Here is a 56827-nt window from a genome sequence, read left to right as displayed (position 1 = left end):
CTGACGCAGGTAGCCGTCCTCGTCGAGCGCGTCGATCACGATGCGCGCGGCCTCGCGGTCGCGCTCGTTCAGCGGATAGAGGCGCAGCGCGTCGTGCAGCTGCTGGTGCAGCGACGGCTCGGCCGCCATCCATTCGCCGGGCGACAAATCGCTCGCGTCGTCGGCCTGGCGGCCCGCGCCGCGCGGCGCCGGGGCAGCCGTGTACGACACGTCGCCATCCAGCGGACGCACTTCCTCGCGCTCGGGCGGCGGTTCGGGCGGTGCGGCTTCGGCCACAGGTTCGGGCGCGTCGGCGGCTTCATCGTCGCCCTGCCCATCTTCGAGAAACGGATTCGAGTCGAGCGCCTGCCGCAGTTCCTGCTGGAATTCGAGCGAAGACAACTGCAGCAGGCGAAGCGACTGCTGAAGCCTCGGCGTGAGTGCCAGATGCTGTCGCATCTGGAGCGCAAGCGTGACGGACATCGATGCCCTCCTGACGGTGTGCGGAATGCGTACAGGAGAATCCAAGCAGCTTCCGCGCCAGGGGGGTTAAGCACCGTCCGTCGCGGGTTTCGCGGGTTCATACCCTGTCCGCGGTTGCCCCGGGCAGCGCCTTTTTACAAGCGCCGGCAACTTGGGGGCACGAAATTCGCATCGCGCGAATGCGTCGTCGCACGGGGACGTCGACGCGCGGCGTCCGTGCATCGTGCCGCGCGTCAGTACTGCATCGGCGGCGGCGAGCCCGGCAGCGGCGACGCGCCCTGTACGCCGTTCGGCCCCGGCGGCGGCACGTCGGCGGGCTCGCCGCCGGTCGCGCCCGCCGGCAGCGTGTTGTACGGCGACGGTCGCGTGTCGTAGCGCGTATTCGCGTCCGGCATCGTCGTGGTCGGTGACGCGCCATGTCCGTCCGGCGGTGCCGGCGGTGCGCCGCGCGTGCCGTAGGTGGCCCGCGGTTGCGTGCATGCACCCAGCGCGCACGCCGCGGCCAACGCACAGGCGCCCACGCGGATCGTCTGGATCGGTTTCATGGAATCCTCCGTGAAATCGGTGGCACCGGGCCGGCCGTGGCGACTCGGCTCAGAGCCGATTGAAGTGAAAATCGCCCGCATACGCGGTCGGCGCGCGGCGCGCCATCATCGTGTCGAATTCGGCCGCGACCCGCGTCAGTGAGCCGCGTTGCCGCTCGACAGCGGCCTGTTCGAGCGCAGCGAACGCGTCGGTGTCGAACGTGACGGTCAGCGACGCCTGACGGCCGTCGACGCGGAAAACGAAATGCAGTGCGCCGGCCGGCTGCTCCTCGACCTGGAACGGCATCGCGCGCGCCTCGAAATGGCGGCCGAGCGTCTCGGCCACGTCGCGCAACAGGCCGGGTTTCACGCTGATGCTCATGGTGGGCCCTCCGGGGACGGAATGGATGCCGCCGGCGGCACGCCCGTCGGCGGGACGTAGATCGGCGGTTCCCGCGTCGGCGGCTCGCGCTCCGGCGGCGGATGCGCGGGCGGGTCGCCCTCCGGATCGTGATACGGTTGGGGCACGCCGGGCGGCAGGTCGTCCGGTGCGGGCGGCTCGGGGTCCGGTTCGATGTCGGGTATCGGCGGTTCGGGCCGGTGCAGCGACCGGGCGGGGTCTCGATTCATGGGCATGCTGTCGTTCCGTTGTCCTGACGGGATCGGATCGGTTGCGCGGCGTGCAGGTGCCGCTCGATGGTCCACGCATGTCAGCGCCGCAAGCTACGTGCCACGCCGACGCGCCGCCGTCCCGTGCGCCGAGGCGCGGCCGCACATGCCGCCGTGCGGGGCGCCGTGCCTTCGCTACACCACCCGCTGCAATTCTTTCAATGCCAGCGCGCTAACCTTCGTATGCGGCCATCACGAGCCACAGCTCGCGGCCGTCGTCGCGCACCCGCGCCGCGAGCGCATACGGATCGGCCGGCTCGCACGCGCACTGCAGCGCGAACCGCGCCGGCTCGACCGAGCCGAACGTCTCGTCGCCGAGCGGCCGCACGTCGGCCTTGCCTTCGAACATCCGGCGATCGGGCCGGTAGATCAGCGGCTCCTGTTTCCACGCGCTGAAATGACTCTTCACCGAATCGAAGCCGCCGCCACAGACGTTCACTTCATAGCGCACCCCTGGCCGCCGTTTCGGAATCTTCATCGTGCCTCCCGCGTCGTGTGCGTGTGCGTGTGCGTGCGGCGTGCATCGCCGCGCCGCGCGTTGTCGTCGTCACTCGCGCAAGCGGCAAATCGCGTGCCTCCTGCACGCGGCGGGCACGGCCGTTGCGCGCTTGCCACGTCATCGTCACCGACACGGAGGCTGGCCATGAAGGATTCGACCCGGACCGGGCACGACGCGCCGGCGCACGAACCGCACCGCGATCCGTCGCCCCCGCTGAAGCACCAGGACCAGACGAAGACGCGCCGTTCGGCGCGCCACATCGACGAGCGGCGCGAGGACACCTCCCCTGCAAGCGACCCGCCCGCAACCGGCCGCATCACGCGCATCGAGCCCGACACACCGCCGGGCACGCACGACGACGGCCCGTGGCAGGCTCCCGCCAAACGCCGCGACGAATGACGTCCAACGCGAGCCGGACGGCACGCCGCTTGCTGGCTCCCGTACGGCCCGGACCCCAACCCGCAAGGAGGACTTCATGCATCGCGTCAACGAAATCATGTCGCAGAACGTCGTGTGCATCGCGCCGACCGACTCGATCCGCCATGCGGCGCAACTGATGGCGCGCCACGACATCGGCGCGCTGCCCGTCTGTGACAACGACCGGCTGATCGGCATGATCACGGACCGCGACCTCGCGGTGCGCGCGATCTCGACCGGCAAGCCGCCGGAAACGCGGGTCCACGACGTCGCGTCGGGCCCGGTCGAGTGGTGTTTCGAGGACGATCCGCTGGACGAGATCCAGCACTACATGGCCGACGCACAGTTGCGCCGGCTGCCCGTCGTCGATCACGACAAGCGCCTCGTCGGCATGCTGTCGCTCGCGGACATCGCGACGCGCACGGCCGGCCCCGCGCGCGACAACGTCGCGAACACGCTCGAAGGCGTGTCGCAACCGAAGCAGACGTGACGGGGCGATCCCGGCCCCGCCCCGACCACCCGCGCGACCCGCGGCGCCCGCCCCGAGGCACGGTCGCGCGCCACGCAGTCAGGAGGACATCCATGCAGACTCCCGATCAAGGACAGACGCGCATCGTCGGCAAGGGCGCGGCGACGGCGGCCGGCCCCGGCCCCGACGTGATGGCGGCCGACACGCTCGAGGGCAACAAGGTCTACACGACCGATGGCGACGACGTCGGCAAGATCAAGAACATCATGCTCGACGTGCGCTCGGGCCGCATCGCATACGCCGTGCTGTCGAGCGGCGGCCTGCTCGGCATCGGCGACAAGCTGCTCGCGATTCCATGGAGCGCGCTCACGCTCGACACCGAACGCAAGTGTTTCCTGCTGCCGGTATCGTCCGACCGGATTCGCAGCGCGCCGGGCTTCGACAAGCATCACTGGCCCGCGATGGCCGACCCGCAATGGGCCGAACCGCTGCACGCGTTCTACGGCAGCACGCCGTACTGGCGCGCCGGCGACGAGCTCGGGCTGACCGACCCGACCGAGGAACTCAACGATCCGCGCACGCGCGATCGGCATTGATCGCGAGAACCGCTGCGGCCTCAATCCGGCTTTTCCGCTTCGTCTTCCAGTTGCGCGAGCCGGTTGTAGATCGTCTTCAGGCTGACGTCGAGCACCTCGGCCGCCTGCGCCTTCACGCCGCCGCATTGCGCGATCGTACCGAGGATCAACCGCCGGTCGACTTCCTCGAGCGACGTGCCGAACGGCACCGTCACGCGATCCTCGTGAGCATCGGCCAGGTTCGACAGTTCGTCCATGATCGGCGGCGGCAGCGTCTCGATGACGTCGGTGTCGCTGAAGATGCTCGCGCGCTGCACGAAGTTGCGCAACTCGCGCACGTTGCCGGGCCACGCATAGGTCTTCAGCGCTTCACGGGCGGCCGGCGCGAACCGCAGGTCGCGGCCGGTCTCCTCGTTGTAGCGCTGCAGAAACGCGTCGGCGAGCATCGGAATGTCGTCGCCGCGCTCGCGCAGCAGCGGCAGCCTAACCGGAAACACGTTGATCCGGTGATACAGGTCCGGCCGCAGCTTGCCGTCCGCCATCGCCGCTTCCGGATCGCAGTTGGTCGCGGCGACGATGCGCACGTCGACGTCGATTTCGCGCGTCGAGCCGAGCCGCGTGAGCCGCCCGGTTTCGAGCACGCGCAACAGCTTGACCTGCGATTCGACCGGCATCTCGGTGATTTCGTCGAGGAACAGCGTGCCGCCGTCCGCGCGTTCGAAGAAGCCCTTGTGCTGACGCTCGGCACCGGTGAAGCTGCCGCGGTCGTGACCGAACATTTCGCTTTCGACGAGGTTCGCGGCGATCGCGCCGCAGTTCACCGCGAGGAACGGGCCGCGGCGGCGCAGGCTCAGGTCGTGGACCGTCTGCGCGGCGAGTTCCTTGCCGGTGCCCGATTCGCCCGTCAGCAGCACGGAGGCTTCGGTCCGCGCGACGCGACCGATCGCGTCGTAGACGGCCTGCATCGCGGGCGAGATGCCGAGCATCCGGCCGAAGCGACCGAGGCGCTGCAGTTCCGAACGCAGCTCGGCAATCTCTTCGTGCAGCGCGGTCGTGCGCGGCACGCGCGCGAAAATGCTGTTCAGCCGCTGCATGTTGAGCGGCTTCACCAGATAGTCGGTCGCGCCGCGCCGCAATGCATCGATCGCGGTTTCGAGACTCGCGTGACCGGTCGTCAACACCATTTCGCAGTGCCCGCGTTTCGGCAGTGCGTCGAACAGATCCATCCCGTTGCCGTCCGGCAGCACGAGATCGCACAGCACGAGATCGGGAGGGTGCATCAACACGCGCGTACGCGCTTCCTCGAGCGTCGCGGCCGTGTCGCATGTCAGTTGCTGCGCTTGCGCAAGCGTCGCGAGCATCGTTCGTGTATCGGCATCGTCTTCGACGATCAGCACATAAGGCATCGAAGCTCCTTGTGATGCGGCCCGGCATAAGCAATGGCGAACCCGCCGCGGGCACGCGATGCGGGGTGCGACACCGCGCGTTCGGCGACACGCCCGCACGCTACCCGAGCGAGCGGCCGGGCTGTTCGACCGGGACCAACAAGTGCTTAGCAGTATAGAAGAAGCGTGTCGTGCATTCGCGGATCATCGAATAAATCTATCCATCCGCGGGGGTCGCATTGCGAGATTCAATCTCCGGCGATCGATGTCGACAGGATGTTTTTTACGCGAAAAGCGTGGTGTTCCGCGCCGTTTCTTCACCTTGTCTCGACCCAATCGGTCAAAACCGCACGTGATGGCGTGGTCGTCAACCGGTTGCCGCGTCGTCGCCGTCGCGCGCGTGCGAGATCGCTTCGACGAGTTTCAGTTCATCGTCGATCGACAGCGTCGTGTCGGTGACTTCGCCGCCGAGCGGCGCGAACGCGGCGATCAGCGCATCGTCCACCGGCCGCTCGTGCGATGCGCCGAGTGCCGTTTCGATGCGTGCGATCGCGCGGCCGATCAGCGATCCGGACGCCGCATGGCCGGGATCGATCGGGTGCGTGCGCAACTGCCCGTCGGCCGCGCATTCGACGATCACGACACCCTCCAGCGACACGACGGCGCGCTCGCGCAACGTCGCCAGTTCGGCAGCCGCACGCCGAGCCGTGTCGAGATCGGGATAGGACACCACGATCAACGTGTTCATCGGTCGCTCCCTCGAATCAATTTCCCCGTCGGCGCGCGTCGCAGTCAATGCAACCCGAATGCCGCCTTCCGGCTCGCGCCGATCATCCGCAGCGCGATCGCCGCGCGAATCATCCCCGTCAGGCGCTGCGAGTCGGCCGTTACACGCGGCGACAGGTCGTGGCCGATGAACGGCGCGGCCAGCAGCGCCGTGGTCGGCAGCACGAGGAACGCGACGAACGCGAACGCAAGCGTCCGGCCGCTCGAGAACGCCGTGTGGCCGGGCACGATCATCGTCGCGATCGTGCCGGGGCCGGCCAACGGCGGCATCGTCAGCGGATCAAGCGCGATGCCGTCGGCGGATGCCGGATCCGCGTTCACGCGTGCGTCGCGCCCTGCTGCTCGAGCGCCGCTTCCGCGCGCAGGCAGTCGAGATCGCGGCCGATCGTCGCGACCGCGAGCCGTGCATTACCGCGCCAGTACGTCACCGAACCGTCATGCGCGCGCAGGTCGCCGTCGATCTCGACGCGATCCCATTGCGCCGCGTGTCCCACATAGCGGACCGTCAGGTCGTAGTGCTGGCTCCAGAAGAACGGCACCGCGTCGAACGGCCGCTGCTGGCCGAGCATGTTGCGCGCCGCGGCGATCCCCTGCCGCTCAGCGACGACCCAGTGCTCGACGCGAATGCGTTCGCCCGTCAACGGATCGGGCCAGCGCGCGATGTCGCCGGCCGCGTAGATGTCCGGTGCGCTCGTCCGCAGGAAACGGTCGACCGTCACGCCGCGATCGACGGCCAGCCCCGCGTCCTGTGCGAGCGCAATGTTCGGATGCACGCCGATGCCGACCACCACGACGTCGGCCGGCAACACGTCGCCGTTCGACAGCGTCACGCTGTCCGGCGCGATCTGCGTGGGCGTCGCGCCGAGATGGAATGCCACGCCGTGCGCTTCGTGCAGCGCGCGGATCGTGTCGCCGAGCGCTTCGCCGAGCACGTGCGCCATCGGCTGCGCATCGGGCGCGACCACCTGCACGTCGAGCCCGCGCGTGCGCAGCGCGGCGGCCGCTTCGAGGCCGATGAAGCTCGCGCCGACCACGACGCAGCGCTGCGCCGTCTTCAGCTTGCCGATCAGCGCATCGCAGTCGGCGCGCGAGCGCAGCACGCACACGTGCGGCAGATCCGCACCCGGCACGGTCAGCCGGTTCGGCTCGGCGCCGGTCGCGAGCAGCAGCGCGCCGTAGCCGACGCGGCTCCCGTCCGCGAGCTCGACCGCGTGCTGCGCGGGATCGATCCGCGCGACGCGCGTGCCGCAGCGCACGTCGATGCGTTGGTCGGTATAGAACGAGGCCCCGCGCAGCGGCAACCAGTCTGCTTCGGCGGTGCCGGCCAGATAGTCCTTCGACAGGTTCGGCCGGTCGTACGGCGGCTCGCTGTCCGCGCTCAGCAGCGTGATCGCGTGCGGATAGCCTTCCTGTCGCAGCGTCACGGCCGCCGCGATCGCGGCCGCGCCGCCGCCGACGATCACCACCGATTCGGGCAGGCCGGCCGCGTTCAACGCGGGCGGCGATGCGGCGGGCCGCGCATCGAGCACGACCGCGCGGCCGTCGCGCCGCTCGACGCGCCAGCACGTCAGGCCGTCGAGCGCCGGCGCGCGCAGCAGTTCGCCGGTGCGCAAGCAGAACGCCGCGTGATGCCACGGGCAGCGAATCGTATCGCCGACCAGCAGCCCGTCGGCGAGCGGTGCGCCGTAGTGCGGGCATTGCGCGCCCACGGCAAACAGTTCGTCGGCGCGGCGCACCAGCAGCACCGTTGCGTCGCCGACCTGGCCCTCGATCATCGCGCCGTCGGCGATGTCGTCGAGCGCGATGCCCTGCGCGAGATCGGGACGTGAAGACGCGGCGTCGCTTCCGGACATGGTGTGACTCCCGGGATGTGGGGTAACGATCCCATTATCGGCGTCCTGCCTGAAAAGAACAGGTACGGACACCCCGCAGCGCACGCAAACGCGGACTGTGGCTTGCACGCGATCCACGTCCGGCGTAGAACCTCATTGACGTTGCGGCGCAACACGCCCGATGCAGATATGCACATGTGCGGATATCCGACGAGCGGGGCAATCCGCATGCCGCGCCCACCCTTTCACGGAGATGCGCATCGCGTCCAGCAGATTCACGGTGACGGGCTCCTCGGGCGGGCGGACCGGAATGCCACGCGCACGACGGCGATCACCGCATCGAATCAATCGATCTGTATAACGAAATGAATTACCGAACCGAAGCCCCTCATCGATCGGGCACGCACCCGCATTACCGACGCGTCCGCGCATCCTCCTCGACATCGTCGACTTCCGCCGGAAAGCGATGCTGACCGAAGCTGAGGATCAGCACGCCGACCGCGAGCAGCACGATCCCGAACGTGGTCATCAGCATCCGCTCGGGGCTGTCGGTCGCGCCGCGCAGGATCAGGTCGCGCGCGAGCGACGTCATCGCGATGAACAGCGGAAAGCGCACCGGCAGCCGGCCAAGCCGCAGGTAACGCACGTCCATCGCGAGCACTTCGAGATAGAGAAACATCAGCAGCAGGTCGGTCAGCGACACCTCGCCCGCGAGCACGACCTTCCACGCTTCCTGCGTCATCGCGAACGCGGTCGCGAGACCGATCACGATCAGCCCGGCCAGCTCGGCCGCGTGGAGGAAGTGTCCGAAGCGGCGGCGGATGCGCTCGGCGGCCGTATCGGCGGAAACAGTGGACGTATTCAAGGCGATGACCGGTGCAATGACGGTTGTGCCGCGATCGACGCTCCGTCGACGCGGCGGAGGGTGTCGGGCGGCGGAAAGCCCGCGACGCGCTCATCGCGAACGGTTGCGCACGCATCGGCCGCGGCGGCGGCCTGCGCGACCGCGGACAGCGTCCGCCGGCAGCACGCGTGGAACGCGACACCGGCATCGGTGCACGCCACGTCGTCGCCCGCGCGGCCCAGCAACAGCCGGCAGCCGAGATACCGTTCGAGGCAGTCGAGCCGCTCGCTGACTTGCGCGTCGCCGAGCTTCAGTTCGGACGCCGCGCCGGACACCGCGCCATGCTCGACCACCGCGACAAAAATGCGCATCGCTTCCAGCAGGTTCGTCATGATGGTCCTCGTCGGCAGGCGGAGCGAACCTAATCTACTGCACGCGCCACGCCCGCTCAAGAGCACAGCGCCGCGGGTTTCAGGAGTACAGCTGCACACCCGCGACGCAAAATCGGACCCCGATCAACCCATTCGAATGACAGATCGCCGATACGTGTTCCAAAGACCCGCCGAAGCTGCTAGATTGCATGCTCGACGACGTTACGCGGTGCGGCGGGCCCACGCGCCGGGCGAACGCGCGGCCACCCTGTCTGCCTCCCCGTTGCGTGCCCGGGCGGCAGGCCGCCGCCGCTGCGGCCCGTTGCGCGATGCCCGCGCAACGTCCTTCATCCGCATGTCACAAAGAGAACAGTCGCATGACACAGTCCAACCGTTCGTCTTCGCGCGCCGCGGCAGCCGCGGCCCATCCGTCCCGACATGACTGACCGGCAGGCCGCGATGCAAACCCCTCCCCCGCTTCGTCCGCTTTCCCAGGCCGTTCACAGCCCGATCACGCGCAGCGCGATCTTCCTCGTCGCAACCGTCAACGCCGGCGCCGACCGCGCCGACACGATCCGCGCGTGGTGCGGCGACATCGCCGCGCTCGTGCGCTCGGTCGGCAAGCGCGTGCCGGGCGGCAACCTGTCCTGCGTATGCGGCTTCGGCGCCGACGCATGGGATGCGCTGTTCGGCGATCCGCGCCCCGCGTCGCTGCATCCGTTCCGCGAATTCGGCGCCGGCCAGCGCGTCGCGGTCGCGACGCCGGGCGACATCCTGCTGCACATCCGCGCCGACGCGATGGACCTGTGCTTCGAACTCGCGACCCAACTGCTCGGCGCGCTCGGCGACGCGGTCACGGTCGTCGACGAGGTGCACGGCTTCCGCAACTTCGACCAGCGCGCGATGATCGGCTTCGTCGACGGCACCGAGAACCCGGAAGGCCGCGAGGCGGTCGACTTCACGGTGATCGGCGACGAAGATTCGGCATTCACGGGCGGCAGCTACGTGATCGTGCAGAAGTACCTGCACGACATGGCCGGCTGGAACGCGCTCGCGATCGAGACGCAGGAGCGCATCATCGGGCGCACCAAGCTGTCCGACATCGAGCTGGCGCCGGACGTGAAGCCGTCGTGCTCGCACAGCTCGCTGACCACGCTCGACGAAGACGGCCGGGAAGTGAAGATCCTGCGCGACAACATGCCGTTCGGGCGCCCCGGCTCCGGCGAATTCGGCACCTATTTCATCGGCTATGCGCGCTCGCCGGCGCCGATCGAGCAGATGCTCGAGAATATGTTCGTCGGCCGCCCGCCCGGCAACTATGACCGGCTGCTCGACTACAGCCGCGCGGTCACCGGCTCGCTGTTCTTCGTGCCGTCGGCCGATCTGCTCGAAGCGCTCGCCGCTCGCGCCGCACCGGCCGCCGACGCCACCGCCGCCGCACCGCCGGCCCCCGCATCGCCCGAGTCGCGTCGTGACGGCTCGCTGAACATCGGATCGCTGAAAGGAACCCAAGCCTATGAATAACCTGCACCGCGAACTCGCGCCGATTGCCTCGTCCGCCTGGGAGCAGATCGAGGAAGAAGTGGCACGCACCTTCAAGCGCTCGGTGGCCGGGCGCCGCGTGGTCGACGTCGAAGGCCCGGCCGGCCCCGCGCTGTCGGCGGTCGGCACCGGGCATCTGCGCGAGGTCGCCGCGCCGCGCGAGCAGGTGAGCGCACGGCTGCGCGAAGTTCGCACGATCGTCGAGCTGACGGTGCCGTTCGAACTGAGCCGCGATGCGATCGACAGCGTCGAGCGCGGCGCGCGCGACGCCGACTGGCAGCCGGCGAAGGACGCTGCGCAACGGCTCGCATTCGCGGAAGACAACGCGATCTTCGACGGCTATCAGGCCGCCGGCATCGTCGGCATCCGCGAGGGCACGTCGAACCGCAAGCTCACGCTGCCGACCGACGTCAGCGCGTACCCGGACGCGATCAGCGACGCGCTGGAAGCACTGCGGCTCGCCGGCGTCGACGGCCCGTACTCGGTCGTGCTCGGCTCGGACGCCTATACGGCGCTCAGCGAAGCGCGCGACCAGGGCTATCCGGTCCTCGGTCACATCAAGCGCATCGTCAGCGGCGAGATCATCTGGGCGCCGGCGATCAGCGGCGGCTGCGTGCTGTCCACCCGCGGCGGCGACTATGAACTGCACCTCGGCGAAGACGTGTCGATCGGCTACACGAGCCATACCGACAAGATCGTTCGCCTGTACCTGCGCGAAACCTTCACGTTCCTGATGCTGACGAGCGAAGCATCGGTGGCCGTGGCGCCGCAGGCCAACGCGGCGATCTGACGTCCCGCCTGCGCGCGATGCCTGCCGGGCGTCGCGCGCACCAGCCGCATTGCCGGCCGCACGTTCGTCGCCGACCGAACCATCCTGCATGGAGGGTGAAATGAGCGAATCGAATGAAGCATTACAGGCGCTGCAAGCGTCGGTCGACAGCCTGAAGCAGGCCGCCGATGCGAACGCGAGCCGCGAGGCCGGCGACACCGCCGTCCTGTTCACCGTGGTGTCGTTGATGCTGGCCGAACTGCCTCCCGACACCCGCAACCTGATCGAGGATTCCTTCTCCGTCTGGGCCAATGGTCTGCAGAATGCAACACTGTCAACCGACGCGAAGCAGATCGCACGGCAACGGCTCGCGATGAAACTCTCCGACTGATCGCGGTTCGTCACGGTTGCGCGATGTCCGGCGCGCACCGTGCAATCCGCCCGCTTCGCCATCGGCCTCGCGCCACGCACCGGTCGCGGTGCGGCGCGCGTGGCCCGGCGTAACCCGCCCGCGCACGCCGTCGCCCCGCGCGCTCGCGCCGATGCGCCCGCGCCGCGTCTCGCCGCGCGCCCCCCTTCCCGTTTGCCGCCTGCCGGCGCCCTGCGCGCCGATGTCGCAGCGCGCTTCGCGCGCATCGCGCGCCGCCACGTTTCCGTCTGTCGCATGCCGCACCCGCATGCGCGCGCGTCTGTACTCCTTGCGCCACCTGCGCACACGCATGTGAGGGTGCAATTCCCGGCCCGGCCGGTGCGGAACTGTGTCTTGGAGGCCCTGGGCCGATTCGCTATTTTGAACGCAGTCGAAGCGATGCCGCGGGCGCCGCGAAGCACCGGTGTTGCCGGCGTCGCACGCGGCCGGTTGCCGTGCCGGCACGCACACCCCGGCGCCATCGCGCATCGGGACTTCCCTTTCGATCCTCGTTCATTGACAGGAGCCAGACCACCATGCCCGCACTTTGCGATATCTGTCACGCCCGGCCGGCCGTCGCGCGCGCCACCGTGATGCAGGACGGCGAGCGCAAGACGATCTCGATCTGCGACTACCACTTCCGTCAGTTGATGCGGCATCAGAGCATGCTGAACCCGTTCGATTCGCTGCTGGGTGGTGGCGCGTCGCCGCTGTTCGGCGCGTCCGGCGACGAGTCGCCGCTTGCCGCCGAGATTCCGCGCGAATCGGTCGACCCGACCGACGTGTTCAGCGAGCAGACGCTCGAACTGCTGCAGCGCGCGGCCGAGAAGGCGCATGAACTGCGTCGCGGCGAACTCGACACCGAACACCTGCTGTACGCGCTCGCCGATACCGACGTGTGCGCGGCGCTGCTGAAGGAACTGAAGCTGTCGCCGCAGGACATCAAGTCGTACATCGACGCGCACGCGCACACCGGCACGGCCTCCCCCGAAGCATCGCTCGACAAGCTGTCGATCTCGCCGCGCGTGAAGAAGGCCGTGCAGTACGCGTTCCAGGCCTCGCGCGATCTCGGCCACTCGTACCTCGGCCCCGAGCACCTGCTGATCGGCCTCGCGTCGGTGCCGGACAGCATCGCGGGCACGCTGCTGAAGAAATACGGCGTGACACCTGAAGCGCTGCGCCAGAAGGTCGTGAAGGTCGTCGGCAAGGGTGCGGAAGACGGCCGTGTCGACGCGCCGACCGGCACGCCGAATCTCGACAAGTTCGGTCGCGACCTCACCGCGATCGCACGCCAGGGCAAGCTCGACCCGGTGCTCGGCCGCGCGCAGGAAATCGAGAGCACGATCGAGGTGCTCGCGCGCCGCAAGAAGAACAACCCCGTGCTGATCGGCGAGCCCGGTGTCGGCAAGACCGCGATCGTCGAAGGGCTCGCGCAGCGGATCGTCAACGGCGACGTGCCCGAAGTGCTGCGCGGCAAGCGGCTCGTCGAGGTCAACATCAACTCGATGGTGGCCGGTGCGAAGTATCGCGGCGAATTCGAGGAACGCGCGAAGCAATTGATCGACGAAGTGACCGCGAAGCACGACGAGCTGATCCTGTTCATCGACGAGCTACATACGATCGTCGGCGCGGGCCAGGGCGGCGGCGAAGGCGGGCTCGACATCGCGAACGTGCTGAAGCCGGCGCTCGCGCGCGGCGAGCTGAGCCTGTTCGGCGCGACCACGCTCAACGAATACCAGAAATACATCGAGAAGGACGCGGCGCTCGAGCGGCGCTTCCAGCCGGTGTTCGTGCCGGAGCCGAGCGTCGAGCAGACGATCGTGATCCTGCGCGGGCTGCGCGACAGCCTCGAGGCGCACCACCAGGTCACGTTCGCCGACGACGCGTTCGTCGCGGCCGCCGAGTTCGCCGATCGCTACATCACGTCGCGCTTCCTCCCCGACAAGGCGATCGACCTGATCGACCAGGCCGCCGCGCGTGTGCGGATCGGCGCGACGTCGCGCCCCGTCGAGATCCAGGAAGGCGAAGCGCAGATTGCGCAACTGAAGCGCGAGCAGGACTACGCGACGTCGCGCAAGCGCTTCGACGAAGCGAAGCAGTTCGACGAGCAGATCAACGAGAAGCAGAAGTCGCTCGATGAAAAGATGGAAGCGTGGCAGCGCAAGACCGGCTCCGAGACGCTCGAGGTGACCGTCGAATCGGTCGCCGAAGTCGTGTCGCGGCTGACCGGCATTCCGGTGTCCGAGCTCACGCAGGAAGAGCGCCAGAAGCTGCTGAAGATGGAAGAGCAGCTGCGCGAGCGCGTGGTCGGCCAGCACGACGCGGTGGTCGCCGTCAGCGACGCGGTGCGGCTGTCGCGCGCCGGGCTCGGCCAGACGCACCGGCCGATCGCGACGTTCCTGTTCCTCGGGCCGACCGGCGTCGGCAAGACCGAACTCGCGAAGGCGCTGGCCGAGACCGTGTTCGGCGACGAGCAGGCGATCATCCGCATCGACATGTCCGAGTACATGGAGCGGCATGCGGTCGCGCGGCTGATCGGCGCGCCGCCCGGCTACGTCGGCTACGACGAAGGCGGCCAGCTCACCGAGCGCGTGCGGCGCCGCCCGTACAGCGTGATCCTGCTCGACGAGATCGAGAAGGCCCATCCGGACGTCTACAACGTGCTGCTGCAGGTGTTCGACGACGGGCGTCTCACCGACGGCCGGGGCCGCGTGGTCGACTTCAGCAACACGATCATCATCGCGACGAGCAACCTCGGCGCCGCGATCGTCATGGACAACCTCACGCAGCCGGAAGCCGCGCGCAAGACCGACAAGGCGATCCGCGAGGAATTGATGCAGGTGCTGAAGGGCCATTTCCGCCCCGAGTTCCTGAACCGGATCGACGAGGTGATCGTGTTCCATGCGCTGTCGAAGGAGAACATCCGCTCGATCGTGCAGATCCAGCTCGACCGCGTGGTGCGTACCGCGGCCGCGCAGGACATCACGCTCGTGATGGGCGACTCGCTCGTCGAACACCTGACCGAAGCCGGCTACCAGCCGGAGTTCGGCGCGCGCGAACTGAAGCGGCAGGTGCGGCAGATCATCGAGACCAAGCTCGCGAAGGAAATCCTTGCGGACAAGCTGACGTCCGGCGATCGCGTCGAAGTCGACTACGACAAGGCCGGCGACGAAGTGACGTTCAACAAGCTGGCGCCGCCCGACGCCAAGGACGCAAAGCAGGATGCGGACGGCAAGATCAAGCCGAACGGCAAGGCGGCCAAGGCATCGCCAGATGAACAGGATGACGAAGCACAACCGCATACGCCGCCGCCCGCGGCGAAGGCATCCGGCAAGAATTCGTCCGGCGCGAAGAAGGACGCGCACTGATACCACGCAAGCCCGGACACACGGGCCCGCATGACCGGCTCCGTCCGCCGGACGGAGCCGCCCCACGCCGCGACGCGGCGCAACCCGAGCCACCCCGCAGCGGGCCCGGCTCATGGAGATTCACATGACAAATCGACGCGAAGTGCCAGGCATCAGGAAGTACGATGGGCCCGCCGGCGGTTGGGGCGCGCTTCGCGCGACAGCCGATGCGGTGCGCACGCAGATGGACGCCATCGAGGCGCCGATCGTGCTGATGCGGACCAACCAGCCCGACGGTTTCGACTGCCCCGGCTGCGCCTGGCCCGACAAGGAACACAAGTCGACGTTCCAGTTCTGCGAGAACGGCGCGAAGGCCGTCACGTGGGAGGCGACGACCAAGCGCGTGACGCCCGAGTTCTTCGCGGCGAACACCGTATCGTCGCTGCTGCGCATGTCGGACTACGAGCTGGAGAACATGGGCCGGCTCACGCATCCGCTCGTCTACGATCGTGCGACCGACACCTTCCGCGCGGTCGAATGGGACGACGCGTTCGCGCGCATCGGCGAGGTGCTGCGCGCGCTGCCGCCCGAGCAGGTCGAGTTCTATACGTCGGGCCGCGCGTCGAACGAAGCCGCGTACCTGTATCAACTGTTCGCGCGCGAGCTCGGCACCAACAACTTCCCCGACTGCTCGAACATGTGCCACGAGCCGACCAGCGTCGGCCTGCCGCAGTCGATCGGGATCGGCAAGGGCACGGTGTCGCTGGAGGACTTCGACCACTGCGAGCTGATCATCTCGATCGGACACAACCCCGGCACGAACCATCCGCGCATGATGGGCACGCTGCACGAGTGCGCGCGCCGCCACGTGCCGATCATCGTGTTCAATCCGCTGCGCGAGCGTGCGCTCGAACGCTTTGCCGATCCGCAGGACATGATCGAGATGGCGTCGTTCGGCTCGACGCGCATCGCATCGACCTACTACCAGGTCGACGCGGGCGGCGACGCGGCCGCGCTGAAGGGCATCATGAAGGCGCTGCTGCAACTCGAGGCCGAGCGCGGCGACGTGCTGGACCAGGATTTCATCGCGCAGCACACCAGCGGCTTCGACGCGTTCTCCGCCGACCTGCAGGCCACGTCGTGGGACGACATCGAGCGCGCGAGCGGCCTGAGCCAGGCGCAGCTCGAGCAGGTCGCGCTCGCCTATGCGAAGTCGAACGCGACGATCGTCACGTACGGGATGGGCGTCACGCAGCACAACAAGGGCACCGCGACCGTGCGCCTGATCGCCGACCTGCTGCTGATGCGCGGCAACTTCGGCAAGCCCGGCGCGGGCGTGTGCCCGCTGCGCGGCCACTCCAACGTGCAGGGCAACCGCACGGTCGGCATCACCGAGAAGCCGTCGGCCGAGTTCCTGCAGAAGATCGAGGATGTGTGCGGCTTCAAGCCGCCCGCGCAGCACGGACACGATGCCGTGCAGGCCATGCAGGCGATGGTCGACGGCCAGGCCAAGGCGCTGCTGTGCCTTGGCGGCAACTTCGCGGTCGCGCTGCCCGATCCCGAGCTGTCGTTCCCCGCGATGGCGAAGCTCGATCTCAGCGTGCATCTCGGCACGAAGCTGAACCGCTCGCACCTGCTGGTTGCGAAGGAAACCTACATCCTGCCCGTGCTCGGCCGCACCGAGCTCGACATCCAGGCGAGCGGCCGGCAGTCGATCACCGTCGAGGATTCGATGTCGATGGTGCACGCGTCGGCCGGCAAGCTCAAGCCGGCGTCCGACGTGTTGCGCTCCGAGCCCGCGATCGTCGCCGGAATCGCGCATGCGACGCTGCCGAACAGCAAGGTCGCGTGGCTCGACCTGATCGCCGACTACGACCGCATCCGCGACCTGATCGACCGCACGGTGCCCGGCTTCGAGGCATTCAACGAGCGCATCCGCACGCCGGGCGGCTTCCGCCTGCCGCTGCCGCCGACCGAGCGCGTATGGCCCACGCCGACCGGCAAGGCGATGTTCTCGGTCTACAAGGGCGTAAAGGAAGACGCGGACGTGCTCGGCGCCGAGCAGGTGCTGCGGCTGATCACGCTGCGCAGCCACGATCAGTACAACACGACGATCTACGGGCTCGACGACCGCTATCGCGGTGTGTTCGGGCGACGCGACGTGCTGTTCATGAACCCCGCCGATCTCGCGAAGTACGGGCTCGAACACGGCGACCTCGTCGACATCGAGACGGTCACCGCGTCCGGCCGCACGCTGCGTCTCGAGAAGATCACCGCGATCGAGTACGACATTGCGCCGGGCTCGGTCGGCGCGTACTACCCGGAAGCGAACGTGCTCGTGCCGCTCGACTACATCGACAAGGAAAGCGGTACGCCGTCGTACAAGTCGGTGCCGGTGCGGGTCGCGCGCTCGGCGGTCGTCTGATCCGCGGGCAGGCCGGTTCGCGACACACGGTACGCCGTGCGCTGCCGCGAACCTGACCCTGCCCCTCTCTCCCCTTGCCCCGTCCCCCGGCCGCCGCATCGCATCCGCTGCGGCGGCCGCTTGCCTGGATCGCGCCGAACGACGATCCGCTTACCGCGCCGCCGACGACGGCAGATGCGCGCCCGTCTGCCGGCGCCGGTAGGCGCTGTCGCGCGTCGCGAGCCAGTAGTACAGCGGCGACGTCAGCGCCAGCCCGACGAGCCACGACAGGTCGGCGCCCCCGAGATGCGCGGGAATCGGGCCCGCAACCATCGGCGTGTTCATGAACGGAATCTGCACCAGGATCCCGATCGCATATGCGAGCAGCGCCTGCGGATTGAATTCAGGGTCCGCGTCGAAGGCTGAGCAACACGAAACACTCTGCATGGCGTCCACCCATTCACGGTCGCCGCAAGGCAAACCGTGAATGAACAGGTGCTCGGCTCAATGCCCGCCGTTGATTTCCGTGTCTTCGAATGCAAGATGCTCGAAATAGCTGCCCGTGAAATCCACGTCCAGCCCCTTGAGTCCATGGGCTTCGACCGTGCTTCCCGTGCAGTCCAGCACCTGCACCGAATGCCACGTGTTGTCGTCGAACCGAACGCCGTTCCACTTGCATCCGAGAAATTTCACGCTATTGAACGTACTACCCTGAAAGGCGGCCTCATCGAAGGCGCAATCGACGAACGTGCATCCGGAAATTGCAATCCCCGAAAAATCGCAACCGGCAAACGTACAGGCAGAGAACTGGCAGCCTGTCCAGCCGGCTTGCTGGAATGACGTGCCGCTGAAACTGCTGCCGCTGAAGCTGCTGCCGGCGAATTGCGCAAGACCCAGATCCAGGCCGGCATAGGCCGAACTATCCGTCTGACCTGAGAGTCCTGCCGGCATTCCACCGGCACCCTTGCGCCACAGGTCATGCTTGTAGATGATTTCAGAACTGCTCATGAGTCTGCGTCTCGATGCGCCCGAGCAGACGATTCGCCTTCGCCGTTGCCGGCCGCCTGTTCGTCATCGTCGTCGGACGGCGCCGAATCGCGGCTGGCGAACCAGGCGACAAGGCCGCCCAACGCAATCAGCGGGCCGAGGAAGAGGAATTTCTCGATCGCAAAATCGCTCACGTCATGCGAACCGTAGCTGCCTCCACTGATCTGGGACACCGCCCCCAAGGACGCGATGACAGCCCAGGCAACCAGTATCAGGCCGCCGGCCACGACGATCGCGGCCATTGTCGACTTGCGCATTCTTCGCTCCGTCAAGCGTCACCGGACGCGTTGCCTACACTGACTTCCGGCAGTTTCGCGAATCCGAGGCGATTGGCCTCGTTCCACCACGTCCAGGTCACTTCCGCCGGCGATACATCCAGATGCATGTCCTGCGGATCAGGGAACGAATCACCCTGGGCGACATAGGTCTGGCGGTACCACTGATTGAACGTCGCGGCTCGAGGATGGTCATCCGTCACACTGGCCTGCCATATGCCCGTCACCGGGCACGCGCGTGTGCCTCGACACTGGATCAGCGGATCGGGAAATTGCGCGGCGCGCGCGATGCCCTGCGTCACGCGGGGTTCCGATACCGATTGTTGTACTGCCACCGGAATCGCGTCGCCGACGTAATGAAAGAAGATGCGTCCATCTTCCAGAACAAGGCCGGGACGACTGCGATCGAATAGTTCGTCCTTGCTGTAGTGCATCGGCACCTGCGCCAGATTCCAGGCGAAATGACGTTCGGCAGTCGGATACTTGATCTGCGCGAGCCAATAGCCGCCCACCGGCGCAGCGGTGGTTTCCGCCTGCGGAGGTACGGTGACAGGCGGCTTCTCCGGCAACGTGTAGCCATCGGGTACAAGCGCGCGACCGGTACGTAGCGAGACCGGATGAGCGGCGGGTTTGGAAGGCGACGCCGGTGCCGACATCACGGCCTTCGCCGCATTGATCAGCGTCTCCTTGTTGCCGTCCCACTTGGGCAATTTGGATGGCGGCAGCGGCACCACCTTGTCGAGATTTGGCAGGCGAAGGTCGGGATCGCGCTCGAGGCGGTCGGCGAGCACGCTGTAACGCTCGGCACGCGCCCGGTCCTTCACATTGCCTGCTACCGGTTCGCCGTCATCGAACGCACCGAACAAATAACCCGCACTCTTGGCGCTGCCGTACTTCACGCCTTCATGCAGGATTTTGAGGGCTCGCTCGTTGTCTTCGCCAAGCGACTTGTCGGAACCAACAAGCGTCGTTCCGAGTGCATATGCGGCATCGCCGTTACCTTGGGAAAATCCGCACTCGAGCATTTTGAGCGCAATCTTGCGGTTGCCCCAAAAGCCGGCTTTCGGATCGTCATAGACTGCGTCGAGCTTGCTACCCAAATAAGCCATGGCGCTCGGACTTCCCTTGTCCGCCGCGAGTTGCCAAAATGCGTACGCACGACTGGCATCCTGCTTTACCCCGGTCCCGTTCATGTAGTACGTCCCCATCAGATCGTACGCAGCCGGGATGCCCAACTTCATGGCTTGCTCCGTGATTTGCACGGCGCGCTCGGTATTGCGATCCACGCCCAACCCCTGGGCGTAGGCATTCGCGAGATTCACCATTGCCTTCCAGTGCTTGCGTTCAGCGGCCTTGCTCCACAGCGCGACAGCACCGGCGTAGTCACGCTGGTTTGGCCACAATGACGCGCTTGTCATAGTCAGCGCCAGCTGATTCCAGCGGTCCGCCTCTGGATCAACTGCCGGAACCACCGATGCTTCATGCACGCAAACAAACGTCTCGCGATGCGGATTGAAAGCGTCGAGCGACATATTTCGCGGAAGGGAGTCGTTCATTGAGCAAGCTGTACAAGCAAAGAACAGAAAGAGAGAAAACACGCCTGCCAGGCGCACACGTTTGGACATTGCGGAAGTCATCGGAACTCGCATGATAGGAATGCGCACTATGCCAGCCGAACACTGGATGTGCGTTCGTCGTGAAATGGCATCAGAAAGCCCGCCGGTTCGAGACCACGCTTCCTCTGAATAGCGTTGGTATCCATGAGTTTCTGCCATTTCGTGAACGTCTCCTTGATCGCGATAGGGCTGCCGTCGCTACCATCATGCTTTCCGCCGGTATGCAGCTTCCAGACTCGCCTGCGCAAATCGGTGCTCTTGGCACGATCATCGCTGCCTACGTTGATCTCCGCGTCCACCGCCATGCTTCGCAAATTCAGGTTGGCACTGCCCAGCGTAAAGAAACTGTCGTCGATCAGCAGCAGTTTGCTGTGGATGTAGATTTCCCGGTACCGCGCTGCAATCGCTTGCGTTGGCAACGGCAGCATCGGCGCCAGATCCGGGTCAGGCAACTCGCCCTTGGCTTGCTGCTTGTTCACATATTCATCCCAGCGAGCCTGCTGCTTCGCCGTCTCCGTGCTCAACTTGGAACTGCGCCAATTTCGGTCAAAGGTCCAAAGGCTACCGACAAGCACGCGAATACCCATTTGGTCCAGTGATCCCGCAAGTGACGCCTTGTCGCCGAGATCCTTGGAGCTTTGCGCCGCCGGCGAGAGCGGTGCCGGATAGAGATCGTAGTCGAGACGCTCCCCGCTCGCCTTCTGTCGCTTGACATAAGCGTCCCAAGTGGCCTGTTGCTGGCGGTTGCGCGCCAACTCGTCTTCGACTGCCTTGTCTTGATTGGGCATCGATGTGCCATGGCCCAGGACCTTAACCGTGTCGTGCGTACGCGGCACCATTTGTGTTCGCTCAGGCGTAGGAATGACGACCATCACGTGTAAGTTAGGTATGTCGTTCGGACTCTTCCCGGCTGCCTGACTACAAGACAGAAACTGCGTTCGCAATTCCTTCAGCTTCTTCGGCCACTCTGTATATTGGAAATACTGGTTCTCGACGTAGATATAGCTGCGTGCAAAGGACATGGCCTGCTCATACAGGGCCTTGATGGATTTATCCTTTTCTTCGGGCTGTGTGCGCACGACTTGCGCCCGCTGACACGGTGTGCCGAGATTTTGCGTCAAGCCCGTCGGCACCTTCTTGAAATCGTGCGTTCGCGATACGTTCACACCTTTGCCCTTGGCGCGGTTCCACGCATCGACAAAGTTCTTGCTGACCGCCACCAGCGCTTCGCCTCGAATACGGCTCGCGTAATCCTGATACGGCTTCAGGCCGGGCTGAACGTCATTGGCCCCTTCCCATGACTCGCCACGACGGGGGTCGTTGAAAAGGTGCTGCTGCGTATCCCAGTAGTCCGTCACGCTATTCAGCCCCATCACATAACCGACTGCATGTGCACCACCTTCATACTCGTAGTCGATCAGGATGGTCTTCTGATGGTCGGTGGCCACTTTCTCCAGACCCAGCACTTCGGTGAAGTCACGTTTCCCCGGCTCGCCTGCAAGGCTCTCATGAACAGCCTTGCTACTGCCATCTCGCGTTCGAATCGACAGATTGGGCAGCCGGCCCGCGAACGCGTCGTCATACCAACGCGCATTGAAATCCTCGCGCCGTTCCTGCGGTGTCTGCGGTTGAGGCGGCTTGCCGGTCGGCAAATAGATACCGCCGCTCGCGCCGACCATCATGGCCATCTTTTCTTCGTAGTTCAGACGACCGCTGCTATGTCCCGGCATGTTGTTCGAACCAAGACTTCCGATAAACCCGTACCACGACAGCAAGCGAACCTGAACCGGTTTGCCATTGTTGAATTTCCCCGCGGCCACGTCGCGCAACAGTCCACCCCAGGTATCGCCGCGCGGCCATACCGATCCATTGCGGATCAGTTCCATGCCCGGATCGAAACCCCAACAGATGATTTCCACGCTGTGCTTGGCCGCCTTCAAATCGGCCGCGATTTGCTTGAACGCATCCTCGCCGCAAATGAACACGTCGAGATTGTTCTTCTCATACGGAGGTGCATAGTAGGTTTCCTTCTTCTCCAGAAACCACTGCGCACTGGCGACCGATTGACGTGTGCAAACATCGACCGGCGCCTTCGATTTGTTTTGGGTATTGGTATCCGACATCAGGTTTCTCGTCAAAAGCCGCTGAGCATCACGTGTCAGCCCTGTGCATGGCGCTGGCGCGATTCAGGATCGCCATCAACCGCGCGCCATCCCTGGGCAGCCAATTGCTCATCGTCGGTCAAGGCCCCCTCCACTACCGGCACATCGATTTCGTGCCCGTTGTGAAGCTTGACCATATAGGACGACGTGCCCTTCTGGTGATTGGCAATGATCAACTGACCATGCTCGTCCGTTACACCGTCCGCAATCTTGGCCGTGCCCTTGTAAAGGGTATAGGGCTCATAGGCAAGCGGCCGACCGCCATCGGGATGCGAACGAAGGATCACCGCAAGACTGTCCTTTTGCTCCAGTTCCTTGAACGAAACGGGATCAGGCGCCTTCACCGGCTTGTTGTCGGGCCCGACGAGGCTATGCGACGCCGCGTGCTCGCGCCAAACGCCGCTCGTGCCGTGTACCACGCCGCCACCGTTCCACTGGCTGTAGCTGGATCCGCCATTGACCGACACTTCATTGCTCGCCTGCGTATTGACTTTCGGCGAGCGGAACACGATCTCTTCACCTGCCTCGAGAATGATGCGCCTGGCGGCCTTGACGATAACGTCCTCCTTGTGTGCCTCGATCCGAAGCTTGCCATCCGCCGTGACCAGCTTCATGCCCTTGGCCGCGAAGGCGCTCATCCAGTCCCCGACCCGTATCAGCAACCGCCGTCCCGCGCTGATCTGCGTATTGCCCGAACTCACGGCATCGATGGTCGTCTGCGCACCGAGCACCATCGCGTCCTGACTCACTACGGTCACGCCGGCCGGCCCCTCGATGGCAACCATTGGTGCGCCACCTGTGCCGCCGCCCTGGTTGACGTTGCTTCCTGCATCCCAACTCTTGATCTGCGACGCGATCTTCTCGATACGCGCCAGGTCGGTATTATCGGCATCATGTGCAGCAGACGCGTCGCCAAGGTTTTGAACCAGTTCCTGCAATTGCTCGATCAACGTCTGCAATGCCGTACGCTCGAGCATCTTGCCTTCGGCACGCCCCTGCTGCTGAGCCGTTACGTACACGCCTTTCGCAGCACGAACGACGGCCTGAGCGTCGGTTCTGGCCTCCAGACCGTCACCGCGAGGTGCGCCTTGACCGCCATCGCGAGGCTCCGTCAGGTAGCCCATATTCAACTGCGTGTAGGTGTGTTCGCTGGCAAGCTGACTGCTGATCTGGCCGGGCGTATCGTCGAAGCGCAACTGGTTATATCGATCAGCCTTGACTTCCTTGGTCTTGATGCCGGACAGATATCTATTGCCCGGAAGCGTACCCGTGTGACTGAACGTGGTCGGCATATTGGGAGCGCCGTGCAGCACGCCGGTCACAATCATCTTGTCCGGATCACCGTGCAAATGGTCGATCAGCACTTCCATCCCGGCGCGCGGAAGCATGTCCATCCCGTAGTTCGGACCTGCCCATGGGCTGACCCATCTCACCCACGCGCTGTCCCGCTCGGTTCCGCTGGCACCGGCACCCTGCGCATGTGCATGATCATCGGCTCGCAAACCAAGAATCTGCACCTTGATACGGCCGAGTTCATCGCAATGGACTTCTTCGCCGTCCTGGCCGACCACCTTGGCGGTAAACGGATGCACGGGAGGCAGATCGACACGCGGATCGTAGGCGGGCGTCAGCGGCACGCCACGGCGCACGCATATGAACGTGTTCTCATAGCGGACGCCGACACCCTCTTGAGCCGGCAGCGCATCGAAGCTCCAGCGGCTCGCGGCAAACAATGCCTGAGCCCGCTCGTCGAGCACCTTGGCGAAATTGTTGGTGGCACGATGGTGCAGACTGGTAACGACGAACTGGCGCTGTTCCTCGGGCCGGGTGTCGACTTCTGGATGCCCCCGCAGCGTAAACCAGCAACCCGGCGACACATCACGGACGTCGCTGGACGCATATACGCATTCGGCACGATGTTCGTGCGCGAGAATGCGCGCCTTCGCCAGGCGCTCCTGGTCTGCATCCGAATCACCTGCGTGCGGAACGTCGATGACCGAATCGGCCAGCAACTTGGCGAGATCGTTTCCGGCCTCACCCTGATCGACGATCGTCTCCTGCTCGGACTGAAGCATCCTGCCAGTCTTGTAATCCCAACTGGAACGTCGGACGCTTCCAGGCGTCAGCGCACGAGCAGTGGACCATAGTGTGACCGAATCGCGTTCCCTCGACTGCGCACCGCGATGGTAAGAAACGCTGCCCGCGAGTGCCTGCGGCAACTTCGTCGGATCGTCGCAGAATACGATTGTGTGGACCGGCGTATCGGTTGCCGCGCCGTCATGTTTACCGGCCCGGGCGTACCAGAAAATGCCGTCACGCCGACATAGCCGGCGGATAAAGGCCGCATCCGACTCATCCGCCTGGCGGGACTGCTCGCGCTTCGGATACGGGTTGCGATCGAGGAGGAGTTCGAAATCGAAGGCCTGTGCCAACGCCGAACTGCGTTGCTGCCACTCATGCAACAGCGTTTCCAGAATGTCCGGAACACTCATCGAACGGAACGTTCTGCTGTTGACACGCTGCTCAAGGATGCTGAGCGCATCCCGCAACGTCAGCTGGACACATGTGAGAGAGCCGTCCGACTGGCCGGCACGTACATCGGTGACGATCCCGTTGATCGGGTACGGCTCGCCTCGATCCGTTATCAGTTGAACCGAAAGCGGTAGCCCCAAAAAAGTAGCCAGCGGCAAGTCCGGGCGTGACGACAGACAAGTCAGGTGCCCTTCGATACCAGTGCACAGGCCTTCCGTCAGATCGATATTCTGCGGCACCAGGACGTGTGCAAGCGCGCCTTGATGACGGCCCCAATGAAACCTGATCGCACGATTATTCTGATCGAGCGCGCTAGCGAAGGCGCGCAGCATTTCGGTCACGTTCACTTGTCGATTGGCATTCGGCAACGGCGCTCTCAGATCGCCACGTCGCCTGCGCACTTAATTGTTTAGCGTTTGATTTTAAATGCAAAGTTCACACAATAACAATCTCGTCATGATAGTCGCGATGCGACGAGTGGTAGCGCGCCGGATACTCCCGACGCCGCGCATCTTTCGCCAGGGACAGTGGCAAAAAATCAGAATAGACCTTTGATTTTGTTGAGTTTTCCGATACGCCAAACGCGCGATTGCAGTCACACCCACCGCGACTGTGCCTTCATCCGACCATTGCCCGACAATTCTTGACTATGTGCGCGCCCCCGAACTGGTAGGATGCGCCTCACCCTACGCGACACACCCAGAACGCCTGATCGCCCCCTTTTTTGCCAGCTCGCGAACCCCGTACTGCGCCAGCCCGCCCCCCCGTCGAACCCCGCAACACCCCGGCGTCGCCCCACCCGACCCGTTGCAGCAACCGTTGGAGTAGCGCACGTTGCGCCTGCAAGCAATGAAGAAACTGAAGCAGCACATCCGCACCCTGAGCGAGATCGACCGTACGCCGGTGGTGCGCGCCGGCGCGCTGCTGTTGATGGCCGGCCTGCTGTACCTGTTGTGGCCGTCCGCCGAAATCGCCCGCCTCGCGCTGGAGTCGGTCGTGCGCTGACGCACGGCCGGCCCGCCGCTACGCTATACTTGCGCGATGGAAACCCAACCCGCCTCGCCGAACGTGCATCGCTGGTGGCGCGCCTGACCCAGGCGGCCCGTTTCCTTTTGCATGTCCCGAACGTGATGCCGCCAGCCATGGCGGCATTGTCGTTTCTGCGCGCGCGTCATGGCTGGTGGCTTCGATAACCCGGAGCCCATCCACACCATGACTCATCCGACCCGACCGATCATCCTCACCGGCGACCGCACGACCGGCCCGCTGCATCTCGGCCATTACATCGGCTCGCTGCGCGCGCGCGTGCAGATGCAGCACGAGGCGACGCAGTTCCTGCTGCTCGCCGACACGCAGGCGCTGACCGACAACATGGGCCGACGCCAGCGCGTCACCGAGAACGTGATCGAAGTCGCGCTCGACTATCTGGCCGTCGGCATCGACCCGGCGATCTCGACGATCGTCGTCCAGTCGCAGGTGCCCGAGCTCGCCGAGCTGTCGCAATACCTGCTCAACCTCGTGACGGTCGCGCGCCTCGAGCGCAATCCGACCATCAAGGAAGAGATCCGCCTGCGCGGCTTCGAGCGCGACATCCCGGCCGGCTTCCTGACCTACCCCGTCAGCCAGGCGGCCGACATCACCGCGTTCAAGGCGACGCACGTGCCGGTCGGCGACGATCAGTTGCCGATGATCGAGCAGACCAACGAACTCGTGCGCCGCTTCAACGCGACGGTCGACAAGCCGGTGCTGGTCGAATGCGAGGCCGTACTGTCGGCGGTCACGCGGCTGCCGGGCATCGACGGCAAGGCGAAGATGAGCAAGTCGCTCGGCAACGCGATCACGCTCGGCTCGACGCCCGACGAGATCGCGCAAGCCGTGAAGGACATGTACACGGACCCGAACCACCTGCGCGTGAGCGACCCCGGCCAGATCGAAGGCAACGTCGTGTTCACGTTCCTCGACGCGTTCGAGCCCGACGTGCAGAAGGTCGACGAACTGAAGGCGCACTACCGCCGCGGCGGCCTCGGCGACAGCGTCGTCAAGCGCGTGCTGAACGAGCGGCTGCAGGCGCTGATCGAGCCGATCCGCGCGCGCCGCCGTGAATTCGAGGCGGACAAGGCGGAGGTGATGGCGATCCTGAAGCGCGGCACGATGCACGCGCGCGAAGTGGCCGGCGCGACGCTGGCCGAGGTGAAAGGCGCGATGGGGCTCACGTATTTCGATTGAGTCTTGGCCGCGCGCGCAGCAAACTCAGCCAGGCGACCCTGCGCGGCGGAGCGTCGGGGCCGCGCCGGCCCGACGCCCAACGGCGCAATGCGAAGCCGCTGGCGGTCAGTCGTCGGTGAACGTCGTCACGGCCGCTCGCGCGCCGACGGCGCAGCGTGGCACACGGCCTCGATCCGGTTACCGGCAGGGTCGACGAGAAAGGCCGCGTAGTAGTCACCGTGGTAGTGCGGCCTCAAACCGGGGTCGCCGTCGGACTGGCCGCCGGCAGCCAGCCCTGCCTCGAAGAACGCATGCACCTGCTCGCGGGAAGCGGCCTTGAAGCACCAGTGCCGCTTGCTCGTCCCGACTTCGGCGGGATCCAGATAAACCGCCAGGCAGGTCGATGCAATGTCGTTCGCATGGCAGCGTTCGCCATAACCGAGCGCGGTGGGCCGGTCGTAGACCTTGGCCGCGCCCAGTGCGGCCATGACGCCATCGTAGAAAGGGCGTGCCTCGTCGATATCCGGAACGCCGATGGACACGTGGTCGAGCAGTTGCATGGTGTTGGCTCCATTGAACGACCACGAGTCTACACAAATGTGACGCATTGACCGTCGGCATGCCGTACAACGCGATATCGCCAGGCGCGCGGGGCGCGGCGGCGATCGAAAACCGGTCTGCCCGCCCCGCCGTCGACGCCTGCACGAGCGATCGCGATACTTTCCCGCCCTTAGTCCACTCCGCCGATGTCGCGCCTGTACCCCGGCGCTATCGTTTCCCCGTCATCCACGCACCTTCACACCATCATGACGCCACGGGAAATGACTGACCGGCTGGAGATCCACGATCTGCTGACGCGCTATTGCCACGCCGTCGACCGGCGCGACTGGAACGAATTCGAGCGGCTCTTCGCGGGCAACGCGACGCTCGACTATGCGGCGTTCGGCGGCCCGGTGGGCAACCGCGCGGACATCGCGCGCTATCTGAAACAGGTGACATCGTCGATGCGCGGCACGCAGCACACGATCTCGACGTCGCTGCTGATCGTCGACGGCGACGCGGCCACCGCGCGCACCGCCGGCCAGGTGATGATGATCGCGGCCGATGAAACGGGCGACGACCGCGTATGCTTCGTCGGGCTGTGGTATCGCGACCTGCTGGTCAGGACCGAATGCGGCTGGCGCATCCGGAACCGCATGCAGGAGCGCAGCTGGATGCAGCACGCACCGCCCGTCGCGGCGCTTTAAACAGCACGCGGCGAGCATCGCGCCGTTCAAGCGTCACTTCATCTGCATCAGCTGCACGAGATTCCCGCACGTATCGTCGAGCACCGCGACCCGCACCGGCCCCGCGTCCATCGGCGCCAGCGTGAAGCGCACGCCGAGCGCGTCGAGCCGTGCGAATTCCGCGTCGAGATCGTCGACCTGGAACGACGCCGCCGGAATGCCGTCCTCGTAGAGCGCCTGACGGTAAGGCCCGACCGCGCGATGATGGCTCGGCTCGAGCATCAGCTCGGTGCCGTCGGGCTGGTCCTTCGACACGACCGTCAGCCAGCGGTACTCGCCCACCGGCACGTTGTTCTTCAACCGGAAGCCGAGCGTGTCGGTATAGAACGCGAGTGCCTTGTCCTGGTCGTCGACAAAAATACTCGTCACGTAGATGCGCATGTGAGGTCCTCCGAATCGTGCGTGCCGCCGCGCGCGTGGCCGTACCGCTTACGTGATCTGATACGTCGACGCCGGCACGAATTCCTCCGGCATCGCGCGATCGCCCAGCTCGAGCACCGACCGTTCGATCGTGCGCGCCATCGCATCGAGCGCCAGCGCGTTCGGCGCGAGGCCGAACGGCTCCGCGACCTCGTTCGCGATCGCTTCGAGCGCGATCAGCGTGTACGAGATGAACACGCAAATCAGCGGCGTGAAAAACTCCGTCGAATCGACGAGACCGAACGGCAGCAGCACGCAATAAGCATAGACGGTGCGATGCAGCAGCACGCTGTACGAGAACGGAATCGGCGTCGTCAGGATCCGCTCGCAGCCGCCCACCGCCTTGCCCAGCTCGACCAGTTGCGCATCGAACATCCAGCACGTCGCGTCGCTGCCGGGCGCACGGCCCAGCGCGCGGACGATCCCGCCGCGCAGTTCGTCGAGAATCGCGACGGGCTGGTAGCACTTGTGCGCGAACGCGGCGGCCCGCTCGGCGCCGAGGATGCGTTGCAGGTCTTGTGCCGGATCGGTATGACGCAGCTGATGCTTCAGCGCATACGTGAGCGCGATCAGCAGATCGGCGAGCCGGTTGCGCTCGGCTTCGCCGACGCTGTCGGGCAGATAGCGCCGCAGTTGCGACGTGACGGTGCGCGCGGCGATCAGCAGGTTGCCCCACAGAAGCCGCGCCTCCTTGAAGCGCTCGAAGCTCGCGTTGTTGCGAAACGCGAGGAAGATCGCGAGCGCGAGCCCGAACAACGTGAACGGCGCGGTGTTCAGCGGAATCTTCTCGCCGAAGATGCGTCCGTTCGTGAAGACCGCCAGCGTGCTGACGATCGCCATGAACACGAGTTGCGGAATGATCGACTGCAGCACGGAGCCGTTCCATACGAACAGCATCCTGAGCCAGTTTTGTCGTGGTCTGACGATCATGGTGGGGTCTCGACTGCCAAGGGAATACGCAATGCGGATCGCTGCCGTCGCCCGATGTGCGACGGCCCGCGCGTGGCGGGCCGCTGTCAGGTCGACACCGGGCCGGGCGACGAGATGCAGGGCGTGTGCGCGTGATGATACGCCCGCGCACGCCGCGCCCCGTCACCGGCCGTGCGGCTCAGTGATAGCCGGCGTCGCCCTCGCGCACCTTGCCGCGGAACACGCGGTACTGCATCGCGTTGTACACGAGGATGATCGGCAGCACGATCACGGTGCCGACGAGCGCGAACAGCTGGCTCGAATGGCTCGACGACGCATCCCAGATCGTCAGCGACGGCGGCACGATGTTCGGCCAGATGCTGATCACGAGCCCGGTGTAGCCGAGGAACACGAGGGCGAGCGTCAGCAGGAACGGCGTCGCCTCGTGCCGGCGCTTCACCGTGTGGAAGATGCCCCACACGCACGCGACGACGAGGATCGGCACCGGCAGGAACCAGCCGAGGTTGCCGCTGCCGAACCAGCGGTGCGCGACGGCCGGCAACCCGATCACGGTCCACAGGCTGACCACGCCCATCACCGCGAGCAGCACGCCCGCGAGCGGCTTCATCAGCATGCGCATCTTGCGCTGCAGTTCGCCGTCGACCTTCAGGATCAGCCAGCCGCAGCCGAGCGTCGCATAAGTGACGAGCACGCCGATCCCGCAGAACAGGCTGAACGGCGACAGCCAGTCGAACGGCCCGCCCGCGAACTGGTTGTTCACGATCCGGATGCCCTGCAGCAGCGAACCGAGCGTGATCCCCTGGCAGAACGCGGCCAGCGCGGAGCCGCCGATGAACGCGAGATCCCACAGGTGTTGCGTGCGGTTCGCCTTCGCGCGCAACTCGAACGCCGCGCCGCGGAAGATCAGCCCGACCACCATCAGGATCAGCGGCAGGTAGTTTGCCGGCAACAGGGTCGAGTAGACGACCGGGAAGGCGCCGTACAGGCCCGCGCCGCCGAGCACGAGAAAGGTCTCGTTGCCGTCCCACACCGGCGCGACGGTATTCAGCATGACTTCGCGTTCGACCTTGGCGTCGAAGAACGGAAACAGCAGGCCGATGCCGAGGTCGAAGCCGTCCAGCATCACGTAGATGAACACGCCGAGGCCGATGATGGCGGCCCACACGACAGGAAGATCGATCTGCATGGCTTACTCCGCTTCGGTGACGTTCAGCGGCGTGGACAGCGCGCTCTTGCGCAGCCCCGGATGCCGGTGCAGCTCGATGTACCCGGCCTGGGCAGCCGGCCCGTGCTTCATCAGTTTCAGCATGTAAAAGATACCCGTTCCGAACACCAGGAAATACACGACCACGAAGATCAGCAGCGACACGCCGACCTGCTGCGCGCTGAGCGGCGCCACCGAATCGACGGTGCGCAGCACGCCGTACACGGTCCACGGCTGCCGCCCGACCTCGGTCGTGATCCAGCCGGCCAGCAGCGCGACGATGCCCGACGGCCCCATGCACACGACGAACCACTGGAACCAGCGCGCTTCATACAGGCGCCCGCCCTTTCTCAGCAGCAGGCCGAGCAGCGCGGTGAGCAGCATCAGCATCCCGAGGCCGGCCATGATCCGGAAGGTCCAGAACACGATCGGCGAATACGGACGGTCCTGCGCCGGGAATTCCTTCAGCCCGCGAATCTCGCCGTCCCAGCTGTGCGTGAGGATCAGGCTGCCGAGGTGCGGCACCTGGATCGCGTAGCGCGTCGTCTCGGCCTGCATGTCGGGCAGGCCGACGAGGTTCAGCGCGGTGCCGCCCTTCTCGGTTTCCCACAGCCCCTCGATCGCCGCGATCTTCGCCGGCTGGTATTCGCGCGTGTTCAGCCCGTGCGCATCGCCGACGACGATCTGGACCGGTGCGAGCAGCAGCAGCATCCACAGCGCCATCGAGAAGCTGCGCTTCACCGGCTCGTCGCGGCGCCCCTTCAGCAGGTGCCACGCGCCGCACGCGGCGACGATGAAGCCCGCGACGATGAACGCCGCGATCGTCATGTGCACGAGGCGATACGGGAACGACGGGTTGAAGATGACCTTGAACCAGTCGACCGGCACGACGAGACCGTTCTCGATCCGGTAGCCCTGCGGCGTCTGCATGAAGCTGTTCGACGCGAGGATCCAGAACGTCGAGATCAGCGTGCCGACCGCGACCATCAGCGTCGCGAAGAAGTGCGCACGCGGGCTGACGCGCTGCCAGCCGAACAGCATCACGCCGAGAAAGCCGGCCTCGAGGAAGAAGGCCGTCAGGACTTCGTAAGTGAGCAGCGGGCCGGTGATGTTGCCCGCGATGCGCGAGAAGCCGGCCCAGTTCGTGCCGAACTCGTAGGCCATCACGACGCCTGAGACGACGCCCATCCCGAAGCCGATCGCGAAGATCTTCGACCAGAACTGGAACATGGATTTGTAGGCGGCGTCGCCGGTGACGAGATAGCGCCATTCCAGCACCGCCAGGAAGCTCGCCATGCCGATGCTGATCGCCGGAAACACGATGTGGAACGACACCGTGAACGCGAATTGCAAGCGGGCGAGATGGAACGCATCGAAGATTTCCATGACCGTAATTTGCTCGTGGTTGTGAGGACGTCAGCTCGAAGCAGGAAATCGCGCGACGGCTTCGCGACGGCACGTGCAAACAACGACGGATCGCAGTGCACGGCAACGAAGCGTGAATGACGATATCGCGTTTCCGACGATACTCGCAATCGCGCGAACGTGCGCTGGAACTGTGCTTTCCCCGAGGCCGAAGATGTGTGTACGGAAAACCCGTCGCGGGGCCACGCGGCCCTCAGCTGTACTGCTTTCCGCACTGCAATGCTGTGCATCCGCGGCACGGCCGAACGCCCGTACCATCGGCTCGTAGCCTGCTCATGGCGAGCGAGCGCGACACCGCGCGCCGCCCCCCCGCAGAATCCGTTTCGATCGCTCGGCGCCCGTGCCGGCCGATCCCCCTGGAGAAACCCGCATGGAGCCCAGCGACCGCCCCGACGATCCGGCCGGCAGCCGCGCGTGTCATGTGACGCGTCATCGTGCCGGCGAAGCACGGGACACCGTCGATCGCGTCGTCGACGAAACGCCAGTTGCACTCGTGTTCAACGGCATCGCGCACACGGTGATGATGGCGACACCGATCGACCTCGACGCGTTCGGCCTCGGCTTCGCGCTGAGCGAAGGGATCGTCGAACGCGCATCGGACGTCTTCGATATCGACAGCGAATGCCGGCCCGGCAGCGCCGAAGTGCGGCTCACGGTGTCGCAGCAGGCGTTCATGGCGCTGAAGGCGCACCGGCGCGCACTGGCCGGCCGCACCGGCTGCGGTGTCTGCGGGATCGAAAGCATCGCGCAGCTCGACCTGCATCCGCCGCGCATCGCGGCCGCGGGTGCGGCCGCCGGCATCGGCGCCGACGCCGTCGCGCGCGCCGCCCGCGCGTTGCCGGAGCGGCAGCCGCTGATGCGCGCGACCGGCGGCATCCATGCGGCCGCCTGGTGCGACCGCGACGGCACCGTGCTGGACGTCTTCGAGGATGTCGGCCGCCACAACGCGCTCGACAAGCTGATCGGCCGGCTCGCGCGGCGCCGCGCCGACCTGAGCGCGGGCTTCGTGTTCCTGTCGAGCCGCGCGAGCTACGAGCTCGTGCGCAAGGCCGCACGCGTCGGCATCCCGATGATCGCGACGATCTCGGCGCCGACGTCGCTCGCGATCGACGTCGCCCGCGAAGCCGGCGTGCGGCTGCTCGGCTTCTGCCGCAACGACGGCTTCGTCGAATACGTGTCGCACGATCCGCTCCCGCTACCCGAACCGACGTGTGCACAACCGCATGCGCTCACCGCTTGATGAAACCCCTGACCGATTTCGACACCGCTCAACGGCAATTCGCCGGCACGTTCGCGCCGCGGCATACAGCCGTTTCCCTTCCCGTCGCCCAGGCGGCCGGCCACGTGCTCGCCACGCCGCTGGCCGCCGTGCTCGACCAGCCGCCCGCCGACCAGAGCGCGATGGACGGCTACGCGGTCCGTCACGCGGACCTCGAACACGGCGAGCCGCTGCGCGTCGCGCAGCGCTGCTATGCGGGCGACGCGCCGTCGCCGCTGGCACCGCGCACCGCGGCGCGGATCTTCACCGGCAGCCTGATTCCGCCCGGTGCCGACACCGTCGTGATGCAGGAGCACGCGCACGAACAGGACGGCCGGGTCAGTTTCGACGCACCGCAGCGCGGCGGCTCGCATATCCGCCGCCGCGGCGAGGAAGTGCGCGCGGGCGACCTGCTGATGCCTGCCGGCGTGCGGCTCGGCGCGATGCACGTCGGCGTCGCCGCCGCACAGGGTTGCGCGCGCATCGACGTGCGGCTGCCGCTGCGGGTCGGCATCCTGACGACCGGCGACGAACTCGTCCCGTGCAGCCAGCCGCGTGCGCCGCAGCAGATCTACAACAGCAACGCGCCGATGCTTGCCGCGCTGGTGTCGGGAACCGGTGCCGGCGTCGCGGCGAGCGAGCACGCCGCCGACACGCCGGCCGCCGTCGATCGGGCGCTGCGCGGCCTGGCCGCGCGCTGCGATCTGGTCGTCTGCGTCGGCGGTGCGTCCGTCGGCGACAAGGACCTGCTGCGCCCCGCGCTGACCGCGCTCGGCGCGTCGTTCGAGGTGTCGGGCGTGCGAATGAAACCCGGCAAGCCGGTCGCGCTCGCGCGGCTCGACGAACGGCCCGTGGTACTGCTGCCCGGCAATCCGGGGGCCGCGATGATCGCGTTCGCACTGTTCGTCGCGCCGCTGATCCGCTGCCTGCAGGGGCGCGACGACTGCCTGCCGGCCGTACCGTCGCTGCCGCTCGACATCGACGTCGAGCCGGATCCACAGCGCGAGCGCTTCGTGCGCGTGCGCCGCACCATCGACGCCAACGGCGCGCCCGTCCTCGATACGCTGCGGCAGCAAGGCGCCGGCGCCCTGCAATCGCTGGTTCAGGCGAGCGGGCTCGCGCGGCTGCAGGCCGGCCGACGCATCGCGCGCGGCGACGCGGTGCCGTATTACGATTTCGCGCACTGGCTCGCGTGAGCATGCGCATGCCCGTCATGCCCGTCACGCCCGCCTTTCGTGCCAGCAGGATCACGAACTGTATTCCTGCATTTCGGGCGCGATTGTGTCTCTGTCGTCAAAATGCGGCGGACTATCCTCACGATGAGGCTCGTCACGCCCCGTTCGCCGACACGTCGGCGCACGGGCGGCCGATCGGCGACGCCGTTCCGCTCACTTCATGCAGGCCGACGAATCGATCGTGAATGCCATCGCTTCCGCGCCGGCCGCCGCCTCCGGCGGCGCATCGCCCGGCGCCTTCTCCCGCCCGCTCGACACGCTCGCGCGGCCGCTGCGCGATCTGCGGCTGTCCGTCATCGACCAGTGCAATTTCCGCTGCGGCTACTGCATGCCGCGCGACAGCTTCGGTCCCGACTATGCGTTCATGCCGTCGTCCGAGCGGCTGTCGTTCGCGCAACTCGAGAAAATCGCGCGCGCGTTCGTCTCGCTCGGCGTCGAAAAGATCCGCCTCACCGGTGGCGAGCCGCTGCTGCGCCGCAACCTCGAAGCGCTGATCGAACGGCTCGCGACGCTGACGACCGTCGACGGCAAGCCCGTCGAAATCGCGCTGACGACCAACGGTTCGCTGCTCGCCGCCAAGGCACGCGCGCTGCGCGACGCGGGCCTGTCGCGCGTGACCGTGAGCCTCGACGCGATCGACGATGCCGTGTTCCGCCGGATGACCGACACCGACGTGCCCGTCGCGCGCGTGCTGGCCGGCATCGAGGCCGCGCAGGCGGCCGGGCTCGCGCCCGTGAAGGTCAACGCCGTGATCGAGCGCGGCGCGAACGACGACCAGATCCTGCCGCTCGTGCGCCACTTCCGTCATGGCGGCGTGGCCGTGCGCTTCATCGAATACATGGACGTCGGCGGCGCGAGCGCGTGGTCCGGCGACAAGGTCGTGCCGGCCGCACGGATGCGCGAACTCATCGAAGCGAGCTATCCGCTCGTGCTCGTCGGCGAACCGGGACACGACGCCACCGCGATCCGCTGCCGGCACATCGACGGCGCGGGCGAGGTCGGCTTCATCGCGAGCGTGTCGCATCCGTTCTGCGGCACGTGCTCGCGCGCCCGCGTGTCGGCCGACGGCCAGCTCTATACGTGCCTGTTCGCGACGCAGGGCACCGACCTGCGGCCGTGGCTCGCCGAAGGCGCATCGATCGACCAGCTCGCCGACGCCGTGCGCGCGCGATGGACGCGGCGCGACGACCGCTATTCCGAGCGACGCGCCACGCGTGCGGCCCGGTCGTCGGGCAAGACCTATCCAACCGTGCGCATGTCGCTCGTCGGCGGCTGACGGCTGCCGCGCTTGGCGGCGCGCACCGCTTACTGGAGAACCGTCATGACGAGTTTCACCGAATCCCGTGCCGCGTCACCCGACGATCCGTCGCGTGACGGCAGCCATGCCGAACCCGCCGACCCGCACGCCGAGCCGCCGCCAGCGATTGCCGCCGGCTTCGAAGTGCGTGTGCAGTACGCGGCGATCGACGCCGGCACCGAGATCGCACCGATCGTTCGTAATCCGAATGTCGGCGCGGTCGTGAATTTCCTCGGTGTCGTGCGCAACGAAGGCGACGTCGACGACGTGATCGCGCTCGAGGTCGAGCACTATCCGACCATGACCGAGCAGGCGCTGTGGAGCATCGTCGAGGAAGCCAGCGCGCGCTGGCGGCTCGAAGCGGTCAGGATCGTGCATCGCGTCGGGCGCATTCCGCTCGGCCAGCCGGTGGTGATCGTCGTGGTGGCCGCCGCGCATCGTGCGTCGGCGTTCGATGCGTGTGAATTCATCATGGACTTCCTGAAGACGCATGCGCCGTTCTGGAAGAAGGAGATCCGGCACGACGGCGTGGCCGGCTGGGTCGAGCCGAAGGCGCATGACGATCAGGCGATGCGGCGCTGGGGTTGAGCGTGCCGGACAACGCGTTGCCGATTCCGCCCATTCCGCCGATTTCGCTCGGGACATTCCAATGAAACTGACGATCAAATACTTTGCGAGCATTCGCGAACAACTGCATATCGATCAGGAAGTCGTCGAGATCGATGCGCAGGCGGTCACCGTCGACGCGCTGCGCGGCACGCTCGCCGCGCGCGACGCGCGCAGCGGCGAAGCGCTGCGGATGGACCGGCCCGTGCGGGCAGCCGTGAATCTCGAGATGGTGACCGGCGGGTTCGTCGTGCGGGAGGATAGCGAGGTGGCATTCTTTCCGCCGGTAACGGGCGGGTGATCCGTTCGCATCGGGCGGCGACCGGCAGATCGTCTGCCGCTCGACGCGTTACAGATGGCTAGTAGAGCCCGCGAAGAAATTCCGGAACCGGGTGGTCGATCGACGCCAGGTAGCCTGCCATCGCGCCGGCCACTTTCCGCACGGCCGGACGCGCCGTCATCCGTTCGCGCCAGGCGAGCAGGTTCGGCGTTTCCGCCGTCATCGGCGCGCCCTTGCGCGCGCCGAACAACTGCGCCATGTAGAACGCGATGTCCGCGTACGAATAGGTTTCGGCCAGAAACTCCCGGTCCGCCAGCACGCGCTCCATGCGTCGATAGTATTGCCGCGCTTCGTCGCGTGCGGCCCGCGCCGCAGGATGATCCGGAGTTTCTTCGAGGCCCATCAACCGGATGATGTGCGGGAAATAGATCTCGTCGCTGCAGTGCTCGAGCTGACGCGCGACCGCGCGCGCCTTCGGGTGCGCCGGCCACAGCGCGGGATCGGGCTGCAGGTCCTCGAGATACTCGAAGATCTGCGTGGAATCGAAAATCTCCAGGTCGCCGTCGATCAGTACCGGCACCTGACGCTTCGGGTTGATGCGCACGACGGCCGGATGCTTCGGGTCGTAGCCGCGTTGCTGGCTGAACGGCACCAGTACGCGCTCGAACGCGATGCCCTTTTCGTGCGCCGCGATCTCGACTTTCGCGCCGAACATGCTCAGCGGACCGGTCATGATTTTCATCTGTCGCTCCTCGACGGGTTTCGCGCCGCGATCTTCACGGCGATGCTTCGTGTTGTCGGCAAGCCCGTACTCGACTCCACTTCGTGAATGCCGTACGCGGATGTGTTCGATAATAGGTCCGTTAACATGACATCCCATGTCATGTATTCCGGATGAGGCGTCGCATATGAAAGCCAGCCGCTTGTTATCGATCATGATGATGCTGCAGGCGCGCGGCCGCATGACCGCGCCGGCGCTGGCTGCCGCGCTGGAGGTATCCGAGCGCACGATCCTGCGCGATATCGATCAGTTGTCGACGGCCGGCGTGCCGATCTGGGGCGACCGCGGACGCAACGGCGGCTTTCAGTTGCAGGATGGCTGGCGTACCGATCTCACGGGGCTTACCGAGCAGGAAGCGCATGCGTTGATTCTGGCGGGTCTGCCGGGGCCCGCAGGCGAACTGGGGCTCGACGGCATGGCCGCTTCCGCGCGGCTGAAGATGATCGCCAGCCTGCCGCCGGACTCGCGCGAGCACGCCGATCGGGTCGCGAGCCGATTGCACGTCGATACCCTCGATTGGTATCGCGCGCAGGAAACGCCGGTGTTTCTGCGTGAAGTCGCCGATGCGGTGTGGCAGTCGCGGCGGATCGACGTGACGTACGAGAGCTGGCGTGGCGTGTCGCGTCGCGCACTCGATCCGCTTGGGCTGGTGCTCAAGGGTGGCGCATGGTACGTGGTGGCGAAGATTGCCGGCAAGCGCGATGCGCTGACTTTTCGGCTCGCGAATATTCGGGAACTCGGAGCGTCGGGCAGACGATTCAGGCGGCCTGCGCGGTTCGATCTGGCGCAGCACTGGCGTGACGCGATGAGCCGGTATGAGGCGGAGCTTTACCGGTTGAGCGCGCACGTCGCGGTGTCGGCGCGCGGGGAGAGCTGGCTGGTCAATGGGCGCGTCAAGGTCATGGCGGTTTTGGAGAATGCTCGTGGCGCCGTGGTGCCGTCTGGCTGGAAGCAATTCTCGATCCCGATCGAATCGATCGAGCACGGTGCCCGAAAGATGCTGGGGTTTGGTGCGGAGTTGAAGGTGCTTGGGCCGCCGGAACTTGTCGACAAGTTGAGGGAAGAGATAGAGGCGGCGAAGGAGTTATACGAACGGGACGTGTAGTTCGGGACGTGATCAGGAGCCGTTGAGCGAAACTCTTCCGATTCGACGGTTTTCTCTGGAAAAGATCCACTCTTTTCCGTGCACGGAATTGGCGGCGGAGCATGGAGATTACGATGGTTGGAGAAATCCACCAAATGACCAGATACGTCGGAGAATATTACTGTTTTGTGCCCCAATCACCATGTGATGCTCGATTATGGCGTCATTCCGATCGACCCACTAAAAATCAGGTCACATCAAAAACATAAAATTGGGGCCAACTACATTTCCTATCACAATGAAGTCGTCATGCAACCCGCTCACAAAACAGGCAAGTAGATGGTCAAGTGGCGCGACTTGCCATGACTTACGTCCAGCATCATTTCTCTTGATTCTTATATTCAGAGTATTTTCGCGAGTCGCCCCTCACTTTATCAGCTGGATATTTTGCTCGATTGAGCTCCATCTTCTCGAGCACGGCCTGAAAAAGATCGACATCCATCTTATCCGCGAGGCGAACCAGATACACTAATACGTCAGCCATCTCGTGACGGACAGCCATTAGGTTGGCTTCGCCAAGTTCGCTCTTGTCGCCCGAAACAAGCCATTGAAATGGCTCCAGCAATTCACTTGCTTCTATACTAAGCGCTGTCGCCAGGTTCTTTGGCGTGTGGAATTTGTCCCAGTCACGCTCGTCGACAAACTGGCGGACGAGTTCGCGCAGTTCCACCAGTTCATTCCGCAACCCAGACTTTTCCACGTAGCGACTCCCTGCTGCATATCCAGAATTTATCGATGCCGTCGACGGCATGCGGGCCTGAGAAATCTGCCCTCCAGCCTGCAAGCACGGATACCCCGCACCGACAGATCCGAATGATATAGGAGCTCGAAGCTGCCCCGGCAATCGTCGCGCCGAAGGAGGGCCGGATGCCGCCCCGCCGTCGGGCACACCGTGGCGTTTCCCGCCCACGCCGGTCGAAATTCTCCGCCCCCCCTTCGTATCAAGGCTTCGATGTGCCCCGTCGGATACCCAACGAGACCGTCCATCCACTCCGCGCCTCAACTCTTATATAAGACATAAGACATTTGACGCCTCACCATATTGCGATTAGAATCCCGCTCAAAGCAGTGAAGCAGTGTCCGGAAAGCAGCCTCGGCGTGCCTGGAAAGCCCTTCCCCTGAAACGCAATCTCAGCAGGTCCCCCCATGCTTGAAAACTTTCGTGCTCACGTGGCCGCCCGCGCCGCGCTCGGTATTCCCCCCCTGCCGCTGACGGCCCAGCAAACCGCCGAACTGGTGGAACTGCTGGCGAACCCGCCCGCAGGCGAAGAGCAGACGCTGCTCGACCTGATCACCCACCGCGTCCCCGCCGGCGTCGACGAAGCCGCGCGCGTGAAGGCCGGCTTCCTGGCCGCCGTCGCGAAGGGCGAGACGGCCTGCCCGCTGATCTCGCGCGAGCGCGCGACCGAACTGCTCGGCACGATGCTGGGCGGCTACAACATCCAGCCGCTGATCGAGCTGCTGTCCGACGACGCGGTCGCGGCCGTCGCGGCCGACGCGCTGAAGAAAACCCTGCTGATGTTCGACCAGTTCCACGACGTGAAGGAACTCGCCGACCAGGGCAACGCGCACGCGAAGGCCGTGCTGCAGAGCTGGGCCGACGCCGAATGGTTCACGAGCCGTCCGGAAGTGCCGGAAAGCCTGACCATCACCGTGTTCAAGGTCACGGGCGAAACCAACACCGACGACCTGTCGCCGGCGCCGGACGCGACTACCCGCCCGGACATCCCGATGCACGCGCTGGCGATGCTGAAGAACGCGCGCCCCGGCATCATGCCGGAAGAAGACGGCAAGCGCGGCCCGGTCAAGTTCATCGAATCGCTGAAGGAAAAGGGTCACCTGGTCGCCTACGTCGGCGACGTGGTCGGCACCGGCTCCTCGCGCAAGTCGGCCACCAACTCGGTGCTGTGGTTCACCGGCGAAGACATCCCGTTCGTCCCGAACAAGCGCTTCGGCGGCGTGTGCCTCGGCGGCAAGATCGCTCCGATCTTCTACAACACGATGGAAGACGCCGGCGCGCTGCCGATCGAGCTCGACGTGTCGCAGATGGAAATGGGCGACGTGGTCGAACTGCGCCCGTACGAAGGCCGGGCGCTCAAGGACGGCAACGTGATCGCCGAATTCCAGGTCAAGTCCGACGTGCTGTTCGACGAAGTGCGCGCCGGCGGCCGCATTCCGCTGATCATCGGCCGCGGCCTGACCGCCAAGGCGCGTGAAGCGCTGGGCCTCGCGCCGTCGACGCTGTTCCGCCTGCCGCACCAGCCGGCCGACAGCGGCAAGGGCTTCTCGCTCGCGCAGAAGATGGTCGGCCGCGCATGCGGTTTGCCGGAAGGCCAGGGCGTGCGCCCGGGCACGTACTGCGAACCGAAGATGACCTCGGTCGGCTCGCAGGACACCACGGGCCCGATGACCCGCGACGAACTGAAGGACCTGGCGTGCCTCGGCTTCTCGGCCGACCTCGTGATGCAGTCGTTCTGCCACACCGCCGCGTATCCGAAGCCGGTCGACGTGAAGACGCACCAGACGCTGCCGAACTTCATCAGCACCCGCGGCGGCATCGCGCTGCGCCCGGGCGACGGCGTGATCCACTCGTGGCTGAACCGCATGCTGCTGCCCGACACCGTCGGCACCGGCGGCGACTCGCACACGCGCTTCCCGATCGGCATCAGCTTCCCGGCAGGCTCGGGCCTGGTCGCGTTCGCGGCCGCCACCGGCACGATGCCGCTGGACATGCCGGAATCGGTGCTGGTCCGCTTCAAGGGCAAGATGCAGCCGGGCGTCACGCTGCGTGACCTGGTCAACGCGATTCCGCTGGTCGCGATCAAGCAGGGCATGCTGACGGTCGCCAAGCAAGGCAAGAAGAACATCTTCTCGGGCCGCATCCTCGAAATCGAAGGCCTGCCCGACCTGAAGGTCGAGCAAGCGTTCGAACTGTCGGATGCGTCGGCCGAGCGTTCGGCGGCCGGTTGCACGGTGCACCTGAACAAGGAACCGATCATCGAGTACCTGAACAGCAACGTCACGCTGCTGAAGTGGATGATCGCGCAGGGCTATCAGGATCCGCGCAGCCTGCAGCGCCGCATCACGGCCATGGAGCAGTGGCTGGCCGACCCGCAGCTGCTGTCGCCGGATGCCGACGCCGACTACGCGGCCGTCATCGAGATCGACCTGGCCGACATCCACGAGCCGATCGTTGCCTGCCCGAACGACCCGGACGACGTGAAGACGCTGTCGGACGTCGCGGGCGCCAAGATCGACGAAGTGTTCATCGGCTCGTGCATGACCAACATCGGTCACTTCCGCGCCGCGTCGAAGCTGCTGGAAGGCAAGCGCGACATCCCGGTCAAGCTGTGGGTCGCGCCGCCGACCAAGATGGACCAGAAGCAGCTGACGGAAGAAGGTCACTACGGCGTGTTCGGCACGGCCGGCGCCCGCACCGAAATGCCGGGCTGCTCGCTGTGCATGGGCAACCAGGCACAGGTGCGCGAAGGCGCGACGGTGATGTCGACGTCGACCCGCAACTTCCCGAACCGCCTGGGCAAGAACACGAACGTGTACCTCGGCTCGGCGGAACTGGCGGCGATCTGCTCGCGTCTCGGCAAGATCCCGACCAAGGACGAGTACATGGCCGACATGGGCGTGCTCACCGCCAACGGCGACAAGATCTACCAGTACATGAACTTCGACCAGATCGAAGACTTCAAGGAAGTCGCCGACACCGTGCAGATCTAAGCATGCGGTCGCGCCGCGGCGGGTCGTGCCCGTCGCGGCGACACGCAATGGCGCCGCGGGCTGAATGCCTGCGGCGCCATTTTTTTTGGTGTCGCCGACGCCGTAAAACGGTCCGGCTCACACGTCAGACCATCGCCTTCAGCCAGTCGAGCAGCATCGACTGCGCGCTTCCGTCGTTCACAGGCTCCGGCGTCAGCAGACAATAGTGCGAACCGTCCTCGACGAAACCCATCGGCGCAACCAGGACACCGCTTTCGAGGTCATCGCGAACGAGATGCCACGGACCGATCGCGACACCCAGCCCCGCGACGGCCGCCTGAAGGCTGAAATAGAAATGGTCGAACACCTGCCCGCGTCCGCCGCCCGCCGGTTGGCGCGCGGCCGTCGCCCATTCCTTCCATGCGTCCGGCCGTGTCCGGGTATGCAGTCGCGGCGCGCTCCGCTTCAACGCGCGGTCATGCCGACTGCCGGAAAACCACGTATCGACCTTGTCGGGCCGGCACACCGGACCGACCTTCTCCGCGAACAGTCGCTCCGCTTGATAGCCGGCGGGCCACGCAAAGTCATTGCGGCGAATCGCCATGTCGATGCCGTGGTCGAACGAGAACGGGCCGCCCGCCGCGGCGAGATGGATATCGATGCCCGGGTAAGCTGCCTGAAAATCCGGCCAGCGCGGAATCAGCCAGCGCATCAGCAGCGTCGGTTCGCACGACAGCACCCAACGCTGCGCGCGGGCCGCCTCGGTCCGCAATTCATGCGCAGCCTGTCTCATCAGATGCAGGCCGTCATGGACGGCCTGCGCCAGCTTGCGGCCCGCTTCGGTCAGGAACACACGACGACTGCGCCGCTCGAACAACGCCACGCCCAGATCGTCCTCGAGCAGACGCACCGCGCGACTGACGGCGCCGTGCGTCAGATGCAGTTCATCGGCGGCCCGGCTGAAATGCTCATGGCGCGCCGCTGCCTCAAAGCAGCGCAGGGCCATCAACGACGGCAGCTTGGCGCGCACTTCATGTGAGTCAGGCTCACCATTCTGGTCAGAAATCATCGTTTTTCCTGATGAACCGTGATCCCTAATATTGACGCATCACGATGAATTTCAAAAGGATGACGCAATGACGGAATGGATAGTCGTAGTCACCATCACGCTGCTGGCCGTCATCAGCCCCGGGCCGGATTTCGCGATGGTCACGCGCAACAGCCTGATGCTGTCGCGCCGCTCGGGCTTGCTCACCGCGTGGGGAATCGGGCTGGGCGTGACGGTGCACGTGAGCTACACGCTGCTCGGCGTCGGTTTGCTGATCCGCCAGTCGCTGTGGCTCTTCAATGCCGTCAAGCTCGTCGGCGCGCTCTACCTGATCTACCTCGGCGCGAAGATGCTCGCGGCCAAACCCGTGGACGGCCGCCCCGCGACGCAGGCAGCGCCGCTGTCGGATCTGGCGGCGCTGCGCACCGGTTTTCTGACCAACGCGCTGAATCCGAAAACCACCGTGTTCATCGTCAGCCTGTTCATGCAGGCAGTCCGCCCCGACACGCCATTACCGGTGCAGATTGGCTACGGCCTGTTCATCGCGCTGGCGCACGCGGGCTGGTTCAGTCTCGTGGCGCTCTGTTTCTCCGCCGACGCCGTCCGCGATCGCTTGCTGTCCGTGCGTCACTGGATCGATCGCACGTTTGGTGTGTTGCTCGTCGGCTTTGGCGTGATGCTGGCCGTCGCGCGCGGCAGCCGCTGAGCCGCGAGCCGTCGGCTTGATCGACGTGCGCCGCTTCCTCGACATGCCGTCGCGCGCGTTCCGCACGGCGCTGATCGAGGCGACCGGCGTGATGTTCACGCCGGGCAGCGCGCTCGACATGGAAGGCTATGTGCGGATCGGCTATGCCAACAACCGGACCGTGTTCGAGCAAGGGCTCGCACGCGTGTCCGGGTTTCTGCGCGTGAAGGCCGGCTGATCGCGGCGCGCCGACGCCCGGGCCCGCGGCTCAGCCCGGATATCGGTATCGCACGGGCCGGTGCACGCGACGCGCACCGGCCTTCGCTTCATCGCATGCACGAGGCCGCGAGCTTCCCGACCGCGATCACCGCCTGCTCGATCTCCGGCGACCACGGGCTGCTGTAGTTCAGCCGGATGAAGTTCCGGTAGTTGTCGGTGATCGAGAACATGTAGCCGGGCCCGATCGTGATCCCCTGCTCCAGCGCGAGCTGGTACAAACGCATCGCATCGACCTGCGCCGGCAATTCGACCCACAGCACGTAGCCGCCGGCCGGGCTCGAGATGCGCGTGCCCTCCGGGAAGAACCGCGACACCATCGCGCGCATCAGGTTCGCCTGCTGCGCATACGCCTTGCGCAAGCGCCGCAGATGGTGCTCGTAACCGTCGCGTTCGAGAAACTCGGCGATCGCGAGCTGAGGCAGCGACGGCGTCGCCAGCGTGTTCAGGAACTTCAGCTTCTCGACCTGATCGCGATACCGGCCCGGCAATGCCCAGCCGATCCGGTAGGCGGCCGTCAGGCTCTTCGAGAACGACGCGCAGTGCAGCACGATTCCGTTGCGATCGTAGGACTTCAGCGTGCTCGGATGCGCATCGCCGAAATACAGTTCGTTATACACACCGTTCTCGATGATCGGCATGTCGACGCGGGTCGCGAATTCCACCAGTTCGCGCTTGCGCTCGTCGGGCATCTGGAAGCCGAGCGGGTTCTGGAAGTTCGGCATCACCATGCATGCCGCGATCGGCTGCGACTTTGCGATCGCCGCCAGCGCCGCGATGTCGATCCCGTATTCCGGATGCGTCGCGACCTCGATCGCCTTCATCCCCATCCGCTCGATCGCGTGCAGCATCGCGTAGAACGTCGGCGACTCCACCGCGATCGTGTCGCCCGGTTTCGCGACCGCCTGCAGGCACAGGTTGATCGCCTCCGTCGCGCCGACCGTCACGATGATCTCGTTCGGATCGACCGACATCCCGTTTTCCAGGTAGCGCCGTGCGATCTGCCGGATCAGGCGCGGATGGCCCGGCGGCAGCCCGTCGGTCACGCCCCACAGCGACTTGTCGCGGCCGGCCGCATATGCGTAGCGGTTCAGCTTCTCGAACGGAAACAGGCTCGGGTCCGGATACGGCGAGCCGAGCGGCACCGCGTCGTCGGTACCGATCGAGCGCAACGTCGACAGCACGAGCCGGCTCATGTCGACCGACGACGAGATCGCGATCGGCTTCGACGGCCGCAGCTCGCGCACCGGCGCATGGTTGTCGTCGCGCCGCAGGTTCACGAAGTACCCCGACTGCGGGCGGCTTTCGAGCAGCCCGCGGCTTTCGAGCAGCAGATACGCGTGCAGCACGGTCGTGATGCTGATCCGGTGCTGCTGGCTCGCCTGCCGCACCGACGGAATCCGGTCGCCGTGCCGGTACACGCCCTGGCGGATCAGGCGTTCGATGTCGTCCGCGAGTTTTTCGTAGAGCTTCATCGCAGGCTCCCCGCCGGCCTGCGCATGCGCGCCGCCGTCCCGTGCGCGTCCGATACGCGCGTGTGCTGCCCGTCGACCGGGCTGTCGTGATGCCTGATTGCTCCCTCCGGTTTTGCCTTTTCCATCGCAGTGGCTCGCTTTTGAAGATGCGCCGGGAGGCCCGTGACGTCTGGGCCTGCGGCACTGTGCACTTGATGATTGAATCTTAAAAGCAGAACAGTTGGCACGGAGTACACACATCGGATACGCACACAAGAGTACAGTTCAGCGCGAATTGGCGATTTCGGGCGAACTGTACGTCTTAGGAATTGATGCGGTGGCTGGGGAGTCGAGGGCGGGACGGTGTGATCGCGCAGTTGCGTCTGCGGTATCCGGCAATGCAGCAAGGGCCCGGGAGGGATGGGCCGCGGCGACCCGCGATCCGTACCGCCGTGAAAATCGCGCCAGAACGCCGCGGCGACTCGCACGGCCGTCGGCGTGCGTCTTGACGGTCGAGCAATCGGGCCCGGATGAGGTGCGGCCGCGGTCCGATGAGGACAACCAACTCGGGCCGTTCGCTGACGCCCGGCGTGGGGATCGACATCGGCCGGCCCGATACCGGCAGCGAACCGCTAGCCGCCACCGCTGCACGCGAGGTCGTGCCCGCGTTACGGCGCCGCGCGGCTGCCGCGGCGGATCGCCGAAGTCGTCGCTGGGTTGCCCGACCGGGCGGCGCGCGTCAGATCGAACCGAACAGCGCGCGCGGCCGGTCCTTCAGCGTGCCGGCCAGGATCCGCAGCCCGTTCACGAGCTCGTCGCGCGTCGCCGGGCACGCGAGGTTGATGCGCACGCCGTGCTCGATTTCCGCGCGATCGACCGCGAACGTCGACGACGGCATCACGATCACGCCACGCGCCTTCGCGTTCGCGGCGAAATCGTCGGCCCGCCACGGCGGCGGCAGCCGCAGCCACACGAACATGCACGCGGGATCCGACTTCAGGTGACCGGCCGGCAGCAGTTCCCGCGCAAGATCGACGCGCGCGCGGATCTCCGCCAACTGCGCGCTCATGATCCGCTCGGCGGTGCCGTTCTCGATCCACACCGTCGCGATCAGCATCGACGTCGGCGCGGGCATCCACGCGGTGGTGCGCACCGCTTCCGCGCACAGCGCGACGCTGTCGCGCGGGCAGCTCAGGTAGCCGAGACGCAGCCCGGGCGCGAGGATCTTCGACGTCGCGCCGATATGGAACGTCAGCTCGGGACACAAGCCCGCGATCGCCGGCAGCCGGTCGCGCACGAGCGGCCCGTACACGTCGTCCTCGATGATCGTCACGTGATGGCGGCGCGCGACGTCGACGAGCGCCATGCGGCGCGCGAGGCTCATCGTCGTCACGGTCGGGTTCTGCAGGTTCGGCACGACGAAGATCGCCTTGACGGGCATGCGCTGGCAGATCCGCTCGATCTCGTCGGGCAGCAGGCCGTCGTCGTCGGCCGGCGCGCTGACAATCTCGAACTGGAACACGGGCGCGAGCGCCTTCAGGCCGTAATACGTGAGCCGGTCGGCGACGATCACGCCGTCGGTGCCGATCAGGCTGTTCAGCACCGCATAAAGCCCGTGCTGCGCGCCGCTCGTGACGACCACCTGGTCGCGCGACGGCGTGAAGCCCGGCGCGGCCAGCCACTGCGCGCCCGCGGCGCGCGCCCAGTCGGGGCCCTGCGGCGGCTGGTATTCCTGCAGCGAGGCGAAACGCGGATCGGCCGGCAGCGTGCCGAACGTCTGCGCGAGGCTCGCCAGGAACTCGCCGGTCGCCGGCCGGTTCACCGTCAGGTCGATCACCCCGTTGCCCGCCGCGAGCGACGCACGGGCCGGCTCGATGCTCGGCATCGCGCCGCCGGTGACGAGCGACCCGCGCCGCTTGCTGCCGATCACGAGGCCGCGCAGCTGCAGCTCCTTGTACGCACGCGACACGGTCGACACGTTGATGCCGAGCTCGGTCGCGAGCTGGCGCTGCGGCGGCAGGCGGCTGCCCGGCGGGTACATGCCGTTGCGGATTTCCGCCTCGATCGAGCTCGATACCTCGACATAGGTCGGCCGCTTCGCCTGCGCCGGCGCGTCGCCGTCGCGCTCACCGGAAAGTTTGTCTGCTGCCATGTATCGCCTTCGCCCACACAAAAAACGTTTGTCTGCCGTTTAAACCTGTCCAGCGATTGTATATGACATCCCCTTCCGGTCAAACGTCTGCCGAAAAGTCTGTCGAATCAGCCAATTGGAATCGGGTAAACGCTAGCGCCACACAATCGATTTTTGATTGCACACAAAAATTTACTGTGTGATTCTTGATCCCATCTTTGTGTGAATCAGGTGTGGTGAAGGAGAGGCGTCATGGCGAACATCGCCATCGTGGGGGCAGGCTTCATCGGACTCGGCGCGGCGGCCTGGCTGCAGCGCGACGGGCATCGCGTCACGCTGTTCGATCCGGCCGGCGTCGGCCATGGCGCGTCGTTCGGCAACGCCGCGACGTTCGCGCCGTATGGCTGCGTGCCCGTCAACGGCCCGTCCGTGTTCCGCGACATGCCGCACTTCCTGTTCGCCGCCGACAGCCCGCTGCGCATCCGCTGGCCTTACCTGCTGCGCGGCGCGCCGTGGCTCGCGCGGTTTCTCGTCGCGTCGACGCCCGCGCATCACGCGCGCAGCGCGAGCGCGCTGGCCGCGCTGCTGACGCGCGCCGCCGACGGCTATGCGCCGTTGCTCGCGCCGTCGCGGCTCGCGGCATTCGTGCGGCCGCGCGAATGCCTGTACCTGTATGCCCGGCAGGCGTCGTTCGACGCCGCGCAGCCGTCGCTCGCGCTGCGGCGCCGGCTCGGCGTGCCGTTCGACACGCTCGACGCGGACGCGATCCGCCGGCTCGAGCCCGCGCTCGCGCCGATCTTCACGCGCGGCGTGCTGTTCCACGGAAGCTGGCATTTCTCCGATCCGTGCGGGTTTCTCGGCGAACTGTTCGCGCATCTGGCAACCGGCGGCGCGACGCTCGAACGCGCGCAGGTCGAACGGATCAAGCCCGTCGGCGACGGCGTGAACCTGCATGCGGGCGGCGCCGTGCGCTGCTTCGATCATGTGGTGATTGCCGCCGGCGCCCGCTCGCGCGCATTCGCCGCCGCGTGCGGCGACCCCGTGCCGCTCGATACCGAGCGCGGCTACCACGTGCAGTTCGCCGCGCACGAGCAGATCGTCACGCGGCCGGTCGGCTGGGCCGAGCGCGGGTTCTACATGACGCCGCTCGACGAAGGATTGCGCGCGGCCGGCACCGTCGAACTCGGCGGCTTCGACGCCGGCATGAACCGCTCGCTGGTCGCGCTGCTGACCCGCTCCGCGCGCGAAGCGCTGCCATCGCTCGGCACCCCGACGCGCAGCTGGCTCGGCTTTCGGCCCACGCTCCCGGACGGCGTGCCCGTGATCGGCCGCGCGCGGCGCAGCGCGCGCGTGATTCACGCATTCGGCCACCAGCATCTCGGCGTCACGCTCGCCGGCATCACCGGGCGGATCGTCGCCGATCTCGTCGCGCAACGCGCGCCGCCGCTGGATCTCACCCCTTACCGGGCCGCGCGGTTCTGACGCGCGCCACGACTTCCACCACTGCAAGGAGGCATCATGAATCGTCGTAACTGGCTGGCATGGCTGGCCGTCTGCTCGATCGGCACGGTCACTGCGTCCGCGCAGGCCGCCGACCCGGAAACCGTCAAGATCGGCTTCGCCGGCCCGCTGACGGGGCCCGTCGCGCGGGTCGGCAAGGACCTGCAATACGGCGCGCAGCTCGCGCTCGACGAGGAGAACGCGAAACACCCGACCATCGGCGGCAAGCCCGTGCGCTTCGTGCTCGACGTGCAGGACGACCAGGCCGATCCGCGCATCGCGATCCAGGTCGGGCAGAAGCTCGTCGACGACGGCGTGGTCGGCGTGATCGGCCACTACAACTCGGGCTGCAGCATCCCCGCGTCGGCCGTCTACAAGCAGGCGAACGTCGCGATGATCACGCCCGGCTCGACCAATCCGCAACTGACGATGCAGGGCTTCAAGAACGTGTTCCGCACGATGGGGCACGACGGCGTCGGCGGCGTGGTCGCCGGACGCTTCGCGGTCGAGCAGCTGAAGGCGAAACGGATCGGCATCATCGACGACCGCACCGCCTTCGGCCAGGGGCTCGCGGACGCCTTCGAGAAAGGCGTGAAGGACGCGCACGGCAGCATCGTCGGCCGCGAATACACCAACGACAAGGCCGTCGATTTCCGCGGCATCCTGACCACGATGAAGAGCAACAACGTCGACCTGCTGTTCTTCGGCGGCCTCGACGAACAGGGTGCGATGCTCGTCAAGCAGATGCGCTCGCTCGGCATTCGCGCGCAGCTGTTCGGCGCCGGCGCGCTGAAAAGCAATGCGTTCCTGAAGATCGCCGGCAACGCGGGCGAAGGCACGCAGGATCTCGAGCCGGGGCCGGCGCTCGACAAGCTGCCGTCCGCCATCGCGTTCGCGCAGCGCTACAAGGCGCGCTTCAACCAGGACGTCGAGCTGTATGCGCCGTTTGCGTATGACGCGGCGCTCGCGATGATCGCGGCGATCCACAAGGCCGATTCGGTCGACCGCGGCAAGATCGTCGCCAGCCTGCCGGGCGTATCGGTCACCGGCGTGACCGGGAAGATCTCGTTCGACGAGCGCGGCGACCTGATCAAGCCGCCCTACACGCTGTTCCGCGTCGAACAGGGGCAGTGGCACAGCATTCGCACGGTCGGCGGCGCGTCGAACTGATCGACGCCGGGCAGCGCGCGGCAGGCGGCGTCATCGCGCCGCCTGCTGCCGCTGCACCTCCTGCGCCTTCATCTGCAGATACGCGCCGCGCTCGACTTCGTGCAGTTGCTGCGGATACTGCTCGGTCGCGTCGAACCAGCGTGCGAGGCGCTGGTCGAGCGGCTTGTCGAGCGTCGCGAGATACGTGTCGATCGCGAGGTAGTAGCGCATCGTGTTGCGCTCCAGCAAGCCGCGCACGCCGCCGATGTATTGCGGCTGCGCGGCCGATGCGCCGCTCGCGACCGTGAACCCGACCTTGTCGCTGCCGACCGTCGCGAGGTAGGTCTTCATCGCCATGCGGCCGACCGTGCCGAAGCCGTACGAATACGTGAGGTGCAGGAACGTGCGCGATGCGCCGACCGGCACGGCCTCCAGCGCGATCCGGTAGTTCCTGGTGCCCATCGGGCCGCTGTCGGCGGTCAGGTCGACCTGGAAGTAGTCGGGTGTTGCGGCGGCCACACCGTAGCGGAACTGCACGCGGTAGGTATCCGACAGCTTCTGCTCGATCTTGCGGCCGAGGTTCACGTCGAGCACCGGACCGTCGCTGCCGGTCGATGCATGACAGTACTTCGTGTTCAGGTGCAGGATCAGCACCGCGCACCAGTTCGCGGGGCCTTGTGCAGGATCGTTGAGCTTGCCGTTCACGACGGAGAACGGGTAGTCGACGACCGCGTAGATATCGCCCTTCAGCGATGAAGATGCCTCGGACGATTCGAGGTACAGCGGGCGGTGGAACGGGTTGTTCTTCAGTTGCTCGCCGAGGCTGTGGTAGCGGTCGAGCAACGCCGCCGCGCCGTCCGCGCCGAACGACAGCGCGCTCCAGCCGACGCAGAGCGCCGCGACGAGCGCGTGCCAGGCGCGGCGCGCGTGGCGCGCGGCTTGCGGGTGTGTGGATGTCTCCATTCTTGTGCTCCAGCGGGGGGCGCGGTGGTCGCGCACATGGTTCACAGAATACGCCGATCGCTATCGGCCCCGCTTCACCGGCACCGGCAGTTGCGCGGCCGTGATCCGGATCAGCGTCGACAGCCATTCGCGGTCGTCCCAGCGCTCGCCTCCGATGACGAGATGCGGCTTCGCCGTCGGATACGGCGGACCTTCCTCGCACGCACCGAGAAACGCACGCCCGTCGGGCGTCGGCTTGACGAACAACCGGTCGTCGCACACCAGCGCGACCATCTTGCCGTCGCAGTAGATGCCGAATTCGCCGAACATCTTGCGGGCCGACACGGTGCCCGCCGCAGCCATCTGCTCGACGATGAAATCGACGGTTCCCTGACTCGATGCCATCCATGCGCTCCGTGATCGAATAAGCGTTCTGACCGTCACCGATGCGGTGTCGTTCCGTTCAATCCTCGCGCAATCGCGCGTGCGCCCTGCTCCCCCTGCTCCCCCTGCTCATTTGTCAGCCGAAAACGCACTCGACATCTGCCGCGCCCGCTTCACATCGTCCCCGTGCAGATAAATCGACGTCGTCGAAATCGACGCATGCCGCAGGTTGTCGCGCACCGTCGTCAGCTCCGCGCCTCGCGCGAGCGCATGCGTCGCATGCGTATGGCGCATCCAGTGCGGGCTCGCCTGCCGCAGCTTCTGCGCGAGCGCCGGGTTGTCGTCATCGACGCGCGCGGCCGTCTGCACGAAGAAGCGCTGCATCACCTTCCACAGCCGCACGCTCGTGATCCCGGCCGCCCCGTCTTCCGCGAGGCTCGGAATCAGCGGCGTATCCGGCCGCCAGCGCACCGGCGTCACCGGCAACCGCCGCGCGACCAGATGACGATCGAGCGCCGTGCGCGCGAGCGGCGGCAGCGCGACGCGCGCGGCCTTGCTGCCTTTGCCGATCACCTTCAGCCACGCATCGCCGTGCGCGTCCGTGTCGATGTCGCCGAGCGTCGCGCCGACCAGTTCGCTCGCACGCAGCCCGGTCGCATAGCCGAAATCGAGGATGAAGCGCAGCCGTTGCGCGGCGGCCGGCGTCCAGCCGGACTGCGGCGCGTCGGGCGACGCGCGCTTGCGAAACTCGAGCCCGTCGGCGATCGTGCGCACCAGCAGCCACTCGCCTTCGGTGAACGCGTGCGACGTGTCGAGCGCATTCGCGCCGCGCGTGTCGCGCACCTTGACGCCCGCGAACGGATTCGCGAGCAGGTAGCGCTGGTCGATCAGCCAGCGGAACAGCGCGCCGAGCACCGACAGCGTGTACGCGGCCGAACGCGCGGACAGCCCGCCCGAAAACGGCCGCCAGTCGGGCGCGCCGCGCGGTCGCACCGGGCCCACCCAACGCTCGTGCGGCGTCGGGGTGCGCAGGAACGCGCGATACGCGACCGCATCCTCGGTCGTCAGCGACGACAGCGCGCGCCCGCGCTCGACGATCGCCCACAGGATCAGCCGCTCGGCCTCCTTCCGGTATGCGCGGCGCGTCGCGGCCGATTCGTGCAGCGACAGCCACGCGTGCACGGCCGCGTAATCGTTGTCCGCGTCGAGCGTGCTGGTTGCGCGCGGCGCGCGGAACGTGCCGTTCGATCCGTCGACTTCGTGCGGCAGCTTCAGCTGCTCCCATGGCACGATGCCGCTGCGCGGCGTCGCCGCGATCAGCGCGCGCGCCCGCTCGGTCAGGTCCGGATGCGCGGAAAAGAACGCTTCGATATGCCGCGCGCTCGCCATGCCGAGCCCCGCGATCGCGCGCCACCACTGACGCCGCCGCGGAATCCGCACGGTCAGGTCGGCCAGCGTCGCGATCCCGTGCGCACGGAGCGCGGCGACCGCGCGCGCCGGCAGCCACAAACCGACGTCGTCGCTGATCTGCGGCACCGGCGCGCGCGCATGGCGCAGCACGCCGATCGCATCGGTCGCGGCCTTCGCCATCTGGATGCGCGCGCTGTCGGCATGACCGAGCTGCTCCGCGAGATCGGGGCGCCCGGCCTGCCGCGCGACGCGCACGAGGCGACGACGAATCCCGCCGATCACGCCGCGCGCCGAGCGCCCTTCGCCGAGACGATCGGGCAGATAGCGCTCGACCGCCTGGCGCACGGTCATGCCCGCATACCACGCACGCAGCGCGGCCAGTTCGTCGGCGTCGGGAAAGCCCGCGGGCGCAGGCGCGGAATCGGAGGAAGGCGGTGAGGCGAGGCGCGGTGTCATGGGCGCCAGTTTGACAGAACCGAGGACGCTCGAAAACGCCTCGAGCGCTATCGGCCTCGTGCGCGACGCCGGACACGCCCGGCATCGCGCAACCGCCTCGAACGGAACCCGTCAGCCGGTGACGCGCGTGCGCCGCACCTCGGACAGGTAGATGAGGACCAGCGACACCCACACGATCCCGTACAGGAACATGAAGCAGGTCGTGCGCACGCGCAGCAGGTCGAGCAGCGCGCCGAACAGGATCGGCAGCAGGAAGCCGCCGAGCCCGCCCGCGAGGCCGACGATGCCCGTGACGACGCCCATGTTGTCCGCGAAGTCGTCGGCGACGTACTTGAAGGTCGACGCCATCCCGAGCGCGAACACCGCGCCGAGCACGAAGGTCAGCGCGACGAAGCCGGCCACCGGCATCGCGAGGTTCAGCGTCGCGGTGCCGTCGATCGTGTGGATCACGAAGTCGGTCGCCGGATACGACAGCAGGAACAGCGCGATCCACGCGACCCACAGCCCCCACCACGTGACCGCATGCGCGCCGAAGCGGTCGGACAGCGCGCCGCCGAGCGCGCGCAGCACGGAGCCCGGCAGCGAGAAGCCGGCCGCGAACGCGGACGCCATCACGAGCGACATCCCGTATTCGCTCTTCAGGTACTGCGGGATCCACAGCGACAGCGCGGTGAAACCGCCGAACGTGATCGAGTAGTACTGGCACAGCCGCCACACGCGCGGATCGCGCAGCACCTTGAACGCATCGAGCCACGAGCCGCCGCGCTTGCCCGCGCCCGGATCGGGCGCCGACGCGACCCAGAAGATCACGGCCGTGACCAGCAGCGCGACCGCGTAGACGCGCGGCACGAAACGCCAGCCGTACGCGTCGAGCAGCAGCGGCGTGACGAACAGGTTGACGGCCGCGCCGCACGTGCCCGCGCCGAACACGCCCATCGCGAGCCCGCGCCGCTTCGGCGGGAAGAAGCGCGCGACATACGGCGTGCCGACCGCGAACGACGCGCCGACGCAGCCGAGGAACAGCCCGATGAACAGGAACTGCCAGAGCTGCGTCGCGTAGCTGACGATATAGACGGGAATCGCGCACACGACGAGCAGCACCGTCATCACGATGCGGCCGCCGAAGCGGTCGGTCCACGTGCCGAGCGGCAAGCGCATCAGCGCGCCGGTCAGCACGGGCGTCGACGTGAGCAGGCCGAATTCCGTGCTGCTCAGGCCGAGATCGCTGCGCAGCTGCACGCCGAGCACGCCGAACATCATCCACACGACGAAACACACCATGAACGCGAGCGTGCTCGCGGCCAGCACCGACCACGCGCGCAGCGGGATGGGCTGCGTGTCGGCGGCCAGGCCGACGTTACCTTGTTGAGTTGCCATACACAAAACCTCGTTTCATTGGACGAGCGGCCCGTTCGCGCCGTCGAAGGTCACGCCTTCGACGCGCGCGCCGCCCGCGAGTATCGCCACGTACTGCCGCATCGCCCGCTGCCGCACGCGTTCCGACAGGTACGCGGCGATCTGGCCGGCGGCTTCGTCGAACGGCACGACGTCGCCCGGCACGCGGCGCTCGATGCGCACGATGTGGAAGCCGAAGCGCGTATTGACGAGTTTCGGCAGCACGCCGAGCCCGTCCGTATCGAACAGCGCGGCCTCGAATTCCGGCACGGTGTCGCCGCGCAGCAACTGCCCGAGGCTGCCGCCGACTTGCGCCGACGGGCAATTCGACGATGCGCGCGCAACCGCTTCAAACGTCTCTGGCGCGGCCACCACGTCGGCGAGCGCGCGTTCCGCGCGCTGCCGCAGCGGCGCGAGCGGCACACGCTCGGTCACCGCGAACAGCACGTGGCTCGCATAGACGATGTCGTTGCGGCGAAAGCGCGCCGGATGCTGCGCGTAGTAGCGCTCGCAATCGGCGCGATCGGGTTCGGGCACATGGGTCAGCTCGCGTTCGAGCAGCGCGTCGACCGCCGCGTCGTCGAGCGGTGCGCCTTCGTCGATCAGCGCGAGCGACACCGCGCGCTGCCGCAGCAATTCACGTACCGCGAGCGCATGCCGTGCCGCGTCGAGCGGATCGGGTGCGTCGCCGTGATGCTCGGCCTCGGCCGCGATGGCCGCCTCGTCGATCGCGACGCCGTTGATCGTCAGCGGCGCCGTCGCGACTTCCGAGAGTACGTCGTTCATGCCGCCTCCTCAGCGCTTGCGCACGAGCTGGTACGGCCGGATCAGGTACGCGACCGATGCGATGCCGCTCCAGATGTGCACCATCCGCGTGAACGGCGACACGAGGAAGATCGTGAAGCCGAGCAGGATATGCAGCCGGTACGTCAGCGGCACGCCGACCAGCAGGCTCGCGATGTCCGGCCGGAACGTGACGACGCCCTTCACGTAGTCGGTAAGCTGCTCGAACATCGCGCCGTCCATGTGGCGCGTCGACAGCACGACGGTGCCGAGCCCGAGCGCGAGCTGCACCCACAGCATCAGCACGATCAGGATGTCCGACTTGCGGCTGTTCCTGCGGATGCGCGGATCGCCGAGGCGGCGCCAGATCAGGAGCGTCAGCCCAATGATCGCGGCGACACCGGCCGCACCGCCCGCCACCATCGCGACGAGCTGGTGCCCGGACGCCGACAGGAACGGCGACACGAGCCAGTGCGGTGCAAGGAAGCCGCCGAAG

At 66.5% G+C, this 56827-nt stretch carries 55 protein-coding genes (2 of these 55 only partly in view); 22 read left to right on the top strand and 33 right to left on the bottom strand.

What is annotated here, in order from left to right:
* The 5 genes from U5771_RS19505 to U5771_RS19485 form a co-directional block, all read right to left on the bottom strand.
* Positions 1-462 carry the 5' end (the start) of an RNA polymerase factor sigma-54 gene (locus U5771_RS19505; protein ID WP_322025488.1) on the bottom strand. The gene continues 969 nt to the left of window position 1, outside the view, so 462 of the gene's 1431 nt are visible here — the first part of the coding sequence; it begins with the start codon at positions 460-462; the stop codon falls past the left edge of the window.
* 233 nt (positions 463-695) lie between these two features.
* Positions 696-1007, bottom strand: coding sequence for a hypothetical protein (locus U5771_RS19500; protein ID WP_322025487.1), 312 nt, complete (start codon positions 1005-1007; stop codon positions 696-698).
* Positions 1008-1056: 49 nt separating this feature from the next.
* Positions 1057-1368, bottom strand: coding sequence for a hypothetical protein (locus U5771_RS19495; protein WP_322025486.1), 312 nt, complete (start codon positions 1366-1368; stop codon positions 1057-1059).
* Positions 1365-1622 (bottom strand): hypothetical protein, encoded by a 258-nt coding sequence (locus U5771_RS19490; protein ID WP_322025485.1) that lies wholly within the window; start codon positions 1620-1622, stop codon positions 1365-1367. Before U5771_RS19490 ends, U5771_RS19495 begins: the two co-directional genes overlap by 4 nt.
* Before the next feature lie 205 nt (positions 1623-1827).
* A complete protein-coding gene (locus U5771_RS19485; RefSeq protein WP_322025484.1) occupies positions 1828-2133 on the bottom strand; it encodes a hypothetical protein in 306 nt (101 codons plus the stop codon).
* 165 nt (positions 2134-2298) lie between these two features.
* On the opposite strand from U5771_RS19485, the gene U5771_RS19480 reads away from it, so the two are divergent.
* The 3 genes from U5771_RS19480 (at position 2299) to U5771_RS19470 (ending at position 3636) form a co-directional block, all read left to right on the top strand.
* A complete protein-coding gene (locus U5771_RS19480; protein WP_322025483.1) occupies positions 2299-2553 on the top strand; it encodes a hypothetical protein in 255 nt (84 codons plus the stop codon).
* A 76-nt stretch (positions 2554-2629) separates the two neighbouring features.
* Positions 2630-3061: a CBS domain-containing protein gene (locus tag U5771_RS19475; RefSeq protein ID WP_322025482.1), complete on the top strand. Its 432-nt coding sequence runs from the start codon at positions 2630-2632 to the stop codon at positions 3059-3061.
* Between the two features lie 92 nt (positions 3062-3153).
* Positions 3154-3636 (top strand): PRC-barrel domain-containing protein, encoded by a 483-nt coding sequence (locus U5771_RS19470; RefSeq protein WP_322025481.1) that lies wholly within the window; start codon positions 3154-3156, stop codon positions 3634-3636.
* A gap of 20 nt (positions 3637-3656) precedes the next feature.
* On the opposite strand, the gene U5771_RS19465 is transcribed toward U5771_RS19470, so the two are convergent.
* From U5771_RS19465 to U5771_RS19440, 6 genes are all read right to left on the bottom strand, one after another.
* Positions 3657-5021: a sigma-54 dependent transcriptional regulator gene (locus U5771_RS19465; RefSeq protein ID WP_322025480.1), complete on the bottom strand. Its 1365-nt coding sequence runs from the start codon at positions 5019-5021 to the stop codon at positions 3657-3659.
* A 346-nt stretch (positions 5022-5367) separates the two neighbouring features.
* Positions 5368-5748, bottom strand: coding sequence for a hypothetical protein (locus tag U5771_RS19460; protein WP_322025479.1), 381 nt, complete (start codon positions 5746-5748; stop codon positions 5368-5370).
* Positions 5749-5792: 44 nt separating this feature from the next.
* The gene (locus U5771_RS19455) at positions 5793-6107 is read right to left on the bottom strand and encodes a MarC family protein (RefSeq protein ID WP_322025478.1); all 315 of its coding nucleotides are present in this window, start codon (positions 6105-6107) and stop codon (positions 5793-5795) included.
* On the bottom strand, positions 6104-7639 hold the full coding sequence (locus tag U5771_RS19450) for an FAD-dependent oxidoreductase (RefSeq protein WP_322025477.1): 1536 nt from the start codon (positions 7637-7639) through the stop codon (positions 6104-6106). The genes U5771_RS19455 and U5771_RS19450 overlap by 4 nt, the downstream gene beginning before the upstream one ends.
* 391 nt (positions 7640-8030) lie before the next feature.
* A complete protein-coding gene (locus tag U5771_RS19445) occupies positions 8031-8483 on the bottom strand; it encodes a phosphate-starvation-inducible PsiE family protein (protein WP_322025476.1) in 453 nt (150 codons plus the stop codon).
* Positions 8480-8854 carry a LysR family transcriptional regulator gene (locus tag U5771_RS19440; RefSeq protein ID WP_322025475.1) on the bottom strand — a complete coding sequence of 125 codons (375 nt, stop codon included), beginning with the start codon at positions 8852-8854 and terminating at the stop codon, positions 8480-8482. The genes U5771_RS19445 and U5771_RS19440 overlap by 4 nt, the downstream gene beginning before the upstream one ends.
* Positions 8855-9271: 417 nt before the next feature.
* Between U5771_RS19440 and U5771_RS19435 the strand changes: the two genes are divergently transcribed.
* The 5 genes from U5771_RS19435 to U5771_RS19415 all read left to right on the top strand — a co-directional run bounded on the left by U5771_RS19435 (position 9272) and on the right by U5771_RS19415 (position 17325).
* Positions 9272-10357 carry a Dyp-type peroxidase gene (locus U5771_RS19435; RefSeq protein WP_322025474.1) on the top strand — a complete coding sequence of 362 codons (1086 nt, stop codon included), beginning with the start codon at positions 9272-9274 and terminating at the stop codon, positions 10355-10357.
* Positions 10350-11165 (top strand): family 1 encapsulin nanocompartment shell protein, encoded by an 816-nt coding sequence (locus U5771_RS19430; protein ID WP_322025473.1) that lies wholly within the window; start codon positions 10350-10352, stop codon positions 11163-11165. Before U5771_RS19435 ends, U5771_RS19430 begins: the two co-directional genes overlap by 8 nt.
* Positions 11166-11265: 100 nt before the next feature.
* Entirely contained in the window at positions 11266-11535 is a 270-nt protein-coding gene (locus U5771_RS19425; protein WP_322025503.1) for a hypothetical protein, read from the top strand.
* A 554-nt stretch (positions 11536-12089) separates the two neighbouring features.
* A complete protein-coding gene (locus tag U5771_RS19420) occupies positions 12090-14921 on the top strand; it encodes an ATP-dependent Clp protease ATP-binding subunit (RefSeq protein ID WP_322025472.1) in 2832 nt (943 codons plus the stop codon).
* A gap of 124 nt (positions 14922-15045) precedes the next feature.
* Positions 15046-17325 (top strand): FdhF/YdeP family oxidoreductase, encoded by a 2280-nt coding sequence (locus U5771_RS19415; RefSeq protein WP_322025471.1) that lies wholly within the window; start codon positions 15046-15048, stop codon positions 17323-17325.
* 150 nt (positions 17326-17475) lie between these two features.
* Here the strand turns inward: U5771_RS19415 and U5771_RS19410 are convergent, their stop codons facing one another.
* The 6 genes from U5771_RS19410 to U5771_RS19385 form a co-directional block, all read right to left on the bottom strand.
* A complete protein-coding gene (locus tag U5771_RS19410; RefSeq protein ID WP_415859417.1) occupies positions 17476-17760 on the bottom strand; it encodes a cytosine permease in 285 nt (94 codons plus the stop codon).
* Positions 17761-17808: 48 nt separating this feature from the next.
* Positions 17809-18312 (bottom strand): pentapeptide repeat-containing protein, encoded by a 504-nt coding sequence (locus U5771_RS19405; protein ID WP_322025470.1) that lies wholly within the window; start codon positions 18310-18312, stop codon positions 17809-17811.
* Entirely contained in the window at positions 18309-18608 is a 300-nt protein-coding gene (locus tag U5771_RS19400; RefSeq protein ID WP_322025469.1) for a hypothetical protein, read from the bottom strand. The genes U5771_RS19405 and U5771_RS19400 overlap by 4 nt, the downstream gene beginning before the upstream one ends.
* Before the next feature lie 11 nt (positions 18609-18619).
* On the bottom strand, positions 18620-20182 hold the full coding sequence (locus tag U5771_RS19395; protein WP_322025502.1) for a DUF6396 domain-containing protein: 1563 nt from the start codon (positions 20180-20182) through the stop codon (positions 18620-18622).
* Between the two features lie 107 nt (positions 20183-20289).
* Positions 20290-22365: a phospholipase D-like domain-containing protein gene (locus tag U5771_RS19390; RefSeq protein ID WP_322025468.1), complete on the bottom strand. Its 2076-nt coding sequence runs from the start codon at positions 22363-22365 to the stop codon at positions 20290-20292.
* 35 nt (positions 22366-22400) lie between these two features.
* A complete protein-coding gene (locus tag U5771_RS19385) occupies positions 22401-25268 on the bottom strand; it encodes a type VI secretion system Vgr family protein (protein WP_322025501.1) in 2868 nt (955 codons plus the stop codon).
* 502 nt (positions 25269-25770) lie between these two features.
* On the opposite strand from U5771_RS19385, the gene U5771_RS19380 reads away from it, so the two are divergent.
* Entirely contained in the window at positions 25771-25941 is a 171-nt protein-coding gene (locus U5771_RS19380) for a hypothetical protein (protein WP_322025504.1), read from the top strand.
* Positions 25942-26148: 207 nt separating this feature from the next.
* Positions 26149-27162: a tryptophan--tRNA ligase gene (trpS, locus tag U5771_RS19375; protein WP_322025467.1), complete on the top strand. Its 1014-nt coding sequence runs from the start codon at positions 26149-26151 to the stop codon at positions 27160-27162.
* A 125-nt stretch (positions 27163-27287) separates the two neighbouring features.
* Here the strand turns inward: trpS and U5771_RS19370 are convergent, their stop codons facing one another.
* Positions 27288-27701 carry a VOC family protein gene (locus U5771_RS19370; protein ID WP_322025466.1) on the bottom strand — a complete coding sequence of 138 codons (414 nt, stop codon included), beginning with the start codon at positions 27699-27701 and terminating at the stop codon, positions 27288-27290.
* Positions 27702-27962: 261 nt separating this feature from the next.
* On the opposite strand from U5771_RS19370, the gene U5771_RS19365 reads away from it, so the two are divergent.
* Positions 27963-28388 (top strand): nuclear transport factor 2 family protein, encoded by a 426-nt coding sequence (locus tag U5771_RS19365; RefSeq protein ID WP_322025465.1) that lies wholly within the window; start codon positions 27963-27965, stop codon positions 28386-28388.
* 33 nt (positions 28389-28421) lie between these two features.
* Here the strand turns inward: U5771_RS19365 and U5771_RS19360 are convergent, their stop codons facing one another.
* The 4 genes from U5771_RS19360 to U5771_RS19345 all read right to left on the bottom strand — a co-directional run bounded on the left by U5771_RS19360 (position 28422) and on the right by U5771_RS19345 (position 32367).
* Positions 28422-28808, bottom strand: coding sequence for a VOC family protein (locus U5771_RS19360; protein WP_044848144.1), 387 nt, complete (start codon positions 28806-28808; stop codon positions 28422-28424).
* 48 nt (positions 28809-28856) lie between these two features.
* Positions 28857-29777 (bottom strand): bestrophin family protein, encoded by a 921-nt coding sequence (locus tag U5771_RS19355; RefSeq protein ID WP_322025464.1) that lies wholly within the window; start codon positions 29775-29777, stop codon positions 28857-28859.
* A 178-nt stretch (positions 29778-29955) separates the two neighbouring features.
* Complete coding sequence (cydB, locus tag U5771_RS19350) at positions 29956-30963, bottom strand: cytochrome d ubiquinol oxidase subunit II (protein ID WP_322025463.1); 1008 nt, start codon at positions 30961-30963, stop codon at positions 29956-29958.
* 3 nt (positions 30964-30966) lie between these two features.
* On the bottom strand, positions 30967-32367 hold the full coding sequence (locus U5771_RS19345; RefSeq protein WP_322025462.1) for a cytochrome ubiquinol oxidase subunit I: 1401 nt from the start codon (positions 32365-32367) through the stop codon (positions 30967-30969).
* A 409-nt stretch (positions 32368-32776) separates the two neighbouring features.
* On the opposite strand from U5771_RS19345, the gene fdhD reads away from it, so the two are divergent.
* The 5 genes from fdhD (at position 32777) to moaD (ending at position 37103) form a co-directional block, all read left to right on the top strand.
* Positions 32777-33646: a formate dehydrogenase accessory sulfurtransferase FdhD gene (gene fdhD, locus U5771_RS19340; protein WP_322025461.1), complete on the top strand. Its 870-nt coding sequence runs from the start codon at positions 32777-32779 to the stop codon at positions 33644-33646.
* Positions 33646-34860 carry a gephyrin-like molybdotransferase Glp gene (gene glp, locus U5771_RS19335; RefSeq protein WP_322025460.1) on the top strand — a complete coding sequence of 405 codons (1215 nt, stop codon included), beginning with the start codon at positions 33646-33648 and terminating at the stop codon, positions 34858-34860. The genes fdhD and glp overlap by 1 nt, the downstream gene beginning before the upstream one ends.
* Before the next feature lie 199 nt (positions 34861-35059).
* Positions 35060-36175: a GTP 3',8-cyclase MoaA gene (gene moaA / locus U5771_RS19330; protein WP_322025459.1), complete on the top strand. Its 1116-nt coding sequence runs from the start codon at positions 35060-35062 to the stop codon at positions 36173-36175.
* Between the two features lie 45 nt (positions 36176-36220).
* A complete protein-coding gene (locus U5771_RS19325; RefSeq protein ID WP_322025458.1) occupies positions 36221-36784 on the top strand; it encodes a molybdenum cofactor biosynthesis protein MoaE in 564 nt (187 codons plus the stop codon).
* Positions 36785-36845: 61 nt separating this feature from the next.
* Complete coding sequence (moaD, locus tag U5771_RS19320; RefSeq protein WP_322025500.1) at positions 36846-37103, top strand: molybdopterin converting factor subunit 1; 258 nt, start codon at positions 36846-36848, stop codon at positions 37101-37103.
* 58 nt (positions 37104-37161) lie between these two features.
* Here the strand turns inward: moaD and U5771_RS19315 are convergent, their stop codons facing one another.
* Entirely contained in the window at positions 37162-37824 is a 663-nt protein-coding gene (locus U5771_RS19315; RefSeq protein WP_322025499.1) for a glutathione S-transferase family protein, read from the bottom strand.
* Positions 37825-37990: 166 nt separating this feature from the next.
* On the opposite strand from U5771_RS19315, the gene U5771_RS19310 reads away from it, so the two are divergent.
* Positions 37991-38968 (top strand): YafY family protein, encoded by a 978-nt coding sequence (locus U5771_RS19310; protein WP_322025457.1) that lies wholly within the window; start codon positions 37991-37993, stop codon positions 38966-38968.
* A gap of 358 nt (positions 38969-39326) precedes the next feature.
* On the opposite strand, the gene U5771_RS19305 is transcribed toward U5771_RS19310, so the two are convergent.
* A complete protein-coding gene (locus U5771_RS19305; RefSeq protein ID WP_322025456.1) occupies positions 39327-39707 on the bottom strand; it encodes a nucleotide pyrophosphohydrolase in 381 nt (126 codons plus the stop codon).
* A 446-nt stretch (positions 39708-40153) separates the two neighbouring features.
* On the opposite strand from U5771_RS19305, the gene acnB reads away from it, so the two are divergent.
* Positions 40154-42739, top strand: coding sequence for a bifunctional aconitate hydratase 2/2-methylisocitrate dehydratase (gene acnB / locus U5771_RS19300; protein WP_322025455.1), 2586 nt, complete (start codon positions 40154-40156; stop codon positions 42737-42739).
* A 124-nt stretch (positions 42740-42863) separates the two neighbouring features.
* Here the strand turns inward: acnB and U5771_RS19295 are convergent, their stop codons facing one another.
* Positions 42864-43787 (bottom strand): LysR family transcriptional regulator, encoded by a 924-nt coding sequence (locus U5771_RS19295; RefSeq protein ID WP_322025454.1) that lies wholly within the window; start codon positions 43785-43787, stop codon positions 42864-42866.
* A gap of 67 nt (positions 43788-43854) precedes the next feature.
* Here U5771_RS19295 and U5771_RS19290 point away from each other — a divergent pair, with 67 nt between their 5' ends.
* A complete protein-coding gene (locus U5771_RS19290; protein WP_322025498.1) occupies positions 43855-44472 on the top strand; it encodes a LysE family translocator in 618 nt (205 codons plus the stop codon).
* Positions 44473-44488: 16 nt separating this feature from the next.
* Entirely contained in the window at positions 44489-44689 is a 201-nt protein-coding gene (locus tag U5771_RS19285; RefSeq protein WP_322025453.1) for a hypothetical protein, read from the top strand.
* Positions 44690-44777: 88 nt separating this feature from the next.
* Here the strand turns inward: U5771_RS19285 and U5771_RS19280 are convergent, their stop codons facing one another.
* Both U5771_RS19280 and U5771_RS19275 read right to left on the bottom strand, forming a co-directional pair.
* The gene (locus tag U5771_RS19280) at positions 44778-46202 is read right to left on the bottom strand and encodes a PLP-dependent aminotransferase family protein (protein ID WP_322025452.1); all 1425 of its coding nucleotides are present in this window, start codon (positions 46200-46202) and stop codon (positions 44778-44780) included.
* A gap of 718 nt (positions 46203-46920) precedes the next feature.
* Entirely contained in the window at positions 46921-48333 is a 1413-nt protein-coding gene (locus U5771_RS19275; RefSeq protein WP_322025451.1) for a PLP-dependent aminotransferase family protein, read from the bottom strand.
* 231 nt (positions 48334-48564) lie between these two features.
* Here U5771_RS19275 and U5771_RS19270 point away from each other — a divergent pair, with 231 nt between their 5' ends.
* Together U5771_RS19270 and U5771_RS19265 are read left to right on the top strand one after the other, a co-directional pair.
* Entirely contained in the window at positions 48565-49794 is a 1230-nt protein-coding gene (locus U5771_RS19270) for an FAD-dependent oxidoreductase (RefSeq protein ID WP_322025450.1), read from the top strand.
* A 36-nt stretch (positions 49795-49830) separates the two neighbouring features.
* Positions 49831-50982, top strand: a complete 1152-nt coding sequence (locus U5771_RS19265) for a branched-chain amino acid ABC transporter substrate-binding protein (RefSeq protein ID WP_322025449.1) — start codon at positions 49831-49833, stop codon at positions 50980-50982.
* A 30-nt stretch (positions 50983-51012) separates the two neighbouring features.
* On the opposite strand, the gene U5771_RS19260 is transcribed toward U5771_RS19265, so the two are convergent.
* The 6 genes from U5771_RS19260 to narI all read right to left on the bottom strand — a co-directional run.
* A complete protein-coding gene (locus U5771_RS19260; protein WP_322025448.1) occupies positions 51013-51924 on the bottom strand; it encodes a hypothetical protein in 912 nt (303 codons plus the stop codon).
* 60 nt (positions 51925-51984) lie between these two features.
* Positions 51985-52308 (bottom strand): TfoX/Sxy family protein, encoded by a 324-nt coding sequence (locus tag U5771_RS19255; protein WP_322025447.1) that lies wholly within the window; start codon positions 52306-52308, stop codon positions 51985-51987.
* Between the two features lie 108 nt (positions 52309-52416).
* Positions 52417-54153 carry a site-specific integrase gene (locus U5771_RS19250; RefSeq protein ID WP_322025446.1) on the bottom strand — a complete coding sequence of 579 codons (1737 nt, stop codon included), beginning with the start codon at positions 54151-54153 and terminating at the stop codon, positions 52417-52419.
* 111 nt (positions 54154-54264) lie between these two features.
* A complete protein-coding gene (locus tag U5771_RS19245; RefSeq protein WP_322025445.1) occupies positions 54265-55530 on the bottom strand; it encodes a nitrate/nitrite transporter in 1266 nt (421 codons plus the stop codon).
* Positions 55531-55545: 15 nt separating this feature from the next.
* Complete coding sequence (locus tag U5771_RS19240; RefSeq protein WP_322025444.1) at positions 55546-56334, bottom strand: peptidylprolyl isomerase; 789 nt, start codon at positions 56332-56334, stop codon at positions 55546-55548.
* Positions 56335-56343: 9 nt separating this feature from the next.
* On the bottom strand, positions 56344-56827 hold the 3' portion of the coding sequence (gene narI, locus U5771_RS19235) for a respiratory nitrate reductase subunit gamma (RefSeq protein WP_322025443.1). It continues 200 nt past the right edge of the window; the window shows 484 of its 684 coding nt (coding positions 201-684); the start codon falls outside the window, past its right edge; its stop codon occupies positions 56344-56346.

The sequence above is a fragment of the Burkholderia sp. BCC1977 genome (assembly GCF_905339595.1).
GTDB lineage: Bacteria > Pseudomonadota > Gammaproteobacteria > Burkholderiales > Burkholderiaceae > Burkholderia.
Note: the sequence above shows the minus strand (reverse complement) of the source record. Positions and strands in the feature narration are given on the sequence as shown.

Excerpts from the sequence above, each read along its gene's own strand:
- U5771_RS19370 (WP_322025466.1), bottom strand. The coding sequence starts at position 27,701 with ATGCAACTGCTCGACCACGTGTCCATCGGCGTTCCGGATATCGACGAG.
- U5771_RS19475 (WP_322025482.1), top strand. The coding sequence starts at position 2,630 with ATGCATCGCGTCAACGAAATCATGTCGCAGAACGTCGTGTGCATCGCG.
- U5771_RS19400 (WP_322025469.1), bottom strand. The coding sequence starts at position 18,608 with ATGCGCAAGTCGACAATGGCCGCGATCGTCGTGGCCGGCGGCCTGATA.
- U5771_RS19440 (WP_322025475.1), bottom strand. The coding sequence starts at position 8,854 with ATGACGAACCTGCTGGAAGCGATGCGCATTTTTGTCGCGGTGGTCGAG.
- U5771_RS19495 (WP_322025486.1), bottom strand. The coding sequence starts at position 1,368 with ATGAGCATCAGCGTGAAACCCGGCCTGTTGCGCGACGTGGCCGAGACG.
- U5771_RS19485 (WP_322025484.1), bottom strand. The coding sequence starts at position 2,133 with ATGAAGATTCCGAAACGGCGGCCAGGGGTGCGCTATGAAGTGAACGTC.
- U5771_RS19345 (WP_322025462.1), bottom strand. The coding sequence starts at position 32,367 with ATGGAAATCTTCGATGCGTTCCATCTCGCCCGCTTGCAATTCGCGTTC.
- U5771_RS19500 (WP_322025487.1), bottom strand. The coding sequence starts at position 1,007 with ATGAAACCGATCCAGACGATCCGCGTGGGCGCCTGTGCGTTGGCCGCG.
- U5771_RS19275 (WP_322025451.1), bottom strand. The coding sequence starts at position 48,333 with ATGGCAGCAGACAAACTTTCCGGTGAGCGCGACGGCGACGCGCCGGCG.
- U5771_RS19435 (WP_322025474.1), top strand. The coding sequence starts at position 9,272 with ATGACTGACCGGCAGGCCGCGATGCAAACCCCTCCCCCGCTTCGTCCG.
- U5771_RS19460 (WP_322025479.1), bottom strand. The coding sequence starts at position 5,748 with ATGAACACGTTGATCGTGGTGTCCTATCCCGATCTCGACACGGCTCGG.
- U5771_RS19355 (WP_322025464.1), bottom strand. The coding sequence starts at position 29,777 with ATGATCGTCAGACCACGACAAAACTGGCTCAGGATGCTGTTCGTATGG.
- U5771_RS19470 (WP_322025481.1), top strand. The coding sequence starts at position 3,154 with ATGCAGACTCCCGATCAAGGACAGACGCGCATCGTCGGCAAGGGCGCG.
- fdhD (WP_322025461.1), top strand. The coding sequence starts at position 32,777 with ATGGAGCCCAGCGACCGCCCCGACGATCCGGCCGGCAGCCGCGCGTGT.
- U5771_RS19270 (WP_322025450.1), top strand. The coding sequence starts at position 48,565 with ATGGCGAACATCGCCATCGTGGGGGCAGGCTTCATCGGACTCGGCGCG.
- U5771_RS19465 (WP_322025480.1), bottom strand. The coding sequence starts at position 5,021 with ATGCCTTATGTGCTGATCGTCGAAGACGATGCCGATACACGAACGATG.
- cydB (WP_322025463.1), bottom strand. The coding sequence starts at position 30,963 with ATGCAGATCGATCTTCCTGTCGTGTGGGCCGCCATCATCGGCCTCGGC.
- U5771_RS19250 (WP_322025446.1), bottom strand. The coding sequence starts at position 54,153 with ATGACACCGCGCCTCGCCTCACCGCCTTCCTCCGATTCCGCGCCTGCG.
- U5771_RS19295 (WP_322025454.1), bottom strand. The coding sequence starts at position 43,787 with ATGATTTCTGACCAGAATGGTGAGCCTGACTCACATGAAGTGCGCGCC.
- U5771_RS19240 (WP_322025444.1), bottom strand. The coding sequence starts at position 56,334 with ATGAACGACGTACTCTCGGAAGTCGCGACGGCGCCGCTGACGATCAAC.
- U5771_RS19260 (WP_322025448.1), bottom strand. The coding sequence starts at position 51,924 with ATGGAGACATCCACACACCCGCAAGCCGCGCGCCACGCGCGCCGCGCC.
- U5771_RS19315 (WP_322025499.1), bottom strand. The coding sequence starts at position 37,824 with ATGAAAATCATGACCGGTCCGCTGAGCATGTTCGGCGCGAAAGTCGAG.
- U5771_RS19480 (WP_322025483.1), top strand. The coding sequence starts at position 2,299 with ATGAAGGATTCGACCCGGACCGGGCACGACGCGCCGGCGCACGAACCG.
- U5771_RS19385 (WP_322025501.1), bottom strand. The coding sequence starts at position 25,268 with ATGCTGCGCGCCTTCGCTAGCGCGCTCGATCAGAATAATCGTGCGATC.
- acnB (WP_322025455.1), top strand. The coding sequence starts at position 40,154 with ATGCTTGAAAACTTTCGTGCTCACGTGGCCGCCCGCGCCGCGCTCGGT.
- U5771_RS19430 (WP_322025473.1), top strand. The coding sequence starts at position 10,350 with ATGAATAACCTGCACCGCGAACTCGCGCCGATTGCCTCGTCCGCCTGG.
- U5771_RS19420 (WP_322025472.1), top strand. The coding sequence starts at position 12,090 with ATGCCCGCACTTTGCGATATCTGTCACGCCCGGCCGGCCGTCGCGCGC.
- U5771_RS19365 (WP_322025465.1), top strand. The coding sequence starts at position 27,963 with ATGACTGACCGGCTGGAGATCCACGATCTGCTGACGCGCTATTGCCAC.
- U5771_RS19395 (WP_322025502.1), bottom strand. The coding sequence starts at position 20,182 with ATGAACGACTCCCTTCCGCGAAATATGTCGCTCGACGCTTTCAATCCG.
- U5771_RS19310 (WP_322025457.1), top strand. The coding sequence starts at position 37,991 with ATGAAAGCCAGCCGCTTGTTATCGATCATGATGATGCTGCAGGCGCGC.
- U5771_RS19390 (WP_322025468.1), bottom strand. The coding sequence starts at position 22,365 with ATGTCGGATACCAATACCCAAAACAAATCGAAGGCGCCGGTCGATGTT.
- U5771_RS19325 (WP_322025458.1), top strand. The coding sequence starts at position 36,221 with ATGACGAGTTTCACCGAATCCCGTGCCGCGTCACCCGACGATCCGTCG.
- U5771_RS19450 (WP_322025477.1), bottom strand. The coding sequence starts at position 7,639 with ATGTCCGGAAGCGACGCCGCGTCTTCACGTCCCGATCTCGCGCAGGGC.
- U5771_RS19290 (WP_322025498.1), top strand. The coding sequence starts at position 43,855 with ATGACGGAATGGATAGTCGTAGTCACCATCACGCTGCTGGCCGTCATC.
- U5771_RS19245 (WP_322025445.1), bottom strand. The coding sequence starts at position 55,530 with ATGGCAACTCAACAAGGTAACGTCGGCCTGGCCGCCGACACGCAGCCC.
- U5771_RS19425 (WP_322025503.1), top strand. The coding sequence starts at position 11,266 with ATGAGCGAATCGAATGAAGCATTACAGGCGCTGCAAGCGTCGGTCGAC.
- U5771_RS19405 (WP_322025470.1), bottom strand. The coding sequence starts at position 18,312 with ATGAGCAGTTCTGAAATCATCTACAAGCATGACCTGTGGCGCAAGGGT.
- U5771_RS19255 (WP_322025447.1), bottom strand. The coding sequence starts at position 52,308 with ATGGCATCGAGTCAGGGAACCGTCGATTTCATCGTCGAGCAGATGGCT.
- U5771_RS19415 (WP_322025471.1), top strand. The coding sequence starts at position 15,046 with ATGACAAATCGACGCGAAGTGCCAGGCATCAGGAAGTACGATGGGCCC.
- moaA (WP_322025459.1), top strand. The coding sequence starts at position 35,060 with ATGCAGGCCGACGAATCGATCGTGAATGCCATCGCTTCCGCGCCGGCC.
- trpS (WP_322025467.1), top strand. The coding sequence starts at position 26,149 with ATGACTCATCCGACCCGACCGATCATCCTCACCGGCGACCGCACGACC.
- glp (WP_322025460.1), top strand. The coding sequence starts at position 33,646 with ATGAAACCCCTGACCGATTTCGACACCGCTCAACGGCAATTCGCCGGC.
- U5771_RS19360 (WP_044848144.1), bottom strand. The coding sequence starts at position 28,808 with ATGCGCATCTACGTGACGAGTATTTTTGTCGACGACCAGGACAAGGCA.
- U5771_RS19280 (WP_322025452.1), bottom strand. The coding sequence starts at position 46,202 with ATGAAGCTCTACGAAAAACTCGCGGACGACATCGAACGCCTGATCCGC.
- U5771_RS19265 (WP_322025449.1), top strand. The coding sequence starts at position 49,831 with ATGAATCGTCGTAACTGGCTGGCATGGCTGGCCGTCTGCTCGATCGGC.
- U5771_RS19490 (WP_322025485.1), bottom strand. The coding sequence starts at position 1,622 with ATGCCCATGAATCGAGACCCCGCCCGGTCGCTGCACCGGCCCGAACCG.
- moaD (WP_322025500.1), top strand. The coding sequence starts at position 36,846 with ATGAAACTGACGATCAAATACTTTGCGAGCATTCGCGAACAACTGCAT.